Source organism: Bradyrhizobium sp. DOA9 (assembly GCF_000617845.2).
Taxonomy (GTDB): Bacteria; Pseudomonadota; Alphaproteobacteria; order Rhizobiales; family Xanthobacteraceae; genus Bradyrhizobium.
The window spans coordinates 5,547,548-5,601,288 of record NZ_DF820425.1 but is presented as its reverse complement, the minus strand read 5'-3'; the positions used below and the strand labels follow the sequence as shown (position 1 = coordinate 5,601,288).

Below are 53,741 nucleotides of genomic sequence, written 5' to 3'. Positions count from 1 at the left end.
CGAGGTGGCCGGTTTCGGGGATGACCTCGGCCCGCGCGTTCGGCATCTTCGCGGCGAGCTGCTTCGCGAGCTCTGCGTTCAGCCCCATCTTGCTCCGCAGCGCCTCCGGCGCGAGCGGCCGGCCCGGCGCGTTGTGGTCGTCCGCACCCATGATGAACAGCGTCGGTGTCGCGATCAGCGGGATCTCGTGCGCGACCGGCTCGCGATAGATCATCTGGCCGGAAGAGACGAAGGCGCGCAGCCAGCGCGGATAGTCCGGGCTGCCCTTGATATTGAAGCGTGCCTCGATGAATGGCGTGATCGCCTCGGCCGGCAGCTTGATTGCGTAATTGGTCTGGAGCTGCTTGCGATAGGCCTCGGCGGTCAGCTTGTCCTCGGTCTCGATCATCTTCTCGGTCGGCGTCGGCGGCACGTAGAGGCGGTAGTCCTCGAGCCCGATCGGCGCGGTCAGCACCAGATGGGCGAGGCGGTCCGGATAGGCGCGGGCGATGCCCACCCCGAGCATGCCGCCGAGCGAATGCGCGACGATCTCGGCCTTGTTGATCTCCAAGTGATCGAGCAGCGCGATGGTGTTGCGCGCCAGATTGTCGAAATGCAGCTCGCCGGTTGGCTTGGAGGACTTGCCGAAGCCGACCTGGTCCGGCACCACGACGCGAAAGCCGGCCTCGCTCAGCATCTTGATCACGGGTGCCCAATAGCTCGACGGAAAATTGCGCCCGTGCAACAGCACGACGGTGCGGCCGTTCGGCTGCGCCGCGGCGACATCCATATAGGCCATGTCGAGCTGCTCGCCGTCATTGACAACGGGGAGCAAGTGCACGGGGTAGGGATAGGCAAAGCCTTCGAGCGCGATGCCGTAGGGTTCGCGCGGTGCGGTTTCGGCGGCGTTGGTGGATGTGAGTTGGGAAGCAAGAAGGGCGGCGGCGAGCGCGGCCAGGAAGATGCGGTTCATCACAGTCTCGGGCTTTCCCGGGCATCCACGTGCCAGCCGCAATAAAGACGTGGATGGCCGGGTCAAGCCCGGCCATGACGACACTGAGAGTTCACACGCAAACGTGTGATTTCACGATGTTTGCGTGACTAATCCTTCCCATTACCGAACAGCGCAGCGAACTGCTTCTCGCCGGTGCGGGTGAAGTTCACGACGCGGCTGCCGGGCGTCGGATCGCGCGCCGCCCATTTCAGCTCGGCAAAGCGCTGCATCATGGCCGCGCCCAACGTGCCGGCGAGGTGATGGCGCCGCTCGCTCCAGTCGAGGCAGGCCTTGCAGACCGGCCGGCGCGGATGGCTGAGCATGTCGGGCGAGATCTCCAGGTGCCTGGCGAGAAAGCGCTCGCCCTCGGCGGTCAGCTCGATCTCCTGCTTCCTCTGCCTGACCAGATGCCGCTCGCGCAAGGAGTCCAGCATCTGCACGCCGAGGTCCCCGGCGAGATGGTCGTAGCAGATCCGCGCGCGCCGCAGCGCAGGGTCCTTCGGACCGGTGCGCACGCGCATGTGGCCGGTGCGTGCGGCAAGGCCGGCGAGCCCCTCGAGCACGCCGGCGACGTCGTCGTCGGTGAGGCGGTAATAGCGATGGCGGCCCTGCTTCTCCGGCTCGATCAGGCCGCCGGCCTCGAGCTTCGACAGATGCGAGCTCGCGGTCTGCGGGGTGATGCCGGCCTCCTGCGCCAGCTCGCTCGCCGTGAGCGCGCGGCCGTTCATCAGCGCCGTGAGCATGTTGGCGCGGGCGGGGTCGCCGACCAGCGCGGCGACCATGGCGATGTCGGGTCCGGATTTCATGCTTCGATGGTAACCGAAGCGTTGGTGTCGGGCAAGCCGGTAGTCTTGCAACACGTCGTCATTGCGAGCGAAGCGAAGCAATCCAGAGATGCTTCCGCGGAGGGATCCTGGATTGCTTCGCGGAGCCTATCACCGGGGCCGCGCTTCGCGCGGCCCCGGTGGCTCGCAATGACAAAAGAAACAGGAGCCCATCATGTCCGTTACCGTCTTCATTCGCTACCAGCTCGATCCCTTCAAGCGTGCGCAGTTCGAGGAATATGCGAAGCGCTGGCTCACCATCATTCCGAGATGTGGCGGCGAGTTGATCGGCTATTTCATGCCGCATGAGGGCACCAACAACATCGCGTCCGCCCTGATCAGCTTCGAGAGCCTCGCGGCGTACGAGGCCTATCGCAAGCGGCTGCGCGCCGATCTCGACGGGACGGCGAACTTCAACTTTGCGGAGGCCGAGAAATTCATCCTCACCGAAGAACGCACCTTCCTGCGCAAGGTGGTATTGTAGGCGCGACATCGTTAGCAGGAGACGCCCATGATCGCCGTGATCTTTGAAGTCTGGCCCAAGCCGGAACACCGCCAGGATTATTTCGACCTCGCGGCCGACCTGAAGCCGCTGCTGCAGACCATCGACGGCTTCATCTCGGTCGAGCGCTTCGAGAGCCTGACCGAGAAGGGCAAGATCCTGTCGGTGTCGTTCTGGCGCGATGAGGCGGCAGTCGCCGCCTGGCGCAACACCATGGAGCATCGTCGCACCCAGGCCAGGGGCCGCGCGAAAATCTTCGCGGATTATCACTTACGCATCGCCAACGTGGTCCGGGACTACAGCATGACCGACCGTGAGCAGGCCCCGAAGGACAGCCGCGCGGTGCACGATGCGCACTAGCGGAGTTGAGAACGCGCGCCTATCTCTGCGCGGCCAACAAGGGAGAGAAACATGCATGTGACGACCGCCGACAAGCGCGCGACGTTCAGGAAGATGCACGAGAGCGGCTGCTTCATCCTGCCCAATCCGGTCGATGTCGGCAGCGCGAAAGCCTTGCAGCATCTCGGTTTCAAGGCGATTGCGTCATCGAGCGCGGGCTTTGCCTGGACCATCGGCAAGGCCGATAATCACGTCACGGTCGAGGACGTTTGTCAGCATCTGGCAGCATTGAGCACGGCCGTCGACATCCCCGTGAACGCCGATTTCGAGGGCGGCTTTGCGGTCGAGCCCGAGAGGGTCGCCGACAATGTCGAGCGCGGTGTGCGCACCGGCGTGGCGGGCCTGTCGATCGAGGATTCCACCGGCGACAAGGACAAGCCGCTTTACGACCGTGCCCTCGCGGTCGAGCGCATCAAGGCCTCGCGCAAGGCGATCGGCGACAGCGGCACGCTGCTGGTCGGCCGCTGCGAGGCCTATCTGTGGGGCGTGACCGATCTCAAGCTCGTCATCGATCGGCTCACCGCCTACGCCGATGCCGGCGCCGACTGCCTCTACGCGCCGGGTCTGAAGAGTCGTGAGGACATCGCCGCGGTGGTGAAGGCAGTCGCGCCGAAGCCGTTCAATCTCCTGATCGGCGGCTCCGGCCTGTCGCTGCAGGAAGCCCAAGATCTCGGCGTGCGCCGCATCAGCGTCGGCGGCTCGCTCGCCCGCGCCGCCTGGGGCGGCTTCATGCGCGCGGCCAAGGAGATGGCGGAGAAGGGGACCTTCACCGAGCTCGGCAACGGCTATCCCGGCGGCGAGCTCAACAAGATATTCAGTTAAACGAAGAGCGGCGGGATGCTAGTCCCGCCGCTCTTTCATCCTCTCGGTGTCATGCCCCGCCACCGGGTCTCGCCTCCGGCGAGTCCGGCCGGGGCATCCAGTACGCCGCAGCTTTTCGGTTCGATCGCTACCGTTTCGAAGTACTGGATCGCCCGGTCAAGCCGGGCGATGACAGTTGTGTGTGACGCAACGACCGTCGCGCCGTTACTTCGCGCCGTCCGACGGAGCTGGCGTCGTCGGGGCCGGCCTGCTCGGCGCGGCACCCGTGGTCGTGCCCGGCTCGGTGTTGCTGCGCGGCGTCACGTCACGCATGCCGGGAGGTGCGGCCGGATTGGCCGGCGTCGTCTGCGCGGTCTGCGAGGTCGGCGTGTTGCTGGCCTGGTTGGTGGTGCTGGAATTGTTCAAGCCGTAGAACACTGCGCCCAACACCAGAGCGACAGCGACCGCGAACATCGCGATCTTGCCGCTGGAGGCGGGGCCTTCGCCGAGCTCGGGATCGGCCTGCAGGTTGGCATCCCGGCGCGCCGCGCGAGAGTACTCATCGTCGGCGAGGTTCGGGCGGTACGGATCGTTGGTAAAACGGTCGTCTGCCATCGATTGGTCTCCTCGGTTGTGACCCCGGGACAACCCTCAGGTGCGAGATTCTGTTCCGCCTCCTTAATGCTTTCGTCGCATGTTGCCTCGGTGAGGGGAATCGGGAACCTGTTCCATGGGAACCCGCGCCTGAGGTTCGAGGGCCACGGAGGAGGGAACACGGCGATGTGGAGCCTGCCGCCTACGGATAGCGTGCTGCATTACCTGTCCCTCGTCGCGGTCGCCGCGCAGGGCATGACGGCTGCGCTCGCGGCCGGACGCCGCAGCATGGATTGGCTCGGCGTCTGCTTCCTCGGCTGCATCACCGCGCTCGGCGGCGGCACGTTGCGCGATCTCTTCCTCGGACATTATCCGCTGGCCTGGGTGCAGAACCCGATCTATCTCGCGCTCGCCGGCGGCGCCGCCTTTCTCACCATCCTGTTCGCGCGCCTAGTGCACCGGCTGAAGGTCGCCTTCATCGTGCTCGATGCCATCGGTCTCGTCGTCTTCACCATGGCCGGCTGCGACGTGGCCTGGCAGATGGATGCTTCGCTGCCGATCGTCATCGTGTCCGGGATGGTGACGGGCTGCGCCGGCGGCGTGCTGCGCGACGTGCTCTGCAACGACGTGCCGCTGCTGTTTCGCTCCGAGCTCTACGCCAGCGTCTCGGTGGTGACGGGATTGTTCTATGCGACCGCGTTTGGTCTCAAGCTCAATGCGGAGCTCTGGACCATTTTGACCTTCGTCCTCGGCATCAGCTTCCGCCTGCTTGCGGTGCGCTACAAATGGGAGATGCCGAAATTCGTGTTCACGGGAGACGAGGAGCGGTAGCGGCTATTTCGCTCCTCTCCATCCCGTCATTGCGAGCGCAGCGAAGCAATCCAGAATCTTTCCTCGGAGGGACTCTGGACTGCTTCGCTGCGCTCGCAATGACGAGGAGACAGCGTTGAGCTACTTTTCCTTCCTCGCCTTCGCCACCTGTGCCGGCGTCACCACGAGGCCCGCATTGCCCCAGGAATTGCGGATATAGTTCGTCACCGCCGCGATTTCGCCGTCGGACAGCTGCTTGGCGTAAGCAGGCATCTCGCCGGTGTTGGGGGCGCGCGGCGTCGTCACGGTGTAGGCGCCGTCAAGGATGATGCGCAAGGTGGAGGATGGATTGATCGATTGCAGCAACGCGTTGCCGGGCAGCGGCGGATAGATGCGCGGGCTGCCGGTGCCGTCGGCCTCGTGGCAGGCGACGCAGAGCTTGGCGTAGACCGCCTGGCCCGCCTTCATCTCGGCCTCATCGGGCGGCGTCGTGATGGTCTCGCGCCGCGCCGGCGGCAGGCTCTTCAGGTAGACCGCGATCGCGCGCACATCCGCATCGCTCATCTTCGAGGTCGAGTTGACCACGACCTCCGCCATCGGCCCGCCGGCGTGGCTCTTCGCGTTGCGCCCGCTTTGCAGATATTCCGTGATATCAGCCTCGCTCCACGACTTCAGCCCGGTTCGGGCGGCGCCGTCGAGCCTCGGTGCGTACCAGCCTCCGACCTCGTTGCCCGACAGCGCCTGCGCCTGCCTGTCCGCGCCGAAATAATTCTTGGGCGTATGGCAGGCGCCGCAATGGCCGAGCCCGGTGACGAGGTAGCCGCCTCTGTTCCAGGCCGCGCTCCTGGTCTGGTCCGGCTCGAACAGGCCGGGCTTGAAGTACATCGCGTTCCACAGCCGCATCAGGCCGCGATAGCCGAACGGCCAGCGCAGCTCCGGCGGCTTGTTGCGGCTGGCGACGGGCGCCAGCGTGCCGAGATAGGCGCGGATCGCCAGCGTGTCGTCCTTCGTCATGCGCGTGAAGTAGGGATAGGGAAACGCGGGGTAATAGTTCGACCCATCAGGCGCGATGCCGGTGCGCAAGGCGCGGGTGAAATCGGCGTCCGTCCAGGCGCCGATGCCGGTGTCACGGTCCGGCGTCAGGTTCGGCGCATAGATCGCGCCGAAGGGCGTGTCGATGCGCTTGCCGCCCGCGAACGGCTTTGCCGGGTCGGCGGTGTGACAGCCTGCGCAGTCGCCGGCCTCGACCAGCGCCTTGCCAGAGGCGATCAGCTCCGGCGACGGCTCGGCGGCAAGAGCTACATTTGTAACGAGGCTTATAGTCAGGCTTGCAATCGCACTGCACAACGCGAGACCGGCAAGAATCGTCCGCATCGAAAGCATCTCCTGCGACCAATCGCCCGTATCAGGCATGACAGGGGCATCAGTTCATTTCGCCACGATGGGGTATGGTGACACAAATTGAAAATTGCATGCGTGTTTCAGGCCACGAAATTGCGATTTTACGCGGCGCCCCCTTTGATCCAGATTTGTGATGCGGATCGCGAAATATCCGACATAGAGTGGTGCAAGTGGTCGGCGCGCCCTAGCTAAAAACAACGGGACGGCAACGGCTTAAGTCAGCAAGACCTGCACAGGGTGTGGAAAGAGGACAGCATGGGCATCAACCAGGGGCCGATCAGTCTCGATCAAAAATACACCCAGGAAACCGGACACGTCTTCACCACGGGCATCCAGGCGCTGGTCCGCTTGCCGATGGCCCAGATCCGGCGCGACCGCGCCAACGGCCTCAACACCGCGGGCTTCATCTCCGGCTATCGCGGCTCGCCGCTCGGCGGCTACGACCAGCAGCTCTTCGCCGCGCGAAAACATCTCGAGCAGTACAACATCAAGTTCCAGCCCGGCGTGAACGAGGATCTGGCGGCGACCGCCGTCTGGGGCTCGCAGCAGCTCAACCTCTCGCCGGGCGCCAAATACGACGGCGTGGTCGGCATCTGGTACGGCAAGGGCCCCGGCGTCGACCGCTGCGGCGACGTGTTCCGCCACGGCAATGCCGCGGGCTCGGCCAAGAACGGCGGCGTGCTCTGCCTTGCCGGCGACGACCACGGCGCGAAATCCTCGACCGTCCCGCATCAGTCCGACCATGCCTTCATGTCGGCGCTGATGCCGTATCTCTACCCGTCCAGCATCCACGAGATGATCGAGATGGGCCTGCTCGGCATCGCGATGTCGCGCTATTCGGGCTGCTGGGTCGGCATGAAGGTGATCACGGAGACGGTGGAGACCACCGCCGAGATCGATCTCACCGACGAGATGAAGCCCTTCATCATCCCCGCCGATTTCGAGCTGCCCCCTGGCGGCCTCAATTTGCGCTGGCCCGACGACCGCTTCGAGCAGGACCGGCGCCTGCAGGACTACAAGGGCTTTGCCGCGATCGCCTTTGCGCGCGCCAACAAGGTCAACCGCGTCACCATGGATTCGCCGAACGCCCGCTTCGGCATCATGGCCTCGGGCAAGAGCTATGAGGACGTGCGCCAGGCGCTGCGCGAGTTGGGGATCACCGAGGAGGTCGCCGCCAAAATCGGCCTTCGCCTCTACAAGATCGGCATGCCCTGGCCGCTGGAGCCGGAAGGCGTGCATGAATTCGCCGTCGGCCTGGAGGAGATATTCATCATCGAGGAGCGCCGCGAGATCGTCGAGAACCAGGTCAAGCAGGTGTTGTTCAACTGGCGCGACGACGTGCGCCCGCGCATCGTCGGCAAGATGGACGAGCACGACAAGCGCTTTTTGACCTTTGCCGCCGAGCTCAGCGTCGCCTCGCTCGCGACCTCGCTGACCGAGCGACTGCTTCGACTTGATCTCAATCCTGAAATCGCACAGATGCTCCGCGTCAAGGCCGACTGGTTCAACGGCCGCCAGGCGACCCAGATGCAGGCGGTCGCCCCTGTCTCCCGAACCCCGTATTTCTGCTCCGGCTGTCCCCACAACACCTCGACGAAAGTGCCCGAAGGCAGCCGCGCGCTTGCCGGCATCGGCTGTCACTTCATGGCGCTGTGGATGGACCGCTCGACCGAGACGTTCACCCACATGGGCGGCGAGGGCGTGCCCTGGGTCGGCATCGCGCCCTTCACCAACGAGAACCACATCTTCGCCAATCTCGGCGACGGCACCTACTTCCACTCCGGCATTCTCGCCATCCGCCAGGCGATCGCCTCCAAGGCCAACATCACCTACAAGATCCTCTACAACGACGCGGTCGCGATGACCGGCGGCCAGCGTCATGACGGCGATCTCTCGCCGCAGCAGATTACCCAGCAGCTTTACGCCGAAGGCATCCGCGAGCTCTATCTGGTTTCGGAAAACCCCGACGCTTACCCGGCCGATACCATTGCGCCCAGCGTGAAGAAGTATCATCGCGACGAGCTCGACAGCGTCATGAAGATGTGCCGCGAGTTCAAGGGCACCTCGGCGATCGTGTTCGTGCAGACATGCGCGGCCGAGAAGCGGCGCCGCCGCAAGCGCGGCCTGATGGAGGATCCGGCGCGCCGCGTCATGATCAATCCGGCCGTCTGCGAAGGTTGCGGCGATTGCTCGGTGCAGTCGAACTGCATCTCGGTCGAGCCGCTGGAGACCGAGTTCGGCCGCAAGCGCGCCATCAACCAGTCGTCCTGCAACAAGGACTATTCCTGCCTGAAGGGATTCTGTCCCTCCTTCGTCACCGTCGATGGCGGCAAGCCGCGCCATCGCGCGCCGGCCGATCTCGGTGACATCGGCGCGCTGCCCGAGCCCGCGTCGCGCCCGACGTTGGAAAAACCCTATAACATCGCCGTCGGCGGCGTCGGCGGCACCGGCGTGCTCACCATCGGCGCGCTGCTCGGCATGGCCGCCCATATCGAGGGCAAGGCCTCGATGATCCTCGACATGTCGGGCCTCGCGCAAAAGGGCGGGGCGGTGCTCAGCCATGTCCGCCTGTCGGATCATCCGGCCGAGGTGACCTGCTCGCGCATCGTCACCGGCACGGCCGATCTCGTGCTCGCCGCCGACGAAGTCGTCGCAGTCGCCAAGGACACGATCACCCTTTGTGACTCCAGCCGCACCCACGGCATCATCAACAGCCACGTCATTCCCACCGCCGACTTCATCCTCAACCGCGACTTCAACTTCCAGACCCGCAAGCTGAACGGGTTGCTGGAAACCGCGCTGCACAAGGATACGGTGTTCTTCGACTTCACCAAGCCTGCCGAGCAGCTGCTCGGCGATGCCATCGCCACCAACATGATGATGATGGGCTATGCCTATCAGAAGGGCCTCTTGCCGCTGTCCGCGGAAGCGATCGAGCAGGCCATCGAGGTCAATGGCGTCTCGATCAAGATGAACAAGGAAGCCTTCCGCCTCGGCCGTCTCGCGGTCGCCGATCCTGCGCGCCTGGCCGACATGCTGAAGGGCACGGACGAGGTGGTCGCGCCGAAGACGCTGGAGGCCATGACGCTGGACGAGGTCATCGAGCATCGCGCCAAGCATCTCACCGCCTACCAGAACGCCCGTCTCGCCAGGCGTTATCGCAAGTTGGTCGACCAGGTCCGCGATGCGGCCGCGAAGGGCGGCTATGGCGATGCGCTGCCGCGCGCGGTCGCGGTGAACTACGCCAAGCTCCTGGCCTACAAGGACGAATACGAGGTCGCGCGCCTCTACACCGACGGCGCCTTCGAACAGCAGCTTCGGGACCAGTTCGAGGGCGACTTCAAGTTCAACTTTAATCTCGCGCCGCCGATCCTTGGTGGCGGCCTCGACGCCCTCGGCCGCCCCAAGAAGCGCGCCTTCGGCCCGTGGATGCTGAAGGTCTTCCGCGTGCTGACCAAGTTCAAGTTCCTGCGCGGCACACCGTTCGACATCTTCGGCCGCAGCGCCGATCGCAAGCTCGAGCGCGACCTCATCGCCGGCTACGAGAAGGACGTCGCCACCGTGATCGGCCTGTTGTCGCCCGTCACGATCGACACCGCGGTCGAGCTGCTCTCGCTGCCCGACCGCATCCGCGGCTACGGCCCGGTGAAGGAGAAGGCGGTGCACGACGCCAAGGCCCGCTATGCCCAGCTCGCTGCGGACCTCGCCAACCCGCCGCCGGCGCCAAGGCAGATCGCGGCGGAGTAGGTCTCGTAGGGTGGGCAAAGCGCAGCGTGCCCACGTCTTCGGATTGATCTCGACGAGATGGTGGGCACGGCGCGTTGCGCCTTTGCCCACCCTACGGCACCAATATCTTGCGCTACCCGTCAGGCAAAACACCCACGCCATGGGTCAATCCGCTTGCCGAAAAACATTCCGCTTTACCGAAATTCGGAATTGTCGTATCGCTTCCCCACCTCATCCCTCTCAAAGGGGCGTATCGCGATCGTCACGAAACGCGGGGTGAGCGGCGGTGGGCGCGGGCTGCGTCGCGCGGGCGATTGTCTCGTGCACGACGGGCGCGGTCTCGCGTACGGCAAAATCGTGTGGTCCTGACGCCCGGGGTCTGTGCGTCAAGTCTTGCGGGTCACTCGCAAGGCGACGGGGGCAATAGTGCATCGCTCCCCGAGGAGAGCGCGACATAAGCCGTAAAGCCACTGCGCAGGGAAGGCCGGATGTTTGGCCGCACCTGTATGCCGCTGTGCACCTGTTTTTCGCGCAATTTGCGCACAGCGGACCGTGGGTGCCAAGCCGGCACCCGGTCTTCCCTGCGCCCTTTGTTTCGAGAGGGAGCAAGACGGGAGCAAAACTCGGGCGACACGCGCCGCGGGGATGCGGGGGTGTGCCTGCGTTTCAGCTGTGAGTGGAAACAGCGACGTCGGCATCGGCGAACTCCGTCATTGCGAGCGCAGCGAAGCAATCCAGAATCTTTCCGCGGAGGGACTCTGGATTGCTTCGTCGCAAGGGCTCCTCGCAACGACGACGCGGGCAGGGTCGCTCCCTATCCGGGGCCCGGATTTCGGATGTGCTTCCCTCGCGTCGACCCGTCACCCTCTCGTGGGGCGGAATATTTCCCCGCTTGCCAATCGCCCCGGTGCGGTTCAGAAAAAAGCGCCAAACAAAAAGCTAAGACGAGACGCGAGCGGAGACTGAAGTTTGACCATCAAGGGCAAGGCCTACATTGCCGGGATCTACGAACACCCGACCCGGCATGCGCCGGACAAATCCACCGCCCAGCTCCATGCCGAGGTCGCCAAGGGTGCGATCGAGGATGCCGGGATCAGCAAGGACGATATCGACGGCTATTTCTGCGCGGGCGATGCGCCCGGCGGCGCCTGGCCGATGGTCGATTATCTCGGCCTGAACACCAAGAAGCTTCGCCACATCGATTCCACCGAGACCGGCGGCTGCTCCTACATCATCCATCTCGGCCATGCCGCCGAGGCGATCGCCGCGGGCAAATGCTCGATCGCGCTGGTGACGCTCGCCGGCAAGCCGCGCACCGGCGCGATGCCGCCGCGCGCTTCAGGCGCCGAGGTCGATTTCGAAACCGCTTACGGAGCGACCACGCACAATGCCTATGGCATGTGTGCCATGCGCCACATGCACGACTACGGCACCACCTCCGAGCAACTCGCCTGGATCAAGGTCGCGGCCTCGCATCATGCGCAATACAATCCGCATGCAATGCTCAAGGACGTCGTCACCGTCGAGGACGTCCTGAACTCGCCGATGATCTCCGATCCCCTGCATCGCATGGATTGCTGCGTCGTCTCCGACGGCGGCGGCGCGATGATCGTCACGACGCCGGAGATTGCCAAGAGCCTGAAGAAGCCGCTGGTGCGCCTGATTGGCCATGGCGAAGCCATGAAGGGCCCGCGCGGCGGCAAGGATCTCGACCTCACTTACTCCGCCGGAATCTGGTCCGGCCCGCGCGCGTTCGAGGAAGCCGGCATCACGCCGAAGGACATCAAATACGCCTCGATCTACGACAGCTTCACCATCACCGTCTTGATGCAGCTGGAAGACCTCGGCTTCTGCAAGAAGGGCGAGGGCGGCAAGTTCGTCGCAGACGGCAACCTGATCTCGGGCGTCGGCAAGCTGCCGTTCAACACCGACGGCGGCGGCCTCTGCAGCAACCATCCGGTCAACCGCGGCGGCATGACCAAGATCCTCGAGGCCGTGCGCCAGCTGCGCGGCGAGGCGCATCCGAAGGTGCAGGTCAAGAATTGCGATCTCGCCATCGCCCACGGCACCGGCGGCCTGCTCGGCGTCCGCCACGCCGCCTCGACGGCCATTCTGGAGCGCGTGTGATGAGCGAAGTGAAAAAGTATCCGGCCCCCGTGACGAACCCCGAGACTGCAGCGTTCTGGGACGCGGCGAAAGAGGGCAAGTTCATGATCAAGCGCTGCACCGCCTGCGGCGAAGCGCATTACTTTCCCCGCTCGATCTGCCCGTTCTGCTACTCCGACAAGACGGTGTGGGAGCAAGCCTCGGGCGAAGGCACGATATACACCTGGAGCCTGATGCGGAAGTCGCCGACCGGTCCCTACGCCATCGGCTACGTCACGCTGAAGGAGGGCCCGTCGGTGCAGACCAATTTCGTCGACTGCGATCTCGAGAAGCTGAAGATCGGCCAGAAGGTGAAGGTGGTGTTCAAGCCGACGGATGGCGCTCCGCTGCCGTTCTTCACGGTCGCCTAGAATTCTTCCCTTCTCCCCTTGCCGGAGAAGGTGGCGCGAAGCGCCGGATGAGGGGTTCTCTCCACGGAGAGACTTTCCGTGCGGAAGCAACCCCTCACCCAAATGAGTTTGCCGCACGGCTCTCGCTGCCCTCTTCCACAAGGGGAGAGGGCACATCAACGGGCGCCGCTGCTCGCGGAGAGACCGGGAGGAAGACAGACAACATGTCCGCCAGATACGAAGAGCTCAAAGGCCTGAAAAATCTCGGCCAGAAATACGCCTACACCGACCGCGAGGTGATGCTCTATGCCTACGGCATCGGGCTAGGCGCGGACCCCATGGACGAGAACGAGCTCGCCTTCGTCAACGAGGGCACGTTCACGCCGCGGCCGCTGAAGGTGGTGCCGACCTTCGCCTCCGTCGCGGCCTGGGGCTCGGGGCCCGGCGAGATGAACCTCAACCGCGTCATGGTGGTCGACGGCGAGCGCGACATCACCTTCCACCAGCCGCTGCCGGTCGCGGCCAACATCACGGCCGACTCCTCGGTGCTCGAAGTCTACGACAAGGGCAAGGACAAGGGCGTCGTCATCGTTCACCAGACCGTGCTGAAGAACGAGAAGGGTGAGAAGCTGGCGACCCTGGTCGCCTCGCGCTTTGCCCGCGGCGACGGCGGTTTCGGCGGGCCGAACCTGACCCAGCCTGATCCGCACAAGATTCCATCGCGCGAGCCCGACAAGACCATCGACATCACCACGCGCCCCGACCAGGCGCTGGTCTATCGCCTCTGCGGCGACCGCAACCCGCTGCACTCCGATCCGGAATTCGCCAGGAAGGCCGGCTTTCCCCGTCCGATCCTGCACGGCATGTGCACCTACGGCATCACCTGCCGCGGCGTGCTCCAGACCTATGCCGACTACGACGCCAGCGCCTTCCGCCAGCACGTCGCGCGGTTTTCCTCGCCGGTCTATCCCGGCGAGACCGTGACCATGGACCTCTGGAAGGACGGTAACGTGATCTCGTTCGAAGCCAAGGTGAAGTCGCGCGGGGTGACCGTGATCAAGAACGGCAAGACGGTGCTGGGTTAGGCCGGTCTCGTGCCCCGGACGCAGCGCAGCGCTACTTAGCGGTGCGCTGCAGAGCCGGGGCCCAGAGTGCCCGACAAGAGCTGGGTCCCGGCTCTGCGAAGCAGCGTTGCACGCTGCATCGCGTCCGGGACACGAGAGAATAAAAACAAACAGGGAGGAGCCACCATGGGAGGACTACTCGACGGCAAGGTCGCGCTGATCACCGGCGCGGGCGGCGGGCTCGGTGAGGCCTACGCAAAGCTGTTCGCGCGGGAAGGGGCCTCGGTCGTCGTCAACGACCTCGGCGGACCCCGCGACGGCTCCGGCGCCGACACCTCCATGGCGCAGCAGGTGGTGGACGCGATCAAGGCCGAGGGCGGCAAGGCGGTCGCCAACGGGGCCGACATCTCCACCATGGAGGGCGGCCAGTCGGTGTTCGACGACGCCATCAAGCACTTTGGCCGCGCCGACATCCTCGTCAACAACGCGGGCATCCTCCGCGACCAGACCTTTCACAAGGCCAGCGAGGCCGACTGGGACAAGGTCATCAAGGTGCATCTGAAGGGCACCTTTTGTTGCACCCTGCCGGTGTTTCGCTGGATGCGGGAAAACGGCGGCGGCGTCATCGTCAACACCTCCTCGACCTCGGGGCTGATCGGCAATTTCGGCCAGACCAATTACGGCGCGGCCAAGGGCGGCATCTGGGGCCTGTCCAACGTGCTCGCGATCGAGGGCCGCAAGTACAACATCCGGATCTGGACGCTGGCGCCAGGCGCCCTGACCCGCATGACCGCAGACCTGCCCCGCTATAAGGAGAACCCGGGAGCGGCGCTGGGGCCGGACGGCATCGCGCCGGCCGTGCTATACATGGTCAGCGACTTGTCGGGCGACCAGACCGGCAAGGTGCTGGGCGTGTCCGGGCCCCGCGGCGTGCGCGAGATGCGGATGATGGAAATGGAAGGCTGGAAGCCGCCGCACTCGGGCTGGAACGCCCAGGACATCGTCGATCACGCCAAGGAGATCTTCTTCTCCGAGGAGCAGATCAAGATGGGAGCGCGGCGGTTTTAGCCATCGACAGAGACAAACAAGGAAGACGATGAAACTCACCGCCGACGCCAAGGGCACCTTCGCAATCGCGCCGACGCCGTTCCACGACGACGGAAGGATCGACGAGCGCTCGATCGACCGCCTGACCGATTTCTACGAGGAGGTCGGCTGCGACGGCGTCACGGTGCTGGGCATCCTCGGCGAGGCCCCCAAGCTCGATGCCACTGAAGCCGAGCAGGTCGCGGTGCGCTACGTCAAGCGCGCCAAGAAAATGCAGGTGATCGTCGGCGTCTCCGCGCCGGGCTTTGCCACCATGCGCGCGCTGGCGAAGGCCTCGATGGACGCGGGCGCGGCCGGCGTCATGATCGCGCCGCCGCCCTCGCTTCGCACCGACGACCAGATCATCGGCTATTTCAAGCAGGCGGCGGAAGCGATCGGCCCTGACGTGCCCTGGGTGCTGCAGGATTATCCGCTGACCTTGCAGGTCGTGTTCACCCCTGCCGTGATCCGCAAGATCGTCATGGACAATCCGAACTGCGTGATGCTCAAGCACGAGGACTGGCCGGGCCTGGAGAAGATCTCGACGCTGCGTGGCTTCCAGAAGGACGGCTCGCTCCGTCCGCTCTCGATCCTCTGCGGCAATGGCGGCACCTTCCTGGACTTCGAGATGGAGCGCGGCGCCGACGGTGCCATGACCGGCTACGCCTTCCCGGAACTCCTGATCGACGTCGTGAACCTCTCCAAGGCCGGCAAACGCGACGCCGCGCATGACATCTTCGATGCGCATCTGCCGCTGATTCGCTACGAGCAGCAGCCCGGCGTCGGCCTCACCGTGCGCAAATACGTGCTGCAGAAGCGCGGCATCATCGCCTCCAGCGCGCAGCGCAAGCCCGGCGCGACGATGACGGCGACAGCGAAGGCCGAGGTCGATTATCTGTTGTCGCGGGTTGCCCGTTTCGACAAGCGCGCCAATCTCGGCCCGCAATCCAGCGCCGCAGGTTAGCCTCCATGGCCGAGACATCAGCATCACGCCCGGCTTCGACGATCCTGCTGCTGCGCGATGGCGCAGCACAGGAAATCGAGGTGTTTATGATGGTTCGCCATCATCAGATCGAGTTCAACTCGGGCGCGCTGGTGTTTCCCGGCGGCAGTGTCGATGCCGGCGACAAGGAGATTTTTGCTCGCGTCGACCTCTATTCAGGCGGTGAGGGCTTGAGCGAAGCGGACCGCGGCTTCCGGATCGCCGCGATCCGGGAGACCTTCGAGGAGAGCGGCATCCTGCTGGCGCGATCGAAGCAGACTGGCCTGCCGGTCGATGCCGACCGCGCCGGCGAGATCGCGGACGCGCACCGCGTCGCGCTCAACGAGCACAAGATCAGCTTCCTCGACATTCTCGCCGACAACAATCTCCAGCTCGCGCTCGACACGCTGGTGCCGTACGCGCACTGGATCACGCCCGAGGGCATGCCGAAGCGGTTCGACACCTGGTTTTTCCTGGCCGCGGCGCCGCCGGATCAGCTCGGTGCTCATGATGGGCGGGAATCCACCGATTCGATCTGGATCTCGCCGCGCGAGGCGGTGGTGGGCGGCGAAAGCGGCCGCTTCAAGCTGCCGTTCCCGACCACGCGCAATCTGATCCGGCTCGCCAAGCAGCCGAGCGTGAGCGCGGCGCTAGAGCATGCCCGGGGCATGTCGATCGTCACGGTGATGCCGGTGATGACCAAGACCGCAGCTGGCCGTCAGCTCCGCATTCCCCCCGAAGCCGGCTATGACGGCGAGGTGTTCGAGGTCGGGGCCGTCGGCTGACACACTTCGATACTGGAAGAAGTATCGATGAATCCCGGCCCGCAGGGCCGCCAGCGTCAAACTGTCGTAAAGCCGAAGCGGGCGGCAGTTCCGATATTAACGATATTCCGCCCCCCGAGGCATGTTCCCCCCGGGCAGCAATACGTCGTATATTGGATTTCCAGCAGTCCGGTCCTCAAATTACCAATGTCCGCCGAATTGACGCCGCCCCCTGAGAAAAGGCGAACCTTCTCGCTCTCCATCGGCCAGCTCACCTTCGGCAGCTTCCTGTTGGTGCTGGCGGTGATCATCGTCACCTCGACGGCGAGCGTGATCGCGATCCGGCACATCGATACGACCTTCGCCGAGCTGCAGCGGCTGCAGAGCGTCGGCGACCTCGCCGAGGACATCGACCGCCGCATGAACGAATTGCGCCTTGCCGCGCGCGACTTCGTCACCGATCCCGGGGCCGGCATCCAGTTCCAGCAGGTCGGCGAGGCGGCCTCGACGCTCAGCGACATCCTGAAGAAGACCCGCATCGAGCTCGCGCCCGAGCAGCAGGACATGATCGACGGGGTCACCGAGCGGCTTGCGACCTATCGCTCCGGCCTCGAGCGGATATCCACCCTGATCGACCGCCGCGCCCAGCTGCTTGCCGGACTGCCGCCGCTGCGCGAACAATTCGACGCGGCAATCGCAGGCGCCGCGGACCGCGAGCTGGCGTCCCGCCTGGCCGAGGGGCAGAGCCGGATCGCGCTCGGGCTGCTCGCGCGCAACCCGTCCGCGGCCGAGCAGGCCGCACAGGGAATGCGAGCGCTCGATATTGCCGATGCCAAGCTGAAATCGGCGGTGAACGACTATGCCGAGGCCATCATGGCCGTCGCCGTCCGCGAGCGCCAGATCGCCGACATCGATCGCGAGGTGCTGGGAACCGAAGGCCGGCTGATCGGCCGCGTCACCGAGTTGCTGCGTGAGGTCAGCTCCCGGCGCGGCCACGTGTTGTCGCGCGATTTCGCCCGGACGCTGACCGAGGCGCGATGGCAGAGCATCGTGCTCGGCACGGTCGGCGTGCTCATCGGAATCGCCGCGGCCTGGTTCGTGGTGCGCAGGACGGTGCGTCCGCTCGCTCAGATCGCGCGATCCATTCGCGCGCTTGCCGCCGGCCGGAAAGATACCTCGATTCCGTCCGCCGACCTCGACAACGAGATCGGCGACATTGCGCGGGCGGCCGAAGTGTTTCGCCGCGCGCTGGAGGAGGCCGACACCGCGCGCGAGGCGGCGGTGCGCGCGCTGACCGAACAGCGCCTGGCCGAGGAGAGCTACCGAAAGCTGTTCGAAGGCTCCATCGACGGCATCTATGTGACGACGCCGGCCGGTGACCTCCTCAACGCCAATCCGGCACTGGCGCGCATGATGGGCTATGACAGCCCGCAGCAGCTGATCGACAGCATCAGCGACATCGCCCACACCATCTACGTTCATCCCGAGGCGCGCGCCGAATACCAGCGGCTGATGGCACGCGACGGCATGGTGCGGGAATTCGAGTATCAGGTGCGCCAGCGCAGCGGCGACATCCTCTGGCTCTCCGACAGCGCCACCGGCGTGCGCGACGAAGCGGGCAACATCGTCCGCTACGAGGGAACGCTGCGCGACATCACCGACCAGAAGCGGGCGGAGGAAGCCATCGCCGAGGGTCGGCGCCTGCTCCAGCAGGTCATCGACACCGTGCCCGCGGTCATCAACGTCAAGGACCGCGAACTGCGCTACGTGCTGATGAACCGCTACATGGCCGGCATTTTCGGCATCGAGCCGGGCGAGGCGCTCGGCCGCACCACGGCAGACCTGATGTCGCGCTATGGGGCGGCAAAGTCCGACGAGAGCGACAAGCGGGTCCTCAAGCTCCGCAAGGGCCTCGGTTTCTATGAGGAGGAGTATCAGGACGCCTCCGGCAACATGCGGCAATGGCTGGTCAACAAGTTGCCGCTGCTCGACCCCGACGGCGAGATCGAGCGGATCGTGACGGTTGCGCTCGATATCGGCGAGCGCAAGCGCGGCGAGCAGGAGATGCGCAAGGCCAAGGAAGCCGCCGAAACCGCGCTGCGCAATCTGCGCGAGACCCAGGCCTCGCTGATCGAGGCCGAGAAGCTCGCCGCGCTCGGGCGCCTGGTCGCCGGCGTCGCCCACGAGGTCAACAATCCGGTCGGCATCAGCCTCACGGTCGCCTCCGCGCTGGAGCGCAAGACCGCGATGTTCACCGCCGAAGTCGAGCGTGGCGAATTGCGCCGCTCCACGCTCAACGACTTCCTCAGCACCAGCCGCGATGCGTCCTCGCAGCTCGTCTCCAATCTCAACCGCGCCGCCGAGCTGATCCAGTCGTTCAAGCAGGTCGCGGCCGACCGCAACTATTCGGACCAGCGGACTTTCGATCTCGGCGACCTCACCGAGCAGGTGGTGATGAGCCTGCGACCGGGCTTGCGTAAGCACAATCTGACGCTCAACGTCGAGTGTCAGCCCGACCTGACCATGAACAGCTATCCCGGCCCGTACGGCCAGGTGCTGACCAATCTGTTCCTGAATTCGGTGGCGCACGCCTTCCCGGACGGAAGGCCCGGGACGATCGAGATCCAGGTGCGCGAGTCCGGCAAGGACAATGTCGAGGTCATCTTCTCCGACAATGGCTGCGGCATGTCGCTCGACGTCCGCCGCCGCGCCTTCGATCCGTTCTTCACGACGCGGCGCGACCAGGGAGGCACCGGCCTAGGGCTCCATATCGTCTACAGCATCGTGACCAATCGGCTCGGCGGCCGGCTCGATCTCGATTCCGAGCCGGGTGGCGGCACGCGCATTCAGATCATTTTGCCTCGCGTGGCGCCGCTCGAACAGGCCGCGGAATAGCTAATCGACGTCCGCAAGCTTGTGCAGAGTCGCGCCGAAGATCTGGCTGGCCTTGCCGACCAGCGCAGTGCCGGTCATCTCCCCGCGCGTTTCGGTGAAGCTGCCGGTGACGCCGATGCCGACCGGGGCAGGGCCGCCGAACAGCGGGTTGTCATCGCCCCGAGGTGTCGTGTGCCGCTGCACCAGCACCTCGCCCTTGAAGGTGTTGTTGTCCTTCACCGAGTAACTGCCGGTGTAATAGAGGTAGGCATCGCCGCCGAGGATCTTGCCGTCGCGGAAAAGAATCACGCCGCTACCCTTGCCGACTCGACCATCGAGCAGGGTCACGTGAATTGAATAGAGGCCGTTTTTCATAACGTCCCGCAGGCCGGCCGCCATCGCCCAATGGCGCAACCGGTCCGGCTTTTATGCCAAAGCCCATCCTCTCGCGCAACGCGGCAGTTTGCCGGTCGGCTCGCCCACTGCGGAGCCGTAATTGTCCCGGCTTGTCCGTGACACCGTCATGACGCTCTGATGGTGAGGCGAGGCCTGACGTTGCGAATCAGAGTTGGCCCGCGAAATGCATAACCATTGTTGCACTGGCCGCGGGGTGCTGGAGCAAGACGAACGTGACCAACTGGATCGATTCCGGCGGCAATGAGCCGCGTCTGTACAGTGTGCGTCCCACGAATTTCAAAAGCGAACAACGGCGGATCGGCGACGCGATAAGCTGGGGAAACCTGACGCGGCTGGCAGCCTTGACTTTGATCGCGCTCGGTGCCTCCTCGGGGCACGCGCGCGACCGCGGGCAGTTCGCCAACACCAGTCCTGAATTGAAGTCCTGGTTCGACAGTCTGCGCAGCGGCAAGGGGCCTTGCTGCTCCGATGCCGACGGATCGGCGCTCTCGGATTCGGACTGGGACAGCAAGGACGGGCATTATCGCGTCCGCGTCCCGCGCTATGGCTACGCGCTCGACGGCCAGCAGCAGGAGCTCGTCTGGGTCGATGTGCCCGAGGAGGCGGTGATCTCGGAGCCGAACCGAGTGGGACGCACCATGGTCTGGCCGATCTACGGCTACATGGGCGTCACCATCCGTTGCTTTATGCCCGGTAGCATGACTTAGCCTTCGGGCGTGACGTCGTCGGGCGACCCGTCGCGTCAGGTGTATTTCTTGTCGCGTTCGAGCAGCTCGATCGAAATGCCTTCGGGCCCGCGGATGAAGCAGATGCGCACGCCGGGCCGGATGGTCGTCGGCTCGCGCGTGAAGGCGACGCCTTTGGCCTTGATCTCGGCCGCGACGGCGTCGATGTCCTTCACCGTCAAGCCGAAATGATCGAGGCCCTGATGCGGGTGGGGAGGCGGCGGGTTGACCGCACCATCGCCCTTGAGCGGTGCGATGAAGATCCTGGCGCCGCCGAGATTCACGTCGATCCGTCCGGGCGCGTGCACGATCTCGCCACCAAGGATGTCCCGCAACCAGGCTGCCGTGGCCTCCGGATCGGGGCTGCGCAGATGGACGTGATCCCAAGTGACGGCGAATGGCATTTGATGGTCTCCAACGGGTCCTTCGATGTTGCGGCGCATGTTAGCGGCCCCGGCCGGTGGTCGCCACCGCTGTTGCCGACTCGCGTGATGCGCGGGAACCTTAGTTCGTTGGCGGGATTAAGGTAAGCTCTGGCCGAGTCCGTCTTCGACGGTGCTGCGGCCGCGATCGGTGTGGAACGATGAACGCGAAGCTCGACCGAACCGGATTGGGGCGCTTCGCCGGCACCGGCGAACGACTTGCGCGGACCGTGACGATTGCGAGCGTCTCATTCGGCCGAAGCCTTCTGTGGCTGCTGGCGGCCATCATCGTCGGCTGCGGCATCTGGATGCTGTTGCCTCTTTCCAAGGGCAACAGTGCTGAGCCGGTGAGGGCGGAGCTGGCGGCTGTTGAAGCGTCTCCCTCCGGCGATGCGTCGGCAATGGCCTCCCCGGCGTCCGAAGCACAGATGCCGGCGACGGCAGAACTTGGTCGTCTCAGGATTTCATCGCAGACCTGGCGTCGCGGCGGCCTCGGCTCCAAAGCCCTGGTGACGTTGACGCTGCGAAACGACAACGACTATGCCGTAAAGGATGTCGAGATCGTCTGCGCCTTCACGCGGCGCGACGGCAGTCATCTGACCGACCGCAGCCGCGTGCTGGCGGATCCGGTCAGCATGAAGAGCCGCAAGACCTTTGTGCGTATCCCAATCGGCGTCGTCAACGTGAATGCCGATCAGGCGAAATGCTCGCTGGTTGCAGCACGTCGGGCTTGAAGGCGGCGTGTTCCGGTAGCTGAAAAGTTACCTTCTGCGGTCCTTGGCCAAAAACCGTGCATCACCATTTGAACCGAATGGCTGGGCCAGGAACCAATTGGAAGATCGCCTGTTGAGCGAGGAGAGCCCACGCGGGAATGCGGGGGGCGGAGCACGGCCAATGCCCATCTTTAGGTATTTCATCTTCGTCGGTGGAGCTTTGCTCGCACTGCTGTTCGCGGCGGATTTCGTCTTGCCGGCGCCGCCCGTCGCGCATGCGGTCGCGACCGCAGCCAACGACCAGCCGCAGATTCGAATTCGGTCGAATCGTCATCTGCCTGAGCGCGTCGTCCTCGACACCAGCCTGCCGACGATGGCCGCACCCGCGGTTCAGACCGCCGCAGCTGCGGCTCCCCAGCCGCCGGTCCAGGAGAGCCTCTCGCCGGCTTTGGCCGAGATGTCGGCCAAGACCCGGGTGCGCGAAACCTTCGCCCAGTTCGCGCCGGCGCCGAAGGCTGGGGCCGCCACGGCCAGGACGTCCGAGGCCGCTCAGCCCCAGACTTTCCAGGCCCAGGCTTCTCCGGTGCAGGCTCAGCCCAAGCGCAAGATCGTCAGGACGCAGCCGGCGCCGCAGCCGGGCCGTCCCATGATGCTGGTCGCGCAGCAGCCGCATTTCGGCCTCTTCAACACGACCTGGTAACGGCGCCTTCGGCCACCCCCGATCGAGGTGGGAAGGGCTTTTTATTGGCGGGCCGCTCTGCTAATTCGAACCGATCCGAACGCCGTCGGGTGTGCTGGCTTGTCGCCAGCGTCCGCCGGCGAATCTCGGTGGCCCGCCGCCCGGGCCAGGGCGCTCGTAGCTCAGCTGGATAGAGCATCGGATTTCGATTCCGAGGGTCGGAGGTTCGAATCCTTCCGAGCGCGCCAGTCGTCTCTGTTCCATATATGTTCTGGGAAGACGCGGGGCGCCGGATGGCCGCGGCGAGGGCCGGCGTCCATCAGCTTCCCGGGACACCGCTTTGCCGGCCGCGCGCCAGCGTGTCGGAGGGGGCTTCGTGGAAGATGGCGCGGTAGGCCGCGGCAAATTCGCCGAGATGATGGAAGCCCTGGGCACGAGCGCAGGTGGCCACGGTGACGCCACCGCCCTTGAGCAGGCGGACGCGGGTTGCCCACAGCCTCTTCAGGCGAATGTACTGGTGCAGGCTCATGCCTCGCACCTTGCTGACGGCGCCGCCGAGCGTGCGTATCGAGACGTCGAATTCGCGGGCGAGATCGGCCGTGTAGATCGGAGCGGTCGGGAAGGTCGCGACATAGTCGTCGATGCGCTGCACGAGCTTGATCGCCCGTTCGCCCTGGACCGAGGCGCTCCGATCCGACACCGGATCGATTCGAAACAGATCGTCGAGCGCGAGCAGCAGGCCTTCCTGGAGATGGGCCGCAACCTCGGTCGTCTCGAACAGGCGCGGCTGCACTGATGCGGTGCGCAGGATATCGAGCAGGAGCTGTCGCGTGTGGAGCAGGGCGGGCCGGTTCGCGACATGGGCGCGCAACTGATCGGCGCGGTCGAACCAGCCCCGATCCCTCAGTTCGGGGGAGAAAATGATCATGGCGTGATGATTGGTCCGGGGCTCGACGAAATGGCAGTCATCGTTGCCGCGGAGGGCGGCGAAGAAGCGCGCGTCCAGATCCACCCCCTTGAAGTTGGCCTGAAGATCGTCGGTCATCGACAGGATCACCATCCCGCCCGGCATGCGATAGGCGGTGTCGAGGATTCGCGCGAACGATCGCATCATGATGATGCGGCACGCCGGCAGGGAAACGATGGCTCGGGCCGCCGCGAAGTTCGGGATGTCGAGCGGAATGCTCCTCGCATCCTCCATCGTCTCGATCGGCTGAAACGCATCGACATCGGAGAAGCCGATCAGTTGAAGCGCAGAGGAGGGAGCGAGGTCGTCGAACAACATGATTCTGGCCGGCCGCTGAAATGAGACAATCAAATGAACGTCGATGCATCGCCATCAATGGCGAAACATCGGGTTTCAGTAAACCGAATTTCAGGCCGTAGTATTGCGGACATCATGCCATGAAGTCGGTCGGATCATCGCCGTTTCTCGACGCTCTGCACGTTCATGTTGATGGTACCGAAACACGATCGGTCAAGTGGTCATAAGTGACCTTTTCGGCTGATCGCATCTTTGATCCAGATCAGACATGAATTGCTTCGGGCCAGTGATCCAGGCAAGACATGATCTCGCAAAAGCGAAGGGGCCCGAGGGCCCCTTCAAACGTCACCAGCGGCGATAGCCGTGGTACCCATAATAGCGCGGACCGTAGTAGCGCGGCCCATAATACCGCGGGCCGTAATAATAAGGCCGCGGCCTGTAGTAGCCATAATAGTTCGGCCGCCACCAGCACTGTCCCCAGGCGTCGCAGACCATGCGGACCCGCTCGATGCCCGAAGCCTGCGGTGTCGCAGGTGCAGGCGCGATCGGCATGGCGGACGCTGTCGACGATGCCGCGAGGGCGCCGAACAAGGACACAGCCAAAAGGCCAGTCTTCAGATTCATGATGTCTTCCTCCGCTTACGCGATGCAGGATATCGAGCTTGTTCGGATCAAATTGTGGCCGAACCGAAATGTAATACAGATGAACAAAGCTGCCGCGAGCTGACCCTCGCGTCCCGGCTCGGCAGCGGGGTGCAGGCCGTCAGGCCATGCCGTGACCAGACCTTGATCCTGCGCAATTCGCAAGTTTGCCTTGGCTCTTACTGTCGTTGTTGTGGCAGCGGCGTGGTGCCTGGTGCCGGGCAAGGTGAGCTGAATGCGAGTCATTCCAGATCTGTCGATCTCGCCGGAGAAGGTCTTCTTCGTGATCTCGAAATCGCGCCGGTCCGACAGCGAAGCTGGCGGGGGTGGCGTCGTCCTGGACTTTGGCGACGACGACATGAGCTACGGCTGCGGCGGGCGCGGCGAATCCACCGACCGCGCGGAGCTCGCGGGCTTCATCCACGCTCTCAATGTTGACGAGCAGATCGATCTCGTGGCGCTGACCTGGCTCGGCCGCGGCGACGGTGATCTCCCCGATTGGCATCAACTGCGCGCCCAGGCCGCGCAGGCGCACAACCAGCGCACCGCATCTTACCTGATCGGCACGCCAATGCTCGCCGACTATCTGGAGGAGGCGATGACTCAATTCGGCAAGTCCTTCGAGGAATTCGAAGAACTGCTCTGATGCCGGATGCGGCGTCTGCAAGTGTCAAGGAGAAGTTGCAATGGACAAGATGAGAATTGACAAGGGCGACTGGCTGGTCGTGTGCGACGGGCGCAAGGCACTCATTCTGGAAAACCTCGGCGACGAGATGTTTCCGAACCTCCACACCAGGGAGGTGCACGAGCAGCCCAACCCCGCGACTGCCGCTCAAGGGTCCGACGCGCCTGGCCGGTTGCATGGCGCAGCCGGCGGCGCACGCAGCTCGGTCGAGCAGACCGATTGGCACGACGACGCCGAGCGCGCCTTTCTCCGGAGCCTGGCCGGCCGGCTCGATGCCGCCGTCAGCTCCGGTGAGACCACGGCCCTGACCATGGTGGCTTCGCCGCGCGCGCTCGGCATGATCCGCGCCGACTATTCGGACGGCGTGCGCAAGGCGCTGCAGGGCGAGGTCGGCAAGGACCTCGTCAAGCTGCCGGTCTACGAGATCGAGAAGCAGTTGCTGCGGTCGGGCGCCGCCAAATAAAGGACCCGCAGCGGCCGCGGCGCCTCAGTAGCAGGGGTGCCGCCGGCGGTCCTGACCGATATAGGCGGCCGCGCTGCGATAACAGTGGTTGGTCGCCGGGCCGTCATAATAGGCGAAGGTGCCGGGCGTGATACCGGGGCCGTAATTGTGCAGGTAGCTGATCGGATAGGGCAGCGGGTTGGCGTAAGAGCGGTGGTACCGGCGGCCGTGCGCCTCGGCGAGGGCTGGGGCCAGAACCGCAGCCGTCAAGGCCGCAACCGCGGCGACACGCGTCAACTTGCTCATCTCGATTCTCCGGAACCTGCTCGAATAGGCCAGCCGTTTATAGCAATTTCGGGCGATCAGGCATCGCTTGGGGGGTCCGAAATCCTTGCCGATCCTGCAGATTTCCGCGTGGGTGTGACAGAATTGCCGGGCATGCGGCCGAAACCTGCCCATTTTTGGCCTTTTCGGGATGCTTAACGAATTCCCCACACAAGTGTGACCAAAGACTATTCGGTTAAGAATTCTGCCGCCGGCCCCGGGGATCATTTGCCGGTCCCTTGAGTCCGGTGCATTTCTGAAGGCCTTCGCCGTCATCTCGCCATGCGCATCACGCTTCCGAGTCTGCTGTTGCTCTGCCTCGCCCTTGCCACGCCGGCACGCGCCGAGCTGCGCATCACCCGCGACCACGGCGGCTATGTCGAGGAGTACAAGACCAAGTACAAGCGGGTGCGCGAGAAGGGCGAGCGGGTCATCATCGACGGCATCTGCAATTCGGCCTGCACGCTCGTGCTCGGCATCGTGCCGATGAACAAGATCTGCGTGACGCCGCGCGCGAGCCTCGGCTTCCACCAGGCCTATTACGACAAGGCGTTCACCTTCGGCATCAAGGTCACCAGCGCCGAGGGCACCTCCGATCTCATGTCCTACTACCCCGACACGGTGAAGGACTGGATTCGCCGCAATGGCGGGCTCACAACCGACATGAAGAAAATCAAGAACGGGATCGACCTCTGGAAGATCGTCAATCCCTGTCCGGAAGAATGGTGAGCGGCTGAGACGGACCACGATCGTCCGTCGCAGCGCAGCATCGTCACGGCGAAATTCGCATTGCCGCATGGCCCCTGGGTCGGGCAATGAGGGCGGCAATGAACCATAATCAAGAAACCCTGGCCGCCCGCGCCGCGCCGATCCTGTTCGTGCTGCTCTGGAGCACCGGATTCATCGGCACCAAATACGTCGTCGACAATGCCGATCCCTTGACCTATCTCGCCATCCGCATGGCGATCGTGGTCGGGCTGATGGCGATCATCGCAGGCATCGCGCGGCCGAAATGGCCTGATGGCGCAGGCATCGCGCACAGCGCGGTCGCCGGCATCCTCGTCCACGGCTTCTATCTCGGCGGCACCGCGATTGCGATCGCGCATTCGATTCCGGCCGGCCTTTCGGCGCTGATCCCGGGGCTGCAGCCGATCCTGACCTCCACCATCGCCAACCGCTGGCTCGGCGAACGGGTGACGCCGCTGCAATGGGCCGGGCTCGTGCTCGGTCTTGGCGGGGTGGTGCTGATTCTGCACAACCGCCCGATGACCGGCGAAGCCGGGCTCGGCTGGCTCGCCTCGATCGTCTCGCTGGTCAGCATCACGCTCGGCACGCTTTATCAACGCCGCTATTGCAATCACATCGACTGGCGCGCCGGCAATCTCGTGCAGTACCTGGCAGTCACCATTTTCTTCGCGGTCGGCGCCTTCCTCTTCGAGGATCGCGTGGTGCACTGGACGCGGGAGTTCGTGCTCGCGCTCGCCTGGCTCGCGGTCGCGCTCTCGATCGGATCGATCGGGCTGTTGTACTGGCTGATCCGCCACGCCGCGGCGACCTCGGTCGCCAGTCTGTTCTATTTGGTCCCGGCCGTCACGGCCCTGATGGCCTATCTGCTGTTCGGAGAAAAGCTGGACGCGATTGCCATTGTCGGCATGGCGTTCTGCGCCGCGGCCGTGCTTGTGGTCAATCGGCGGTCCTGACCGCGCGCAGCCTGGCGGCGAGGATAGGCATGCGCTGTCTCCGGGCGCGCCCGCACCCGGAGACGTCTCGCGGCGCGATCAGCGCTTGGCCTTCTTGGCCTTCTTCTTCGACTTGCCGGCTTTCTTGGCGGCCTTCTTCGCCGACTTTTTCGCGGCCTTCTTGGACGACTTCTTTGCGGCTTTCTTCGTCGTCTTCTTCGCAGCCTTCTTGGCTTTCTTCTTGGCCGCCTTCTTCGGCGCTACTTTCTTCGCGACCTTCTTGGCGGCTTTCTTCACCTGCTTGACTGCAGAGACTGCCGCGTCCTTGGTCGTTTCCACGGCGCTGGTGATCGTCTCCATCGCCTGTTCGGTGATCGGCTTGTCGTCGTCCATATCGTCCCCCACGGTTTGCATGGAGCGATGACGATAGCGGGTTTCGAAATTGTGTCAAAGCAACGCTCAACCTTTGCGGATCTTTGCGTAGGCGGCGAGCGCGCGTTCGCGTCCCCTGGCATGATCGACGATCGGCTGCGGATAGGTCTTGCCGATCGTGATGCCCGCGCTCGCCAGCTCGATCGGCGTTGCCTGCCAGGGCCGGTGGATCAGCTTGGCCGGCAGGTCCTTCAGTTCCGGAACCCAGCGTCGAACATAGGCTCCGTCGGGATCGAACTTCTCGCCCTGGAGAAGCGGATTGAACACGCGGAAATAGGGCGCAGCGTCGGCACCGCAGCCGGCGACCCATTGCCAATTGGCGGGATTGCTGCCGGCGTCCGCGTCGACCAGCGTGTCCCAGAACCAGGCTTCGCCTTCGCGCCAGTCGATCAGGAGGTGCTTGACCAGGAAGGAGGCCACCACCATCCGCACCCGGTTGTGCATCACCCCGGTGTGCCAGAGCTCGCGCAGGCCGGCATCGACGATGGGATATCCGGTGCGGCCGCGCTGCCAGGCGGCGAGCGCTTGCTCGTCGGGCTGCCAGGGAAAGCCATCGAAGTTCGTCTGCAGGTTTTCGGCGGCGAGGTTGGGGTGATCGTGGAGGAGGTGGCGGCAGAATTCGCGCCAGCCGAGCTCGCTCAGGAATTTTTCGACGCCTTGCCCGCGTGAGGGATCTTCCGCGGCGGCAAACCGGGCGGCGTGCCAGACTTGGCGCGGGCTGAGCTCGCCGAAGCGCAGATGCGGCGACAGCCGCGAGGTGCCCTCCCGGTCAGGACGGTCCCGGTCGCCGAGATACATTCGAACTTTTTGCTTGAGGAAGTCGCGCAGGCGCAGCTCAGCGGCCGCGGCGCCGGGGGTCCAGGCCTCGCGCAGGCCGCCCGCCCAATCAGGCGCACTCGGCTCGAGCTTCCAGCTCTCCAGCCGATCGCTTGCGATGCGCGGCGCCGGGCGGAGCTGCTTCGGTGCGGGCAGGGGTTTTGGCGGGTCGCCGAGCGCCAGCACGCGGCGCCAGAACGGGGTGAACACGCGCAGGCCCCGGCCGTCCTTGCTGCGGATCGCCGCGGGCGGGACCAGCAGGTCGCCCGGAAAGCTTTGCGTCTGCGTGCCGAGCTTCGCCAGGGCGGCTGCGAGCTGTCGTTCAACCGCCTGATGAGGCGCCTGCGCGATATCGTTCCAATAGACGGCGCGGGCGCCGCTCTCTCGCGCCAGCTCCGGGATCACCTTGGCCGCCGATCCCCGGCGCAGGACGAGCGAGCCGCCGCGCGCGGCGATCTCCGCTCCGAGCGCCCGCAGCGACTGCGCCAGCCACCAGCGTGCCGCACCGCCCGGTGCTCGCCCCGCCGCCTCGTCCAGCACGTAGAGGCAAAGCACCGGCGCTCCGGACTTGGCGGCGGCGTGAAGGGCGGGGTGGTCGGACAGGCGGAGATCGTCGCGAAACCAGACGATGACGGGCGGCGGAGTGGGCGGGGTCAGGGAAGGCCTCGTTTACGAATTGGAAACCATGCCGCGAGTGGTGGTGGGTAACCGTCGTTAATGTGACCGTAAGTCAATTGCACGATTATGCAGGAATTACGGGGGTCATTCCATCCATGTCCAATCTTCTCACGGCGAAGTTCCTGCCGCGGTTCAAGCTCGGCACCAAGGCCGTCTTGTGCGCGGTGCTGCTGATCGCAATGAACACGGCGCTCGTGGTCGGCGCCGGCTATTGGTCACTGACATCCGCTTTCAATGACCGCGCCTTGCGCGACATTGAAATCAATCTGCGCACGCTGGCGCTGGCCTTTGCGGAGACCGTTCCCGAAGCCAAAATCACGATCCGGGACGGCGCGGTGGTCCGCGCCGAGATCCCGAAAATGCCCGACTTGAGGGATCACGCCATCGTCGATCGGTCGGTGTCCTATGTCGGCGGCAACGCGACCCTGTTCGTGTTCGACGCGGCGAGCGGGCAGTTCGTCCGCCGCTCGACCAACGTGAAGAAGGAAAACGGCGACCGCGCCGTCGGGACCCAGCTGGCCGCGGATCATCCGGGGCAGGCCCCGCTGCGCCGTGGCGAGCCCTATAAGGGGCCGGCCACGCTGTTCGGCAAGACGTTCATGACCGCCTATTTCCCGATTGCCGATGGCACCGGCAAGGTCGCCGGCATTCTGTATGTCGGCATCCCCATGGCGCAGTTCGAGGGCATGCTGTCCCAGGCGATGGAGAGCATGGCGGCCGCCGCCGGGCTTGCCGCGCTTCTGGTGCTGGTCCTGACCCTGCTGGTCGTGCGCCGCATCACCCGGCCGCTGACCTCGGTGACGCACTCGCTCACCGCGCTTGCGAACGGCCAGAGCGACGTCGCGATCGAATGCGAGGACCGCGCCGACGAGATCGGCGAGATCGCCCGCACGGTCGCGGTGTTCAAGAGCAACTCGCACGAGCGGGCGCGCCTGCGCAGTGAACAGGCGGCGGCAAGTGCTGCCGCAGCCGAGCAGCGCAAGGCCGAACTGCGCAACTTCGTCGAGGGGTTCCGCGGCAGCGTCGGCGGCATTCTCGACAAGGTGCTCGCATCGTCAGGGGAGTTCGAGCGCGCTGCTCGACAGCTCACCGACACCGCGCGCTCCACGGCCGATCTGTCCGCGCAGTCGGCGGGAGCTTCCGAAAGCGCCTCCGAGCATGTGCGTTCGGCAGCGTCCGCTTCCGACGAACTGTCTCAATCCATCTCCGAGATCACCCGCCGGGTGCAGGAATCGAACGAGATCTCCGCCGAGGCGGTGCGGCAGGCTGAAGCGACCGACCAGCGCATCGCGCAGCTCTCGGAAGCCGGCGCGCGCATCGGCGACGTCGTCAAGCTGATCACCTCGATTGCCGAGCAGACCAATCTGCTGGCGCTGAATGCGACGATCGAGGCCGCACGCGCGGGCGATGCCGGCCGCGGCTTCGCGGTGGTGGCTCAGGAGGTCAAGACGCTCGCCGGCCAGACCGCGAAGGCGACCGACGAGATATCGAGCCAGATCGAGAGCATGCAGCTTGCGACCGAGGAATCGGTCGCCGCCATCAAGGCGATCAGCCAGACCATAGAGCGCATCAGCGGCATCGCGGGCTCGATCTCGGCCGCCGTCGAGCAACAGAAGAGCGCGACGCACAACATCGTGGCCAGCGTGCGCGCGGCGGTGTCGGGCACCGCCGATGTCGCGGTCAATGTCCGCCACGCCGCCAAGGGCGCCAGCGAGACGGGCGAGACGTCGAGCCGGATGTTTGCTTCCGCCCAGGCGCTGTCGGGCGAGAGCCTGCATCTGAAGGCCGAGGTCGAGAGCTTCCTCGACCGCGTGCACGCGGCGTAAGGATCGGGCCCAATGCGCAATGCGCATTGGGAAACTCGAGATCCCGGGTCCGCGCTTTGCGCGCCCCGGGATGACTTTTTGCGGTCGCTATCCGCGACCGCCAAAAGTCATTTCGGCTGCGGCACGATGCGGATGTAGGGCTTCGGCTCCTTCCAGCCTTGCGGATAGATCGTCTTGGCCTCGTCGTTGGAGACCGAGCCGGCAATGATCACATCCTGACCCTGCGTCCAGTCGGCCGGGGTGGCGACGCGATGCTTGGCGGTGAGCTGAAGCGAGTCGATGACGCGCAGGATCTCCTGGAAGTTCCGGCCCGTCGTCATCGGATAGACCAGCACCAGCTTGATCTTCTTGTCCGGCCCGATGATGAAGACGTTGCGGACGGTCTGGTTGTCGGCCGGCGTGCGGGTGAGGGGATCGCCCGAGGTCGAGGCCGGCAGCATCTCGTAAAGCTTCGAGACGTTGAAGTCGGTGTCGCCGATCAGCGGATAGTTGGGAGCGGCGCCTTGCGTCTCCTTGATGTCCTCGGCCCATTTCGCGTGGCGATCGATCGGATCGACCGAGAGGCCGATCAGTTTGACGCCGCGCTTGTCGAATTCCGGCTTCAGCTTGGCGAGAGCGCCGAGCTCGGTCGTGCAAACCGGCGTGAAGTCCTTCGGATGTGAGAACAAGAGGGCCCAGCTGTTGCCGATCCAGTCGTGGAACTTGATCTTCCCTTCGGTGGTCTCGGCTTCGAAGTCGGGGGCGGTGGTGCCGATCGGAAGTGTCATGATTTACCTCATCCCGTTGAATTTGCAGTGGAATTCACGTCTAGCCGTCGCCTTCAGTATAGGCGCTTGGCAAGACCAAGTGAACGGCATCTGAACCGGCTGAAGTAAAATGTGAATTTCTTCCGTGAAGGGCCGATTTCCTAGCAACTTTTTGTTACGGCGGCGCCTGCGGCGAAACATCTCCACCCGGGGTCACACGGTCTCGCTCGCCCCGATAATGCCTTTTATGACTTTCATCACGCTCGCCCGGCGCGTCTAGAACCAGATTGGTCCTGATGGCGACCAATTGGCAACCATCTAGAAAAGTCGCGATCGCCGTATCGAATCGTTAACCACCCCTTTACGCCGGCATGAAAATGCTGGTCGATCAGAAGAAGTCTGGAAGTGAACTATGTCTGCCGCTGCGCCTAAGCCTACCGAGTCGTCGTCCCTCGTGCCGTCCTGCCGCGATACCGCAGCTCATGCCCTTTCCGTCGTGCGCGACGGCGTGATCACGGGCGAAGGCCCCACCACCAAGGGGCGGGTGCATTTCTCCCGCTCGCTCGATGCCGATGACACCGCCTGGTGCATGCGCATCCTCACCGCCACCGCCGTCAACGATCAGCCGGTCAGCCGCGCCGAGGCCGAGGTTCTGTTCGAGATCAACGAGGCCGCGACCGAACGCACCGACGGTGGCCGGTTCGACGATTTGCTTGCCAAGGCGGTCGCCCATTATGCCGCCAGCGCCTCGGGGCTGAAGGTGCCGCCGCGCAGCGTCGCGCTGTCGGCCGACACCGAGATCGAGGGCTGGGCGCCGTCCTATGCCTCCAAGGTCAACAGCGAGATGCTGGAGTGGATTGCCGGCCAGATGCGCGGCAAGCGCCAGAACAACCGTCGTCTGATGGCGATGGTGGCGACCTTCCTCGGCGCCACTGCGCTGCCTCTGGCGGGCCAATTGCCGAACGTGTTCGACATCGGGATGTAAGATTTTGCGCGTCACGCGATGACGCCAGGGAACGGCGGGGTTATTTCCCCGCCGTTTTTTGTTTGCCGCTCGCCATTCCAAGATGGTCGACTTCGAGGCCCAGCGTGCGGCCGGGGAAACCGGCAGCGTCGAAATAGCGCTGGCTGCCGACGCGCTGGAAGTTCAGGACGGTGATCAGGCCGCCTTCGGCGGGCTTGGATTTCATCGTGCCGGCATAGGCCCTCGGCACCACGCCGTTGAGCATGGCCTCCGACATCACGCGGCCGACCAACTCACCTTTCTGCGTCGCGCGCAGTCCCATCAGCCGGGCGGCCGTCATGCCGACGTCGGCATTGCTGACCGGAATCTCGTCGACATAGCCGGCTTTGAAGTCCGGACCGATCGCGGCCATGAAGTTCATGGTGTCGCCGCGGCTGAAGCTGCCATGCATGCCCTGGCCTTGGCGCAGCACGGTGTCGGCGACCTGGACCGAGCAATTGGTCGGCGCCTCGCCGCAATCGCTGGCATAGGAGCGGAAGTTGACGACGATCGACGGGGTCGGAGTCGCCGACTTGCCGCGCAGATTGATGCTCGACAGCGGCAGCGTCCCGGGGAAGCGGCCGAGCGAATCCTCGACGAACAGGCCGGAGACGTAGTCCTGCTCGAGCAGCGCCTTGATGGTCTTCGCGGCGAGCTTCTTGTCCTTGCTCGGCAGATAGATCAGGTCGGAGCCGCCATTGGTGGCGACGACGACGTCCGGCTTGGTGGGATCCTTGCCGAGCACGCCGTTGCCGGCCTTGGGATGCTTGTTGCCCTCGATCTTCACGTTCTTGTCATTGGGATCGAACAAGGGCAGATCGAGCGCTTTCGCAAGGTCGAGCGCCAGGAAGCCCATTGGCAGGAAGTCCTTGGGCGTGTCGTCATAGCTGACTTTGGCCGACGGGCTGGTCTTGCTCTCCTTGGAGATGGTCGAGAAGCCGTGGTCGGCCGAGACGATGATGTTGGTCGAGGCGGCGAGCCCGAGCTCGTCGAGCGCCTTGCGAAGCTGGGCGAGGTTGTTGTCGGCGTTCTTGATGCCCGCCATCGAGGTCGGACCGTTGATGCCGGGCATGATCTGGTTGAGGCTGTCGCCGGTGTTGTGCTGGCTGCCGTCGGGGTCGCGCGACCAGAACACCAGCACGAAGGGCTTGTTGCGCGCCTTGAACATCGGCAGCACCACCTTGGTGGCGACGTCGGCGAAATAGGCCTGCTGCGCGACGTTGGCGACAATGGTGCCAGGCGTCTTGGCGTCGCCCGCCTTCGAATTGTCGCCGCGCGGCGGCGTGGCGAGGGGCAGGCCGGCCTTGGTCAGAGCGTCCTTCACCTCGTCGGACAGCGCCACCCCATTTTTGCCGCCGGTGGAATCGTCGAACACGACCGAATGCAGGCCGGGCTTTTCAGGCTTGTCGGTGTGGTCGAACTGGTAGGTCGGGCCGACCTTGCCGATCGCCGCGGTGCTCAGCCCCTTGTCGCGGGCCATCTTCAGAACGGTCTCCTCGTTGAGGTAGTCGCCTTTGAAATGCTCGTCGATGTCGCCGAGCACGGCGTCGTTCTCGATGAAGGGCACCACGGTGTCGCCGGCGGGCACCGAGGTGTAGTTGGTCCAGATCGTGTTGGAGAACACGCCGGTGTCGCCGAGATAATGGCCGGTCGACATCGCCGAGCCGTTGGCCATGGTGAAAGTGGGGAAGAGCGAATGCGGGTTCTTGAAGTTGACGCCCTTGTCGCGGACCTCGGCCATCGCCGGCGTCGCCTCCGGGGTGACCTTCAGCGCGCGCAGACCATCCGGAATGAACAGGATCAGGTTGCGGGGCGTGTTGTTCTGGGCGGACGCAAGTCCGGTGGACAGCACGGTCAGTCCGGCGGACAGCAACACCAGTGAACGGCGCATCAAAGTCTCTCCTCAGCGAGGCGAATGGCCGCATTGGCGGCTCGCAGCTTCGTCTAGTTTCGTTGCGTGACGGTTTTGTTACAAGAGTCCTGGACGTTGCAAGAGGCGGGGGAGGGGGAGTGGTAGGCTCGTGTCCCGGACGCGCTGCAGCGATCTTACGCTGCTGCGCAGAGCCGAGACCCAGCAGGCTGCGGACTCGCTGATGCATGGGCCCCGGCTCTGCGCCGCAACGCGAGGGGCGTTGCAGCGCGTCCGGGGCACGAGAGCTGACTTTGCGGCACACAGCTGCCTCAACACCGTCATTGCGAACGCAGCGAAGCAATCCAGACTGCTTCCGCGGAGGCAGTCTGGATTGCTTCGTCGCAAGGGCTCCTCGCAATGACGGAGTGTGGGGTGGGCAACGGCGTTCTTCAATTCGCAACCTGCGCGCAGGCACGCCTTCGCCTCCTCGCGGCTGATCTCGCCCGAGCTTTGCATGATCACCTCGGCCCCAATGGAAAAGGGCGCAGGGAAGACCGGGTGCCGGCCGGGCACCCACGGTCCACTGTGCGATAGGTGGCAACAAGAATTTGCACAGCGGCATACAGGTGAAGCCAAACATCCGGCCTTCCCTGCGCAGTGGCTTTACGGCTTATGTCGCGCTCTCCTCGGGGAGCGATGCACTATTGCCCCCGTCGCCTTGCCGATAGCTGATGCGCGTGCCCGGTTGGGCCGCCCCATCACCACAAGACTTGACGCACAGACCCCGGGCGTCAGGACCACACGATTTTGCCGTACGCGAACCGCACCCGTCGTTGGCACGAGGTCTTCGCTCGCGGTTACCCGCCCTGCGAAGCTTTTCGCGCCGATGTGGCCCGCGTCCACCGCCCCCGGCCCGCGTTCGTGACGATCGCGATACGCCCCTCTTCCTTGGGCCGGGTTGCGCAATGCATACGAGATTTCCGAATTTCGGTAAAGTGGAATATTTTCGGCATCGTGCGTTGACCTAGCGCTCGCGTGTTTTGCCCGTCGGGCTACGCAAGGGGTGGTGGCCGCAGCCCTTCAATCCGGCGCGGTCTGCGTCCGTGGATTCGGTGCAAGCGCCTGCGCCGGCTTCGTCGCGGCCGGATAGAGCTCGGTCTTGGCGAGATCCCGGCGGAGCGACGACGGCGCTGTGTGCAGGGCGAAGGCGATCGCGATCTGCGTTCTGTTCTGAAACCGGTACTTGCGCATGATGTTGCCGATGTGCGCCCGCACCGTGTTCTCCGAGATGTTGAGCTCGTAGGCGATGTTCTTGTTCTGCATCCCCCGCGCGATCAGCGTCATCAGCTCCCGTTCGCGCGGCGTCGGTAGGATCAAGTCTTTCGGATCCGAGCTCATGGCTGATGCCTCCCTGGCCTTTGCGAACATCCCGGCATGCTCTCACTCCGTCTTGAGCGCCTCGATCGGGCTCAGCTTGGACGCCTTGTGGGCTGGATAGAAACCGAAGACGAGGCCGGTCGCGATCGAGAAGACGAGAGACAGGCCGATCGCCTGGCCGTCGATCGAGGTGACCCACCCGGCCATGCGGGCGACCGTCATCGAGAGCGTGATGCCGCCGGCGACGCCGATGGCGCCGCCGAGCAGGCAGAGGACGAGCGCTTCGCACAGAAACTGCAGACGGATGTCGCGCATCCGCCCGCCGAGTGCCCGGCGGATGCCGATCTCCCGCGTGCGCTCGGTGACCGACACGATCATGACGTTCATGATGCTGATGCCGCCGACGAGCAGCGAGACCGAGGCGATCGCGACGAGCAGCAGCGCGACGGTGCGGATCGCGCCCTGCTGCGCCTCCATGGCGGCGGCCGGGTCCTGGACCTTGAAGTCGTCTTCCTGGCCGGCGGGGATGCGATGGCGCTGCCGCAGCAGGTTCTCGATCTCCGCTCGCGCGCCCGCCATCTGGCCGTCCGCGGCCACCTTGGCGATGATGTAGGCGACGGAGTCGCGGTTGATGTTGCTGGCGCTGCCGAGGAAGCGCAGCTTGGCCGTGGTGAGCGGCACGAAGGCGACGTCGTCCTGGGCCGGTCCCTTGCGGTCGAGCACGCCGACCACCTCGAGCGGGACCTTCATGATCCTGATCTGCGCGCCGATGGGATCGTCGCCGGGTGCGAACAGCTCGCGCGCGACCGTGCTTCCGAGGATCACGACCTTGCCGGCGCCGGCTTCCTCGGTGGCGGAGAAATAGCGCCCGGCCGCCAGCTGCCAGTCGCGCACCATGAAGTGGCCGGTGGTCGTGCCGTTGATCGTCGTGTTCCAGTTCTTGCCCTCGTGGATCACCTGCGCGGTCCCGGCGATGGAACCGGCCGCGGCCTGGATTTCCGGGATCTGCTCGAGAATGGCCTGCACGTCGCTCTCGGTCATCGTCAGCTTGCTGCCGTCCTTGAGACGCACGCCGCCCTGATAGACCGCGCCGGGGGTGATCATCAGCACGTTGGCGCCGATCGAGCGGATCTGCTCCTGCAGACGCAGCTGCGCGCCGGATCCGATCGCGAACACCGTCACGATCGAGGCGACGCCGATCACGATGCCGAGCATGGTGAGGAAGCTGCGCAGCGGATTGAGGCGCAGGGCGTGCAACGCGATCTGGAAGCCCTGGAGCATCGTCATGACACCGTGCTCCGACTCGGCAGCAGCTCCGCCACCCTCTCGTCGCTGACGAGCTCGCCGTCATGCAGGTGGATCGTGCGCCGGCACTGCGTGGCGATGCCGGGATCGTGGGTGATCATGACGACGGTCTGGCCGGTCCGGTTGAGCGCGGCGAACAGGGACAGGATCTCGGCGCCGGTGCGGCTGTCGAGCGCGCCGGTGGGCTCGTCGGCGAGCACGATCAGGGGAGAGGCGATCAGTGCGCGCGCGATTGCGACGCGCTGTTGCTCGCCGCCGGAGAGCTGCCGCGGGAAGTGATGGGCCCGGTGCAGCATGCCGACCGCCCGAAGGCTCGCTTCCGCGCGCGCCAGCCGTTCCTTGCGCGCGATGCCGCAATAGACCAGCGGCAAAGCGACGTTCTCGATCGCATCGTGGCGCGCGAGCAGATTGTAGGATTGGAACACGAAGCCGATGCTGCGGGCGCGCAGGGACGACCGGCGATCTTCGGTGAGATCGGCGACGTTGGCGCCCTGGAGATAGACTGCGCCCTCGCTCGGCAGGTCGAGCAATCCGATCATGTTCATCAGCGTCGACTTGCCGGAGCCGGACGGTCCCATCACCGCGACGATCTCGCCCTGTGCGATGTCGAAGCTGACATTGCGCACCGCGGCCACCGCGACGCCCTCGGTGCGATAGGTCCTGCTGACCGACTGGAGGCTGATGAGGGGGGCAGCGGCGGTCATGACCCGAACCTGATTCCGAGAATTTCCATGCCCGCCGGGCGGATGGCCTGGCCGACGGCGACCTCGCTGCCCTCGACGAGGTCTCCGCTCCGGAGCGCGACCTGCTCGGTGCCGGCGGCGCCGACGGTCACCGCGACGCGCTGCAGCGCGCCGCTGGCGGTGCGCACCCAAACACTGCTGCGTCCGGTGTCCGGCCGCGTGCCGGTCGGCTGGAAGCGCAACGCGGCGAGCGGCACTTTCAGCACGTCGTCCTGCCGTTCGATGACGATCTTCACGAGGGCGGTCATTCCCGGCAGCAGTGCGCCGTCGAGATTGGCAGTCGCCAGCACCACGGTATAGGTGACGACGTGCTGCTGGGTCTGCGGCGCCTTGCGCACCTGTCGCACCACGGCCTCGAAGCGGCGGTCCGGGTAGGCGTCGACGGTGAAATGCGCGTGCTGTCCGGGCGCGATGCGACCGATATCGGCTTCATCGACCTGCGCGTGAATTTCCATGTCCTCCAGGCGGTGTGCCACCATGAAGGTGGTGCGCGCTTCCAGTCCGACCGCGAGCGTCTGCCCCTCGTTGACGAACCTGCCGACTATGACGCCGTCGATCGGCGAACGGATCACGGTGCGGTCGAGATCGGCCTGGGCTGCGGCGAGAACGGCGGCTTTCTCCGGCACCGCCATGCGGGCTTGTTGCAGCTCCGCCTCGATGCGGCGGACGTCGGCCTGTGCACCCTCCACCGAAAAGGAGTTGAGGGACATCAGGATCTCGGCTTCACGTTCCTGGGCGAGGCGCGCGGTGAACTCGGTCTGCGCGTCGTCGACCGCCGTCGTCGCCACCACGTTCTGCGATTGCAGCGCCAGCTTGCGCTGCAGCGTCTTCTGGGCCGAGGACTTCACCGCTTGCGCGCTGTCGAGCTTGGCCGCGAGCACGTCGCGGCTACCCCTCGCGTTCTGCAGGTCGATCCTGGCGCGATCGAGCTTGGCCCTGGCGATGTCGACCAGGGCATTGGCGACGGCCAGCGACGCCCTGGCCTCGTCGACCTTGGCCGCAAAACTGCGCGGATCGATCAGGGCGAGCGGCTGATCCCTGGTGACGGGGTCGTTGAAGTCGACATAGACACGGGCGAGTTGCCCCGACAGTTGCGATCCCACCTCGATCGTCTTGACCGGCTGCAGGGCGCCGGTGACGGTGACGGTCTGCTCGACGCTGCCGCGCTGGATCGAGGCATAGCGGAACAGGGGAGCATCCGACCCGAAGGTCGGCGCTGCGCGGCCGCCGGGCACGAGCAGCCGTCTGGTCTGCTCATAGGCGCGAGCCGCCGTGTCCGCCGCGCTCCCGGCAGCGCCGGCGATCGTGCCCTGACCGGCGTAGATCGCAGCGAGGCCGCATGCAGTTCCGAGCAAGGCAAATGCTGGCACAAATCGCATGTAAAACTCGCCGATTTAAATGATTTCGGGGAATCGGGAAAAAGTGGTAAGCTCGCTATGGTTGTAAAGCATCAAAAATCAGTATCGAACGTCAGTATGTCGTCGTCGCCGGGCTGACGGTCGGGCGTTCCGCATCATCCAATAGTAAAGCGGATGGGGCGCTGTTTTTCGTGATTGATCGGGATGCATACCGAGCGTATCGATATGGGGCGCGCGGTATCGAACTCGATAGGCTGACTGAACGTCCCGTCTGATCCGGCCTCAGCGGCCGGCAGCCGGCGTCGAGTCGGCGCATGGGTGACGAGGCCATGACGCAGCCGGCGATCCGACGACGCAGCGTTGCCGCATTCTCGATGGCGTCGCGCCACGTTGCCGTCAGGGACAACATCGAAGCCCTGCCATCACCAAGCCCGATATGTGAACGCCTTCACTCGCCTCCGGCGCGCGTTGGCTCTATGACATCGAACCGGCAGACCGACGCGCTTCGCTTGATCTGCGAATCATCCAAGCACCTTGATCTCGCTTGCAGGAAGAATGGATAGCTCGTTGCCATTTCATCGAGCCCCGAGCCGGGGAGCCCTTTGCCCATGAGTTCAGACACAGCCACAGTTTATGTCGTTGACGACGAAGCCCAGATTCGAGCCGCGATCGGAAGTCTCTGCGAGGAGACCGGGCATCAGGTGAAGTTGTTCGCGTCGACCGACGAGTTTCTCGCCGAGAATCTTGCCGGAGGACCGTCGTGCCTCGTGCTCGATGTGCGGTTTCCCGGGACGTCGCCGACCGGGCTCGAGCTTCAGCGCCGGCTGGCCGAGACGGGCGTGTCCATTCCGATCGTCTTCATCAGCGGCTACTCCGACGTCCGCGTTTCGGTCGAGGCGATGAAGCGCGGCGCGGTCGAGTTCCTGCCAAAGCCCTTTCGCGAGCAGGAAATTCTCGATGCGATCAGGCACGGCATCGAACGCGACCGCAGGCGGCTGCAACGCGAGGATAGCGTCCGTGAAGCCCGCCAGCGCGTCGACACGCTGACGGCCAGAGAGCGCGAGATCATGCTGTTGATGGCCGAAGGGCTCGTCGCCAAGCAGATCGCCGCAAGACTTGGCGTGAGCGAAGTGACGGCGAAGGTCCATCGTGCCAGAATGATGCGCAAGCTGGAGCTGCGTACGCCGATCGAGGTGGTGCGGCTGATCGACAGCATGGGACGCCAGGCCGAGACGACACGCAGCGTCTAGTCCGTAGCGACTAGCATGAACTGCAGTCTGTCGCGCCGGCCACGATCGGTTCAGTGTCATCCCTACGATGTCGGCCTCTTTCCGGGAAGGCATCCGAAACCAGTCAGACAACTTGGCCAGAAAGGGATACTCCATGCGTAAATTGTTTTTTGCATCCGTTGCCGTGCTCGCTCTGTCCTCCGCAGCCCAAGCCGACAACACCTCCACCACGGTGCAGGTCGGCCTCGTGAACGGCTCGAGCGTTTCGCAGCAGGGCCTCACCAACTCCACCTCGTCGACCAGCCAGCTCGGCATCATCAACAGTGCGACGACGATGCAGGGCACCAGCTCGGTCTCGCTCAACAACGGCAGCACCGTGAACCAGATCGGCGTGCAGAACTCGGCGACCACCGGCCAGGTGGCGCTCGGCAACAACGGCAGTGCGATCACCCAGAACTCGTTCGGGCCCGCCGCGCTCCAGAACAACTCCGCCGCCGTCGGCCAGCTCAGCGTGTTCGGCATCAACGGCAGCTCCGTCTCGCAGACGGCGAACTGAGCCACGGTTGGTTTGGGCCGGACGCACCCGGATCGGTGCGTCCGGGCCACTCTCTGGAGCACCGCTACCGGGCAGGGCGGTCAATTGCGACGCTCGCTCATTCTCGCGGAGGACATGACATGCGGATCACTTATTTCATTGCGACTCTGGCGGCATTCGGTGCACTGACGACAGCCGATGCCCGGGCCGGCAACTCGGCCAGCGTGCTGCAATTCGGCACGACCAACAATTCGTTCATTTCGCAGAGCGGCGGCACCAGCAACAGCGCCACAACGATGCAGTTCGGGGCCACCAATAGCGCGACGACCTTGCAGACGGGCTCGCTGCTCACGGTCAACACCTCCCTGATCGGGCAGGGCGGCACCACCGCGACCGCAACCAACACCGCACTCACCGGCCAGTCCGGCGGCTCCAATTCGAGCCTGATCGGCCAGATCGGCGCGAACAACTCTGCCGGTGTCGGACAGCTCGGGATCCTGAACGGATCGACTGTCCTCCAGCAGGCGCCGTGAGCGGATTCGAAGTGGCGAGGCATGTCATGAAACGTCATCTCGGCGGCGCATGTGCCGCAACGCTCGCTCTGTACCTGGCGAGCCTCCTTTCGGCGGAAGCACAAACAGCCGACATCAAGACCATCGTGTCGGTCGGCGGACCGCCCGTCGTGCTGAACCAGAACAGCCAGCTCAACCTGGCGGGCGTGTTCATGATCGGGGGCACGACCGGCGCGACCGTCACCCAGAACGGCACCAACAACGCCACGGGCGTCCTGCAGTTCGGCGGAACGAATTCCGCATCGATCGGGCAGGCGGGGGCCAACAATCTCGCCTATGTCGGCCAGGCCGGCCAGTCGGCGACCAGCCTGATCTCGCAGCTCGGCACGATGAATGCGGGCACGGTGGCGCAGTTCGGCATCGTCAATTCGTCGACCATCGTCCAGACCGGTCCGTGACGCGCGAGCGATCTCGTCAGTGTCGACAACGAACGGGGAAGCGCGATGCGCGGCGGCAGACAGGTGTTGAGGCGGGTCTTGGCCCTGGCGGCGATGCTCGCCGCCGTCGGTGCGGCGACGCAGGCATGCGCCGGGACCGTCCAGCGCAGCGTGACCAACCGGAACGTGAGCATCCAAACGGTCGTGCAGTTCGGTGACAATGTCCGGCCTGTCACGATCGAGGAGAGCAGCCGCGTCAACATCGCGCGGGTGATCCAGATCGGCGGGACCGGTACGGTGGACGCGACCATCATCCAGAACGGCACGCGCAACTACGCCAATGTGATCCAGGTCGGCGGCACCACCAATGCGGCGATCGGTCAATCCGGGGTGAGCAACACCGCCGAGATCACCCAGATCGGCAATTCCACCAACGCGCTCCTGCTCCAGATCGGCGACATGAACACGGGAGCGGTGAGGCAGTTCGGGCGTTTCAACTGGCTGGCGATCTTCCAGTTCAGCCGATGATGGAGGTGTGACATGAAGCTGCTTCTGCTCGCATCCGGACTGGGATTCATGAGCGTGGTTGCGACGGCGCCGGCCGGGGCCGGCGACGGTCACACCACGGTGGTGCAGGACGAGAACGGCACCTCGGTGATCACCCAGAGCGGTGATCCGGCAGAGGCCGAGGTCAAGATCGAGAAAGAGCCCGGGCGCACGACGGTCACTCGCCGCAGCGGCGGCAATACCGCGATCGTGACGCAGGGCAGCGCAACCCCGCCGGACATGCTCGACTGGCTGCGCAGGCAGCAGGGCCGCTGAGGGAACGAAGCCGCTGAAATGAGAGGGAATTCCGGGCGTTCTGCCGCACCCCGTTCCGGGTTAATCACGTGCCTTAACCAATAATTAATTATACGTTTGCGGGTGGGCGACGGCCCGGCCTAGCCTCCTTCCGGGGAGCTGCTTTCGCAAAGCCAAACGAGTGTGGTGCGTATCATGATTGCCAGATCGTACGGGGCGTTGTTCGCCTCGCTCAGCGCAGCTGCGCTGCTGCTCAGCTCCAGTGACAGTCCTGCCGGACCCGCCGTCGCCGCGGCGCCGGGCGTCGCAGCAGTGGCTGCCCCGCCGGCTGCGGCACGTCCGCACGTTGGGCCGGGTGCCCGGTTCCACCGCCGCAGCGCTCCCTGGGTCTATTGGCCGGGCGGCGGCGGCTACGTCCACGACGGCGCCGGATACAGCCAGCCCTTTGCCGATATGAACCAGTCGCTCTCCGCCGATGTGCGCTACACCTACACGTATGATGTGCCCTGGGACTGGACGCATCGCTATCCGCCGAACGTCGTGCCGTCCGATCGGCCCTATGTTCCGAGCTGCCCGACCGAGCAGGTGACGGTGCCCGGCCGCGGCGGAGCTGAGCACACCGTCAACATCATGCGCTGCTACTGAACTAGCCGAGTTCGAAGCTGGTCACGCCGAAGACGCGGTCGAGCCGCAGCGGCGGGATCGGCCCGGTGTACATCCGCGCCGTCTCGAAAACCGGCTTCAGGCCGAGCTCCTCGGCGAGCGCGATGGCGGCGGGATTGACGGCGGGGACGTCGAGGAAGACCTCGCTGCCGCCTGCGCTTCCGAGCAGGGCCTGAACGACCTGCTCCGCGGCTGCGCGATCGTCGGCGACGATCGGGCCGATCTTGTAGCCGGTCCGGCACGGGCGGATCACGCCCCATGCGGCGAGCCTGCCCTCGCGCAGCAATGCGCGGCCGGCATGACCTTGTGTGTTGATCCAGGCGCGCAGGAAGGCGCTGCGCGCGGCGGGGAAGACACTGGCGTCATCGGCCTCCACGAGCGCAAACGGGACCTTGTCGAGCGCGACGACGTCAGCGGACGGCTGCACGGATCCCGCAACAATGCCGCCATAGCGGATGTTGGCGTAGGCGAGCTGGAATCCCGATTTCTTGTAGTTCTCCTGCTGTGCCACCACGCCGTCGAGGCCGATCACCCGCGCCCCCGCATGCGCGATCGCGGCGTTCCAGATGCGCAGGCCATGGCCGGCGCCGCGAAAGCGCGCGCGCACGATGTAGAAGCCCAGGAAGGCGAAGCGGTCGTCGTAATTGACGCAGGAGACGGTCGCGACCGGCTCGCCGTCGATCTCGCCGACGAGGAAGCCTCGGGCATCGGGGATCGCGAAGCAGGCGGCATCCGCCAGCCCCGGATTCCAGCCCTCCGCCGCGGCCCAGTCGATTGCGAGTGCGATTTCGCCGGGGCACAAATTGCGGATCTGCAGATCACTCATGTCAAGCTGCTCATGATGGACGCCTTCGGCCATGGACCTGCCGACAGGTCCGGCTGTAGAAGGCCTCATGATAGGCCGAGCCTGCGGCTCGCCTCAACTGAAGGGATCATCGGTCATGGCGGCGGAGAAGGTTGCGCTGGTTACCGCGGGCGGCAGCGGCATGGGGGCGGGGGCTGCGCGGCGGCTGGCGGCGGACGGGTTTCGCGTCGCGATCCTGTCGTCCTCGGGCAAGGGCGAGGCGCTGGCGGCCGAGCTCGGCGGGATCGGCGTCACCGGCTCGAACCAGTCGAACGACGACGTGAAGCGCCTCGTCGAGGCTGCGATGGCGAAGTGGGGCCGGATCGACGTGCTCGTCAACAGCGCCGGGCACGGGCCGCGTGCGCCCATCACCGAGATCACCGACGAGCAGTGGCACACCGGCCTCGACACTTATCTCCTGAACGTGATCCGTCCGACCCGGCTGGTGACGCCGCTGATGCAGGCGCAGAAGGGCGGCGCCATCATCAACATCTCGACCGCCTGGGCGTTCGAGCCCAGCGCGATGTTCCCGACCTCGGCGGTGTTCCGCGCTGGCCTTGCCGCCTTCACCAAGATCTTCACCGACACTTACGCGGCCGACAATGTCCGCATGAACAACGTGCTGCCGGGCTGGATCGACAGCCTGCCGCAGCAGGACGCGCGACGCGACAGCGTGCCGATGAAGCGCTACGGCAAGGTCGAGGAGATCGCGGCGACGATCTCGTTCCTGGCCTCCGACGGCGCGGCCTACATCACCGGCCAGAACATCCGCGTCGACGGCGGCCTGACGCGCTCGGTGTGAGGCGGCCGTCTCAATGCGAGGCCATCAGCCGCGCCAGTTCCGGCAGGATCTTGTAGCGGGCGATCTCGTGCGGATACTCGCCGCGATTGGCCAAGAGGACGATGCCGATCCGCCGCGCCGGCACCAGGCCGATATAGCCTGAGGCGTTGTTGAGGCCGCCGGGCTTGTCGACAACGGTGACGCCCGGGAGGCGCACGGTCTCCCAAGCCATGCCTTGGCCGAATTTTTCGTCGACGCGGAAGGCCTCACGCAGCGTCAGCCGCAGCGCTTCGCGCAAATGCGGATCGATCGCGCGGCCGTCGACGCAGGCGGCGACGAACGTGGCGAGGTCGCGCGCAGAGGAGAACATCTGCCCGGTGCCGGGGACATCGAAATAGCTCTGCTGGTTGCCGATCGGGCCGATGGCCACGCCCTGGTCGGAATAGCCCTGGACCACGCGCTGCATCCAGGCCTCGTCCATGACGGCGCGATTGTCCTCACCGCGCTCAGGAACGCAAGTCGCGGTCATGCCGAGCGGAGAGAGGATACGCTGTTCGAGCAGGGCTGCGATCGGCATGCCGTAGCGGCGCTCGAGCACGAGCTGAAGCAGCACATAGCCGGCATGGGTGTAGACGCGTTGCCGGCCGGGTGCGACGCCGGGCGCCGGCGTGAAGGCGTTCAGCATCGCCATGAACTGCTCGCGCGTATACTCTTCGTCGGGCCAGGGCGGATGGTCGGTCGGGAGCAGCAGGCCCGAGGTGTGCGTCGCCAACTGGCCGACAGTGACGTTGCGGATGGTGTTGCCGCTCAGCTCGGGCAGGTATTTCGGCAGACGATCGTCGAGCCGCAGCTCGCCGCGCAGCACGCCGAGCGCCACGAGCGTGGCCTCGAACGGCTTTCGCAACGAGGCGAGATTGAACAGTGTATCCGGCGTCACCTTCCGCCTGGTGGCACCATCGGCGAACCCGTAGCTGAAGAACTCGACGTGGCGGCCGGCATAGAGCGCGGCGGCGAGGCCGCCCGCGTGATCCGGCGTCGCGGTCGGCGCCAGCGCGCCGGCGACGATGTCGCGCATCTGCGCGATCATGTCGGAATCGGCCGGGGCGCGGCGCGGGCAAAGCGCCACCGCCATCGAAATGGATGCGGCCCGGGCGAAGATTCGCCGGGTGATCGGGGATGAGATGACAACGGGCGGCACGTGCTCTGATCAATCATGCTGATGAACCCCCGGATAGGGTTTAGCGAGAGGGGCGCGAGGTCCCAATTCACAATTGCGCGTCGTGGGTTCCCGCCGATCGATGAAACTGAGCCATCAGGCTAACAATTGTTGACGTCCGCCATCCGGCGTGTATAGTTAGCTTCATGGCTAACCAATCACCCCATCTCGACCAGATCTTCGCAGCGCTCGCCGATCCGACGCGGCGGGCGATCGTGATGCGGCTCTGCGCGGGCGAGGCCTCGGTCGGCGAGCTCGCCGGTCCCTTCGACATGGCGCTGCCGAGCTTCATGAAGCACATCCACGTGCTGGAGACGAGCGGGCTCGTTCAGTCCGAGAAATCGGGACGCGTGCGCACCTGCCGCCTCAGCGCGGATGCGCTGGTCGGTGCGGAGGACTGGTTCCAGCAGCAGCGCGCTATCTGGGAGGCGCGGCTCGACCGCTTCGAGGCCTATGTGATGAAGCTCAAGAAAGAGAAGGAAAGGGCGGGCGCCAAGCGGCCGTCCCGAACAAGCAAACGGAAAGGGTCCTGACAATGACGAGTTCTGCCAATCCCGCTTTGTCGCAATGGTCGCTCGACCGCGAGATCGTGATGTCGCGCGTGATCGATGCGCCGCGCGATCTGGTGTTCGAGGCATGGTCCGACCCGAAGCATCTGCCGCAATGGTTCGGCCCGAAGGGATTCAAGGTCGAGACCTTCGAGATCGACGTCCGCGTCGGCGGCGTCTGGCGCTTCAACATGATCGGGCCCGACGGCACGGTCTATCCGAACCGGATGCGCTTCCGCCGCATCGAGCGGCCGTCGCTGATGGAGATGGATCACGGCCTCGACCAGGACGACGATCCCGGCATGTTCCGCTTCACCGTCACCTTTGCCGAGCAGAGCAACGGCAAGACCGTGCTGATGATGCGGCAGCTGGCCTCGAGCACCGAGCAACGCGATGGCATGATCGGCTTCGGCGCCGTCGAATACGGCTACCAGACGCTCGACAAGCTGGCGGCCTATGTGGCGGGGATGACGCGGTGAATCGCCACGCGCTTCAGAGAAACGGCGGGAGCGCACTTGGCGTTCCCGCCGCCAAAGGCCAGGTTTGCGTTTTGCTATCGCAGGTTAGTGCCGGGTCCTTCGGCCGCCCCGCATGCGTGAGCCCCAGGAACGATCGCTGCGATCAGGCTTTGGCAGTGATGACGCACATTATCTTCAGCGACTATCGCAATCCCGCGGCGGAGCAGGCCTACGAGATTGCCTGGGACTTTCTGGTGCGGACGGGCGCCATCCGCGACGAATTCGAATCCTGCGTATTCCTGGCGCAGCGTATCACCGTGATGGTCGAGGAGGGACACACGAATCGGATCCGCATGGCCAACCGTGCGATCTCCGAATACCAGCGCCACGCCGAGGAACGCGACGATCTGATCCGCGGCGGCGGCCGTTATGCCGAAGGGCGTTGATTGCGGGCGAAGCGGGCTCACTCCCTGGCTTCGTCCGTCACGATATCGCCGAGCTTCTGCCAGCGCACGCCATCGAACTGCACCATCTGGAACTGCTTGTTGACGCGATAGTCCGTCGGCGTGGTCGTGACCGAGATTCCCGGAAGCGTCAGGTCGAGCTCGACCTTCCTAAGGTTGGCCGCCTGTCGCATCACGTTCTCGCGGGTCAGATCGTCGCCGCATTGCTTCAGCACCCGGACCAGGAGCTGCGCGGTGATGTAGCCGTAGACGTTCAGGTTCGAGTCCTTGTCGCCCTCGGGATAGTACCTGGCCATGAAGGCGAGGTAGCGCTTCATGCCGGGGTCGTCCTTCCATTCGGGGTCGGCGGCATCCTTGACGTAGCCGACGCTGACCACGCCCTTGGAATTGTCGAGCCCTGCCGGCTTGAGCACGGCGCTGAGCGAGGAGGCGTTGATGTCGATGATGTGCAGCGGCTTCCATCCGATCTCCGCGACCTTCTTGATCGCCTGCGCCGCCTGCTTCGGCGTCGTCGCGCTGAACAGCACGTCGGCGCCTGCATCCTTCAAGCGCAGGATCTGCGAGTCGATCGTGGGCTCGGTGATCTCGTAGGAGGTCTCGGCCACGACCATGTTTGCCTTTTCGCCGAGGCCCGCCTTGAGGCCGGCCAGATAATCCTTGCCGAGGTCGTCGTTCTGGTAGAGCACGCCGATTCTGGCGTTGGGATGGTTTTTCAGCAGGTACTGCGCGTAGATTCGGCCCTCGACGAGGTAAGACGGGTTGAAGCCCATGGTCCAGGGGAAGTTCTTGGGGTCGGTGAAGCGGGCCGCGCCGGTTGCGGCGAAGAGCTGCGGGATCTTCCTGGCGTTGAGATATTTCTGCACGGCGACGTTCGGCGCGGTGCCGATGATCTGGAACGTCAGCAGCACCTCGTCGCTTTCGACCAGGCGGCGGGTCTGCTCCACCGTCTTCGGCGGCGAATAGGCATCGTCATACTGGATCAGCTCGACCTTGCGGCCGTTCACGCCGCCCTGGTCGTTGATCATCCTCATATAAGCGGCCTGGGTCTTGCCGATCACCGCGTAGGCCGAGGCCGGGCCGCTCAGCGGCACGGTCTGGCCGACCTTGATTGCGGTATCGGACGCGCCGGGGTCGTATTTCTTCTGCGCTTGCGCCGCCAGGCCCGACAGTGCGAGAAGCAGCGCGGACGCTGCAATGCGTTTGACAAGGATGCGTTTCATGTCCGGTCCCTCACGCTTCCTATTCGCCCTTGAGACCGGCGTCGCGGATCAACCTGGTCCATTTCTGCGTCTCGGCGTCGATGAACCGGCCGAATTCGGCCGCGGTGCCGGCACGCACCTCGAGGCCCTGGGCAGTCAGCTTGTCCTTGATCGCGGGCTCTGCGAGCGCGCGCAGCACCTCGGCCTGGAACTTGTCGACGATCGCGCGCGGCGTCGTGGACGGCACCATGAAGCCGTACCAGCCGGCGGCGGCGACGTTGGGAAAACCCTGCTCGCGCAGCGTCGGCGCCTGCGGATAGAGCGCGCTGCGCTCGGCCGAGGCGACGCCGAGCACGGTGAACTTGCCGCTCTGGATGTAGGGCAGGGCGGTCGGCAGCGCGGTGAGTGTGGCGTCGACGCGTCCGGCGAGCAGCTCGGTGTAGGAGGCGGCATCGCCCCGGAACGGGATGTTGAGACCCTTGACGCCGGCATCGCGGAACAGGAGCTCTCCGGCAAGATGCGGCTGCGAGCCGGCGCCGGGGGAGGCGAAGGTCAGTCCATCCGGCTTCGACTTGCCGTAGGCGATCAAGTCGGGAAGCGTCTTGAACGGCGCCTCGGCACTGATGATCAGGAACAGCGGTGCGATCACGGCCATCGCGACCGGCTGCAGATCCTTGCGCTCATAGGTCAGCTTGCCGAACAGCGCCTCGGCGGTGGCGTAGGGCGCCGCGACATAGAGGATCGTATAGCCGTCGTCCGGCGCATGCGCGACCATGTCGTTGGCGATGCGCGTGCCGGCACCGGGCTTGTTCTCGACGATGAACTGCTGGCGCAGGCTGCGGCTAAACTCCTCGGCCAGCAAGCGCAGCGAGATGTCGTTGGAGCCGCCTGGCCCGTAGGGCGAGATCAGCCGCACCATCCGCGACGGCCAGGCGTCCTCAGCGCGTGCGGAAAATGACGGGCCCGCGACGCCGGCGGCGAGGGCGCCCAGCAATGCTCGGCGTGTGATGGTCATGATGGCCTCCCGGAGATGGGGCGCCGGCGCGTTTGCTCATGTCCTGGCGCTCTTCTTGTTTTGCTTGCGCGTCTCGGCCGTGGGCATCGCCGCTCCGACCATGGCCCGGATGCTGTCGGCAAGCGCCGCAATGCGCGGACCAATTTCGCTCTCGAGCTGCCCAGGCTGGAGCCGGAAGGCGGGGATGCCGCAATTGATCGAGAACGATTGTTTCGCTTCGCTGATATGAAACAGCGGCGCGGCGACGGCATGGATCGAGGGCATGTACTCGCCCCAGCAGGTGCAGAAGCCGCGGCTTTTGCATTGTGCGATCCCGGCGCGGTATTTGTCGCGGAGCGCCGACCACAGGGCGGCATCCTCGCCGGCGAGAGCGCGTTCCAGCCGGTCTGCATCGGCCGGCGGCAAGGTCGCCGCCGCGGCGCGGCCCATGGCGGTCATCACGACGGGAATGGGCATGCCGATATCGGGCACGTGCGGGCCGACATCGCCGGAGCGCGCGGTCTCGACATAGATCATCGACGTCGCATCGAGCAGGCCGATCGAGACCGTGCCGCGGACGCTGTGCGCCAGCTCCTGCATCATCGGCCGCGCCACTTGGCGGAATTGCATTCCGGCGAGCAGGGGATGCGCCATGCGCAGCGCCCGTGCACCGACGCGGTACTTCGATCGCTCGGGGTCGTAGCGGAGATAGCCGAGCTCGGCGAGCGTATGGGTCAGCCGCGCCACGGTCGGGCGCGGGATGCCCGTCAGGGTCGACAGCTCCATGTTGCCCAGCAGCGTGCTCCCGGCCTTGAACGCCTCCAGCACGACGAGCCCCTTGGCCAGCGTGGTGGCGAAGGCGGCGTCATCGGCGCTCTCGGCCAGCACGGCTGCGGCGGAGGAGAGCGGATGGTGCGGTTTGGAGGAGTCAGTCGGATCCATCCCGGAATATCAGGCGGACAGATTTCGAATGTCCAATAAATTCGTCGCGTGAGGAAAAATTGTCCGATATGTGGACGCGCTGCCGCCGCGTGCTTTTCCGCGTTGCGAGCATCGCTGGAACGAGCGGGCACGCAGATTTTTGTCGTGATTGCATGCCGTTCTGTGACAGGATTATTACGACGACATGTCAGGTCGATAAAATTGCGGAGCAGTTCATGTTGCAATGGCAGGCGCGGTCAAATCCCCTGGCGTGGTGGTGGGGATCCCTCACGCTTGTGAGCAGCGCCAACATCCTCGTCTGGTTCATGTTGTACCGTGAGTTCTACCCGACAGTTGCGGGCAGCATCAGTGGCGGCTCGGACATCGGGCTGATGTTCCTGCTGTGCGCCGGCTATGTGTTCGGCTGTGCCTTCCGCTCGGTGCTGCCGCGCGCCGACGTGCAGCGCATCTGCCTGTTCGACACCTGGCTCTCCAGCGTTTTCGTCGGACGCTCGGTCGCAACCGTGGCCGAAGTCTGCTTCGCCGCGCAATGGGCGATCATCCTGCATCAGCTCGGCACCATGACCGGCGCCGAGACGGTGGTGAACATCGCCTGGGTGATCGTCCCGGTGATCATCATCGCCGAGTGCTTCTCCTGGTACGCGGTGGTCACCACCAACTATCTGTACAACGCGATCGAGAATTCGCTGTGGGCGGTGACCTTCTTCCTCGCCGGCATCGCGCTGTGCCGCCTGATGCCGGAATTCCAGGGCGTGGTGCGCTGGGCGCTGATCGCAGGCATCGTCGGCATCGCCTGCTTCCTCGCCTTCCTCATCACCGTCGACGTGCCGATGTATCTCAGCCGCTGGCGGGCAGGGCACGCCGAGGGCGGCAGGTTCTTAGGGTTCCTCGAAGGCCTGCACGACGTCGCGACGCGCTGGGTGGTGACCCACGACATCGCGCATTGGAAGGGCGAACTGACCTGGATGTTCCTGTATTTCAGCGCGGCGGTATGGTCGAGCCTCGCGCTCTGCGCGCTCTACGCGATGGAAGGCTACATCACGCGCTATCTCGCGTAGGGCATGAACGCGCAGATTGCCGCGTCCAGGTGGCGATCGGTGGCTTGTGCTGCCATCCGCGCGCCGTGTTTCCCAGAGCGGCCCTTGACCAGGACGGGACAGGAGCCTGTTGTCGTCTATTCGGGCAACCCGGCACGCCTCATACCATCGACGAACCTCCGCATGTGTTCAGGCCGATGGAGGAATATCTGCTCGTGCAGATTTGATAGCCGCAGGGTGGGTTGCAGCGCGCGCAGCCGCGTCATCGCGTCTCGTGCCAGACGCTCCCGGCCGGCAAAGGCATGGCTCATCGCCGAAATGCGCAGCGCAACGGGCCAGTCAGGTCGCATCTGCAAAGCCCGGTCTGACCATGTGGAAGACTGGTCAAGATCGTCAAGAAGGAAATAAGCGAAGGCCATAGCGCTGCAGGCGAGATGCATGAGCGGGTCGAGCGGACTGAGGCGCATGGCGTTGCGCAAGTGCTCGATCGCGACGTCGCAGTCTCCCGCATAGACACGGATCCAGCCGCTGCGTTGCCAGGCGACGGCAAGATTCGGGTTCAATTTCAGGGCATGATCAATCAGAGCAACCCCGGCCTTGATATCGCCGACGACATGAGCCAGCGCATGTGCGCTCCAGGAGAGCGCGACGGCATCGGCCCGGCCGAGGTCCGCCGCTCGTCGCGCAAGCCGGTTGGTCTCGGCCGTCTCCGCAGAGCGATCAACGACCCAGCCATTCGACTTGCGCATGAGAAAGCAGGCTGCGGCGAGCGCATGCGGCCTTGCAAATGCAGAATCGAGCTCAATCGCGCGGTAGAATTGCTTTAGCGCGGCATCGTGACCCGATCTGGTCCAGTCGTGCCAACCGGCCATCCCGCGCAGAAAGCAATCGTAGGCGCTCAGGCTTTCCGTCGGCTTCTGTTTGGCGCGCTCAATTTCAGCTTGTTCCAGCCTGGGAGCGATCGCGCCCACCACGCTGCGCGCCATCTGATCCTGCAGCTCGAAGATATCCTCGATCGAACTTTCGAACCGGTCTGCCCAAATATGCTTTCCGCTTTCGGCATCAATCAACTGGCCGGTGATCCGCACTCGCTTTTCGGCTCTGCGTACACTGCCTTCCAGCACATACCGCACACCGAGGTCTCGCCTCACGGCGCGGACGTCAACGGCGTGACCTTTGTAAGTGAAACTCGTGTTGCGCGCGATGACGAACAGCTCGGAGAACCGAGATAGTTCGGTCGTGATGTCCTCGACAATTCCATCGCTGAAGTAATCCTGCAGCGGGTCGCCACCGAGGTTTGCAAATGGCAGAACGACGATCGAGGGCAGGTCGTGCAAGGTGCGGGCCGGCGCAACTTTTGCCGCAAAGGTCGCCGACGTTTCTTGCTCTTGAACCTCGCCGACGAAGCGGAATCCCTTGCGAGGAAGCGTCTTGATCAGCCGTTGTTCCTCGCCACTGTCGCCAATCGCCTTGCGGGCGCCGTTCAGCCGCGTCGTCAGCGCGGACTCTGAAACGTTCCGCCCGCCCCAGATGCTTGCGATGAGATCGTCCTTGCTGACGACACGCTCGCGATGACGGATCAGAAAACAGAGGATATCAAAGACTTGCGGTGCAAGGCTAACCACCTCGCCGCCGTTCCTAAGTTCCCGGCGGTCGGT

At 64.9% G+C, this 53,741-nt stretch carries 56 protein-coding genes and 1 tRNA gene (2 of these 57 running past the window's edge); 34 read left to right on the top strand and 23 right to left on the bottom strand.

Annotated elements, in window-relative coordinates; all coding sequences use genetic code 11:
- Together BDOA9_RS26350 and BDOA9_RS26345 are read right to left on the bottom strand one after the other, a co-directional pair.
- Positions 1–952: the 5' portion of an alpha/beta fold hydrolase gene (locus BDOA9_RS26350; RefSeq protein ID WP_025036957.1), read on the bottom strand. The gene continues 59 nt to the left of window position 1, outside the view; the window shows 952 of its 1,011 coding nt (coding positions 1–952); it begins with the start codon at positions 950–952; its stop codon lies beyond the left edge, outside the window.
- A 128-nt stretch (positions 953–1,080) separates the two neighbouring features.
- Entirely contained in the window at positions 1,081–1,779 is a 699-nt protein-coding gene (locus BDOA9_RS26345) for a winged helix-turn-helix domain-containing protein (RefSeq protein WP_025036956.1), read from the bottom strand.
- A gap of 193 nt (positions 1,780–1,972) precedes the next feature.
- On the opposite strand from BDOA9_RS26345, the gene BDOA9_RS26340 reads away from it, so the two are divergent.
- Genes BDOA9_RS26340 through BDOA9_RS26330 form a run of 3 tightly spaced genes read left to right on the top strand, consistent with a single transcriptional unit; the run spans position 1,973 to position 3,520 of the window.
- A complete protein-coding gene (locus tag BDOA9_RS26340) occupies positions 1,973–2,281 on the top strand; it encodes an NIPSNAP family protein (protein WP_025036955.1) in 309 nt (102 codons plus the stop codon).
- A 27-nt stretch (positions 2,282–2,308) separates the two neighbouring features.
- Positions 2,309–2,659 carry an antibiotic biosynthesis monooxygenase family protein gene (locus BDOA9_RS26335; RefSeq protein ID WP_025036954.1) on the top strand — a complete coding sequence of 117 codons (351 nt, stop codon included), beginning with the start codon at positions 2,309–2,311 and terminating at the stop codon, positions 2,657–2,659.
- Between the two features lie 51 nt (positions 2,660–2,710).
- Positions 2,711–3,520 (top strand): isocitrate lyase/PEP mutase family protein, encoded by an 810-nt coding sequence (locus BDOA9_RS26330; RefSeq protein WP_025036953.1) that lies wholly within the window; start codon positions 2,711–2,713, stop codon positions 3,518–3,520.
- 204 nt (positions 3,521–3,724) lie between these two features.
- Here BDOA9_RS26330 and BDOA9_RS26325 read toward each other — a convergent pair whose 3' ends face one another.
- Positions 3,725–4,114 carry a hypothetical protein gene (locus tag BDOA9_RS26325; RefSeq protein ID WP_025036952.1) on the bottom strand — a complete coding sequence of 130 codons (390 nt, stop codon included), beginning with the start codon at positions 4,112–4,114 and terminating at the stop codon, positions 3,725–3,727.
- Positions 4,115–4,279: 165 nt separating this feature from the next.
- Here BDOA9_RS26325 and BDOA9_RS26320 point away from each other — a divergent pair, with 165 nt between their 5' ends.
- Complete coding sequence (locus BDOA9_RS26320; RefSeq protein ID WP_025036951.1) at positions 4,280–4,924, top strand: trimeric intracellular cation channel family protein; 645 nt, start codon at positions 4,280–4,282, stop codon at positions 4,922–4,924.
- Between the two features lie 120 nt (positions 4,925–5,044).
- Here BDOA9_RS26320 and BDOA9_RS26315 read toward each other — a convergent pair whose 3' ends face one another.
- The gene (locus BDOA9_RS26315) at positions 5,045–6,277 is read right to left on the bottom strand and encodes a c-type cytochrome (RefSeq protein WP_025036950.1); all 1,233 of its coding nucleotides are present in this window, start codon (positions 6,275–6,277) and stop codon (positions 5,045–5,047) included.
- Positions 6,278–6,559: 282 nt separating this feature from the next.
- On the opposite strand from BDOA9_RS26315, the gene BDOA9_RS26310 reads away from it, so the two are divergent.
- The 8 genes from BDOA9_RS26310 to BDOA9_RS26275 all read left to right on the top strand — a co-directional run bounded on the left by BDOA9_RS26310 (position 6,560) and on the right by BDOA9_RS26275 (position 19,316).
- Positions 6,560–10,051 (top strand): indolepyruvate ferredoxin oxidoreductase family protein, encoded by a 3,492-nt coding sequence (locus BDOA9_RS26310; protein WP_025036949.1) that lies wholly within the window; start codon positions 6,560–6,562, stop codon positions 10,049–10,051.
- Positions 10,052–10,999: 948 nt separating this feature from the next.
- Entirely contained in the window at positions 11,000–12,157 is a 1,158-nt protein-coding gene (locus BDOA9_RS26305) for a thiolase domain-containing protein (protein WP_025036948.1), read from the top strand.
- Positions 12,157–12,546, top strand: coding sequence for a Zn-ribbon domain-containing OB-fold protein (locus BDOA9_RS26300; RefSeq protein ID WP_025036947.1), 390 nt, complete (start codon positions 12,157–12,159; stop codon positions 12,544–12,546). The genes BDOA9_RS26305 and BDOA9_RS26300 overlap by 1 nt, the downstream gene beginning before the upstream one ends.
- A gap of 203 nt (positions 12,547–12,749) precedes the next feature.
- Positions 12,750–13,610, top strand: a complete 861-nt coding sequence (locus BDOA9_RS26295; RefSeq protein WP_025036946.1) for a MaoC family dehydratase — start codon at positions 12,750–12,752, stop codon at positions 13,608–13,610.
- Positions 13,611–13,775: 165 nt separating this feature from the next.
- Positions 13,776–14,657 carry an SDR family oxidoreductase gene (locus tag BDOA9_RS26290; RefSeq protein WP_025036945.1) on the top strand — a complete coding sequence of 294 codons (882 nt, stop codon included), beginning with the start codon at positions 13,776–13,778 and terminating at the stop codon, positions 14,655–14,657.
- A 28-nt stretch (positions 14,658–14,685) separates the two neighbouring features.
- The gene (locus BDOA9_RS26285; RefSeq protein WP_025036944.1) at positions 14,686–15,639 is read left to right on the top strand and encodes a dihydrodipicolinate synthase family protein; all 954 of its coding nucleotides are present in this window, start codon (positions 14,686–14,688) and stop codon (positions 15,637–15,639) included.
- 5 nt (positions 15,640–15,644) lie between these two features.
- Positions 15,645–16,442 (top strand): NUDIX hydrolase, encoded by a 798-nt coding sequence (locus tag BDOA9_RS26280; RefSeq protein WP_025036943.1) that lies wholly within the window; start codon positions 15,645–15,647, stop codon positions 16,440–16,442.
- A gap of 186 nt (positions 16,443–16,628) precedes the next feature.
- Positions 16,629–19,316 carry a PAS domain S-box protein gene (locus tag BDOA9_RS26275; RefSeq protein ID WP_025036942.1) on the top strand — a complete coding sequence of 896 codons (2,688 nt, stop codon included), beginning with the start codon at positions 16,629–16,631 and terminating at the stop codon, positions 19,314–19,316.
- Here the strand turns inward: BDOA9_RS26275 and BDOA9_RS26270 are convergent, their stop codons facing one another.
- Positions 19,317–19,670 carry a GrlR family regulatory protein gene (locus BDOA9_RS26270; RefSeq protein WP_025036941.1) on the bottom strand — a complete coding sequence of 118 codons (354 nt, stop codon included), beginning with the start codon at positions 19,668–19,670 and terminating at the stop codon, positions 19,317–19,319. It abuts the gene before it with no gap.
- A gap of 254 nt (positions 19,671–19,924) precedes the next feature.
- On the opposite strand from BDOA9_RS26270, the gene BDOA9_RS26265 reads away from it, so the two are divergent.
- Positions 19,925–20,419, top strand: coding sequence for a hypothetical protein (locus BDOA9_RS26265; protein ID WP_025036940.1), 495 nt, complete (start codon positions 19,925–19,927; stop codon positions 20,417–20,419).
- Between the two features lie 35 nt (positions 20,420–20,454).
- Here the strand turns inward: BDOA9_RS26265 and BDOA9_RS26260 are convergent, their stop codons facing one another.
- Positions 20,455–20,841 carry a VOC family protein gene (locus BDOA9_RS26260; RefSeq protein WP_025036939.1) on the bottom strand — a complete coding sequence of 129 codons (387 nt, stop codon included), beginning with the start codon at positions 20,839–20,841 and terminating at the stop codon, positions 20,455–20,457.
- Between the two features lie 179 nt (positions 20,842–21,020).
- Here BDOA9_RS26260 and BDOA9_RS26255 point away from each other — a divergent pair, with 179 nt between their 5' ends.
- From BDOA9_RS26255 to BDOA9_RS26245, 3 genes are all read left to right on the top strand, one after another.
- On the top strand, positions 21,021–21,593 hold the full coding sequence (locus BDOA9_RS26255; protein WP_025036938.1) for a hypothetical protein: 573 nt from the start codon (positions 21,021–21,023) through the stop codon (positions 21,591–21,593).
- Positions 21,594–21,753: 160 nt separating this feature from the next.
- Positions 21,754–22,272: a hypothetical protein gene (locus BDOA9_RS26250; protein WP_025036937.1), complete on the top strand. Its 519-nt coding sequence runs from the start codon at positions 21,754–21,756 to the stop codon at positions 22,270–22,272.
- 150 nt (positions 22,273–22,422) lie between these two features.
- Positions 22,423–22,499, top strand: a tRNA-Arg gene (locus BDOA9_RS26245).
- Positions 22,500–22,570: 71 nt separating this feature from the next.
- Here BDOA9_RS26245 and BDOA9_RS26240 read toward each other — a convergent pair.
- Both BDOA9_RS26240 and BDOA9_RS26235 read right to left on the bottom strand, forming a co-directional pair.
- On the bottom strand, positions 22,571–23,536 hold the full coding sequence (locus BDOA9_RS26240) for an AraC family transcriptional regulator (RefSeq protein ID WP_025036936.1): 966 nt from the start codon (positions 23,534–23,536) through the stop codon (positions 22,571–22,573).
- Positions 23,537–23,860: 324 nt separating this feature from the next.
- A complete protein-coding gene (locus tag BDOA9_RS26235) occupies positions 23,861–24,139 on the bottom strand; it encodes a hypothetical protein (RefSeq protein WP_025036935.1) in 279 nt (92 codons plus the stop codon).
- 253 nt (positions 24,140–24,392) lie between these two features.
- Here BDOA9_RS26235 and BDOA9_RS26230 point away from each other — a divergent pair, with 253 nt between their 5' ends.
- Positions 24,393–24,803, top strand: coding sequence for a DUF3775 domain-containing protein (locus BDOA9_RS26230; protein ID WP_025036934.1), 411 nt, complete (start codon positions 24,393–24,395; stop codon positions 24,801–24,803).
- Positions 24,804–24,843: 40 nt separating this feature from the next.
- Positions 24,844–25,305 (top strand): host attachment protein, encoded by a 462-nt coding sequence (locus BDOA9_RS26225; protein WP_025036933.1) that lies wholly within the window; start codon positions 24,844–24,846, stop codon positions 25,303–25,305.
- Between the two features lie 24 nt (positions 25,306–25,329).
- Here the strand turns inward: BDOA9_RS26225 and BDOA9_RS26220 are convergent, their stop codons facing one another.
- A complete protein-coding gene (locus BDOA9_RS26220; protein WP_025036932.1) occupies positions 25,330–25,590 on the bottom strand; it encodes a hypothetical protein in 261 nt (86 codons plus the stop codon).
- A gap of 300 nt (positions 25,591–25,890) precedes the next feature.
- Between BDOA9_RS26220 and BDOA9_RS26215 the strand changes: the two genes are divergently transcribed.
- Positions 25,891–26,337, top strand: coding sequence for a hypothetical protein (locus tag BDOA9_RS26215; RefSeq protein ID WP_025036931.1), 447 nt, complete (start codon positions 25,891–25,893; stop codon positions 26,335–26,337).
- 98 nt (positions 26,338–26,435) lie between these two features.
- Positions 26,436–27,308, top strand: a complete 873-nt coding sequence (locus BDOA9_RS26210) for a DMT family transporter (protein WP_025036930.1) — start codon at positions 26,436–26,438, stop codon at positions 27,306–27,308.
- Between the two features lie 78 nt (positions 27,309–27,386).
- Here BDOA9_RS26210 and BDOA9_RS26205 read toward each other — a convergent pair whose 3' ends face one another.
- Both BDOA9_RS26205 and BDOA9_RS26200 read right to left on the bottom strand, forming a co-directional pair.
- Complete coding sequence (locus BDOA9_RS26205; protein ID WP_025036929.1) at positions 27,387–27,680, bottom strand: hypothetical protein; 294 nt, start codon at positions 27,678–27,680, stop codon at positions 27,387–27,389.
- 66 nt (positions 27,681–27,746) lie between these two features.
- Positions 27,747–29,138 carry a cryptochrome/photolyase family protein gene (locus tag BDOA9_RS26200; RefSeq protein ID WP_244521595.1) on the bottom strand — a complete coding sequence of 464 codons (1,392 nt, stop codon included), beginning with the start codon at positions 29,136–29,138 and terminating at the stop codon, positions 27,747–27,749.
- A gap of 170 nt (positions 29,139–29,308) precedes the next feature.
- Between BDOA9_RS26200 and BDOA9_RS26195 the strand changes: the two genes are divergently transcribed.
- Positions 29,309–31,039, top strand: a complete 1,731-nt coding sequence (locus tag BDOA9_RS26195) for a methyl-accepting chemotaxis protein (protein ID WP_025036927.1) — start codon at positions 29,309–29,311, stop codon at positions 31,037–31,039.
- Between the two features lie 107 nt (positions 31,040–31,146).
- On the opposite strand, the gene BDOA9_RS26190 is transcribed toward BDOA9_RS26195, so the two are convergent.
- Entirely contained in the window at positions 31,147–31,806 is a 660-nt protein-coding gene (locus BDOA9_RS26190) for a peroxiredoxin (RefSeq protein ID WP_025036926.1), read from the bottom strand.
- A gap of 391 nt (positions 31,807–32,197) precedes the next feature.
- Here BDOA9_RS26190 and BDOA9_RS26185 point away from each other — a divergent pair, with 391 nt between their 5' ends.
- Complete coding sequence (locus BDOA9_RS26185) at positions 32,198–32,770, top strand: hypothetical protein (RefSeq protein WP_025036925.1); 573 nt, start codon at positions 32,198–32,200, stop codon at positions 32,768–32,770.
- Between the two features lie 40 nt (positions 32,771–32,810).
- On the opposite strand, the gene BDOA9_RS26180 is transcribed toward BDOA9_RS26185, so the two are convergent.
- From BDOA9_RS26180 to BDOA9_RS26160, 5 genes are all read right to left on the bottom strand, one after another.
- Positions 32,811–34,679 (bottom strand): alkaline phosphatase family protein, encoded by a 1,869-nt coding sequence (locus BDOA9_RS26180; RefSeq protein WP_025036924.1) that lies wholly within the window; start codon positions 34,677–34,679, stop codon positions 32,811–32,813.
- Between the two features lie 1,041 nt (positions 34,680–35,720).
- Positions 35,721–36,038, bottom strand: a complete 318-nt coding sequence (locus BDOA9_RS26175) for a response regulator transcription factor (protein WP_025036923.1) — start codon at positions 36,036–36,038, stop codon at positions 35,721–35,723.
- A 42-nt stretch (positions 36,039–36,080) separates the two neighbouring features.
- Positions 36,081–37,304, bottom strand: a complete 1,224-nt coding sequence (locus tag BDOA9_RS26170) for an ABC transporter permease (RefSeq protein ID WP_025036922.1) — start codon at positions 37,302–37,304, stop codon at positions 36,081–36,083.
- A complete protein-coding gene (locus tag BDOA9_RS26165) occupies positions 37,301–38,026 on the bottom strand; it encodes an ABC transporter ATP-binding protein (RefSeq protein ID WP_025036921.1) in 726 nt (241 codons plus the stop codon). The genes BDOA9_RS26170 and BDOA9_RS26165 overlap by 4 nt, the downstream gene beginning before the upstream one ends.
- The gene (locus tag BDOA9_RS26160) at positions 38,023–39,444 is read right to left on the bottom strand and encodes an efflux RND transporter periplasmic adaptor subunit (protein ID WP_025036920.1); all 1,422 of its coding nucleotides are present in this window, start codon (positions 39,442–39,444) and stop codon (positions 38,023–38,025) included. The genes BDOA9_RS26165 and BDOA9_RS26160 overlap by 4 nt, the downstream gene beginning before the upstream one ends.
- A gap of 587 nt (positions 39,445–40,031) precedes the next feature.
- Between BDOA9_RS26160 and BDOA9_RS26155 the strand changes: the two genes are divergently transcribed.
- From BDOA9_RS26155 to BDOA9_RS26125, 7 genes are all read left to right on the top strand, one after another.
- A complete protein-coding gene (locus tag BDOA9_RS26155) occupies positions 40,032–40,673 on the top strand; it encodes a response regulator transcription factor (protein WP_025036919.1) in 642 nt (213 codons plus the stop codon).
- A gap of 133 nt (positions 40,674–40,806) precedes the next feature.
- Positions 40,807–41,208, top strand: coding sequence for a hypothetical protein (locus tag BDOA9_RS26150; RefSeq protein ID WP_025036918.1), 402 nt, complete (start codon positions 40,807–40,809; stop codon positions 41,206–41,208).
- Positions 41,209–41,327: 119 nt separating this feature from the next.
- Positions 41,328–41,720: a curlin gene (locus tag BDOA9_RS26145; RefSeq protein WP_025036917.1), complete on the top strand. Its 393-nt coding sequence runs from the start codon at positions 41,328–41,330 to the stop codon at positions 41,718–41,720.
- Between the two features lie 26 nt (positions 41,721–41,746).
- Positions 41,747–42,157, top strand: a complete 411-nt coding sequence (locus BDOA9_RS26140) for a curlin (protein ID WP_025036916.1) — start codon at positions 41,747–41,749, stop codon at positions 42,155–42,157.
- Between the two features lie 63 nt (positions 42,158–42,220).
- Positions 42,221–42,664 (top strand): curlin, encoded by a 444-nt coding sequence (locus tag BDOA9_RS26135; RefSeq protein WP_275507674.1) that lies wholly within the window; start codon positions 42,221–42,223, stop codon positions 42,662–42,664.
- A gap of 12 nt (positions 42,665–42,676) precedes the next feature.
- Positions 42,677–42,958: a hypothetical protein gene (locus tag BDOA9_RS26130; RefSeq protein ID WP_025036914.1), complete on the top strand. Its 282-nt coding sequence runs from the start codon at positions 42,677–42,679 to the stop codon at positions 42,956–42,958.
- A 174-nt stretch (positions 42,959–43,132) separates the two neighbouring features.
- Positions 43,133–43,582, top strand: coding sequence for a hypothetical protein (locus BDOA9_RS26125; protein ID WP_025036913.1), 450 nt, complete (start codon positions 43,133–43,135; stop codon positions 43,580–43,582).
- Position 43,583: 1 nt separating this feature from the next.
- Here the strand turns inward: BDOA9_RS26125 and BDOA9_RS26120 are convergent, their stop codons facing one another.
- Positions 43,584–44,426 carry a GNAT family N-acetyltransferase gene (locus BDOA9_RS26120; RefSeq protein ID WP_025036912.1) on the bottom strand — a complete coding sequence of 281 codons (843 nt, stop codon included), beginning with the start codon at positions 44,424–44,426 and terminating at the stop codon, positions 43,584–43,586.
- 115 nt (positions 44,427–44,541) lie between these two features.
- On the opposite strand from BDOA9_RS26120, the gene BDOA9_RS26115 reads away from it, so the two are divergent.
- Positions 44,542–45,246, top strand: coding sequence for an SDR family oxidoreductase (locus BDOA9_RS26115; protein ID WP_025036911.1), 705 nt, complete (start codon positions 44,542–44,544; stop codon positions 45,244–45,246).
- Between the two features lie 10 nt (positions 45,247–45,256).
- Here BDOA9_RS26115 and BDOA9_RS26110 read toward each other — a convergent pair whose 3' ends face one another.
- Entirely contained in the window at positions 45,257–46,357 is a 1,101-nt protein-coding gene (locus BDOA9_RS26110) for a serine hydrolase (RefSeq protein WP_152033475.1), read from the bottom strand.
- A 230-nt stretch (positions 46,358–46,587) separates the two neighbouring features.
- Between BDOA9_RS26110 and BDOA9_RS26105 the strand changes: the two genes are divergently transcribed.
- The 3 genes from BDOA9_RS26105 to BDOA9_RS26095 all read left to right on the top strand — a co-directional run bounded on the left by BDOA9_RS26105 (position 46,588) and on the right by BDOA9_RS26095 (position 47,893).
- Positions 46,588–46,974 (top strand): ArsR/SmtB family transcription factor, encoded by a 387-nt coding sequence (locus BDOA9_RS26105; RefSeq protein WP_025036909.1) that lies wholly within the window; start codon positions 46,588–46,590, stop codon positions 46,972–46,974.
- A 2-nt stretch (positions 46,975–46,976) separates the two neighbouring features.
- On the top strand, positions 46,977–47,468 hold the full coding sequence (locus tag BDOA9_RS26100; RefSeq protein ID WP_025036908.1) for an SRPBCC family protein: 492 nt from the start codon (positions 46,977–46,979) through the stop codon (positions 47,466–47,468).
- A 158-nt stretch (positions 47,469–47,626) separates the two neighbouring features.
- Positions 47,627–47,893: a hypothetical protein gene (locus tag BDOA9_RS26095; RefSeq protein WP_025036907.1), complete on the top strand. Its 267-nt coding sequence runs from the start codon at positions 47,627–47,629 to the stop codon at positions 47,891–47,893.
- A 17-nt stretch (positions 47,894–47,910) separates the two neighbouring features.
- Here BDOA9_RS26095 and BDOA9_RS26090 read toward each other — a convergent pair whose 3' ends face one another.
- From BDOA9_RS26090 to BDOA9_RS26080, 3 genes are read right to left on the bottom strand one after another with little or no spacing between them, the layout of a single operon-like run.
- Positions 47,911–49,131 carry an ABC transporter substrate-binding protein gene (locus BDOA9_RS26090; protein WP_025036906.1) on the bottom strand — a complete coding sequence of 407 codons (1,221 nt, stop codon included), beginning with the start codon at positions 49,129–49,131 and terminating at the stop codon, positions 47,911–47,913.
- 19 nt (positions 49,132–49,150) lie between these two features.
- Positions 49,151–50,125 (bottom strand): Bug family tripartite tricarboxylate transporter substrate binding protein, encoded by a 975-nt coding sequence (locus tag BDOA9_RS26085; protein WP_025036905.1) that lies wholly within the window; start codon positions 50,123–50,125, stop codon positions 49,151–49,153.
- A 36-nt stretch (positions 50,126–50,161) separates the two neighbouring features.
- Complete coding sequence (locus BDOA9_RS26080; RefSeq protein ID WP_025036904.1) at positions 50,162–51,046, bottom strand: IclR family transcriptional regulator; 885 nt, start codon at positions 51,044–51,046, stop codon at positions 50,162–50,164.
- Between the two features lie 215 nt (positions 51,047–51,261).
- Between BDOA9_RS26080 and BDOA9_RS26075 the strand changes: the two genes are divergently transcribed.
- Positions 51,262–52,104: a hypothetical protein gene (locus tag BDOA9_RS26075; RefSeq protein ID WP_025036903.1), complete on the top strand. Its 843-nt coding sequence runs from the start codon at positions 51,262–51,264 to the stop codon at positions 52,102–52,104.
- Positions 52,105–52,220: 116 nt separating this feature from the next.
- Here BDOA9_RS26075 and BDOA9_RS26070 read toward each other — a convergent pair whose 3' ends face one another.
- Positions 52,221–53,741, bottom strand: partial view of a winged helix-turn-helix domain-containing tetratricopeptide repeat protein gene (locus BDOA9_RS26070; protein WP_025036902.1) — the 3' portion only. It continues 33 nt past the right edge of the window; only the last 1,521 of its 1,554 coding nucleotides appear in the window; its start codon lies beyond the right edge, outside the window; it ends in the stop codon at positions 52,221–52,223.

Coding starts and splice junctions, on each gene's coding strand:
- BDOA9_RS26160 (WP_025036920.1), bottom strand. CDS start 39,444: ATGCGATTTGTGCCAGCATTTGCCTTGCTCGGAACTGCATGCGGCCTC.
- BDOA9_RS26140 (WP_025036916.1), top strand. CDS start 41,747: ATGAAACGTCATCTCGGCGGCGCATGTGCCGCAACGCTCGCTCTGTAC.
- BDOA9_RS26100 (WP_025036908.1), top strand. CDS start 46,977: ATGACGAGTTCTGCCAATCCCGCTTTGTCGCAATGGTCGCTCGACCGC.
- BDOA9_RS26250 (WP_025036937.1), top strand. CDS start 21,754: ATGCCCATCTTTAGGTATTTCATCTTCGTCGGTGGAGCTTTGCTCGCA.
- BDOA9_RS26285 (WP_025036944.1), top strand. CDS start 14,686: ATGAAACTCACCGCCGACGCCAAGGGCACCTTCGCAATCGCGCCGACG.
- BDOA9_RS26115 (WP_025036911.1), top strand. CDS start 44,542: ATGGCGGCGGAGAAGGTTGCGCTGGTTACCGCGGGCGGCAGCGGCATG.
- BDOA9_RS26195 (WP_025036927.1), top strand. CDS start 29,309: ATGTCCAATCTTCTCACGGCGAAGTTCCTGCCGCGGTTCAAGCTCGGC.
- BDOA9_RS26315 (WP_025036950.1), bottom strand. CDS start 6,277: ATGCGGACGATTCTTGCCGGTCTCGCGTTGTGCAGTGCGATTGCAAGC.
- BDOA9_RS26090 (WP_025036906.1), bottom strand. CDS start 49,131: ATGAAACGCATCCTTGTCAAACGCATTGCAGCGTCCGCGCTGCTTCTC.
- BDOA9_RS26170 (WP_025036922.1), bottom strand. CDS start 37,304: ATGACGATGCTCCAGGGCTTCCAGATCGCGTTGCACGCCCTGCGCCTC.
- BDOA9_RS26210 (WP_025036930.1), top strand. CDS start 26,436: ATGAACCATAATCAAGAAACCCTGGCCGCCCGCGCCGCGCCGATCCTG.
- BDOA9_RS26290 (WP_025036945.1), top strand. CDS start 13,776: ATGGGAGGACTACTCGACGGCAAGGTCGCGCTGATCACCGGCGCGGGC.
- BDOA9_RS26225 (WP_025036933.1), top strand. CDS start 24,844: ATGGACAAGATGAGAATTGACAAGGGCGACTGGCTGGTCGTGTGCGAC.
- BDOA9_RS26255 (WP_025036938.1), top strand. CDS start 21,021: ATGAACGCGAAGCTCGACCGAACCGGATTGGGGCGCTTCGCCGGCACC.
- BDOA9_RS26325 (WP_025036952.1), bottom strand. CDS start 4,114: ATGGCAGACGACCGTTTTACCAACGATCCGTACCGCCCGAACCTCGCC.
- BDOA9_RS26165 (WP_025036921.1), bottom strand. CDS start 38,026: ATGACCGCCGCTGCCCCCCTCATCAGCCTCCAGTCGGTCAGCAGGACC.
- BDOA9_RS26335 (WP_025036954.1), top strand. CDS start 2,309: ATGATCGCCGTGATCTTTGAAGTCTGGCCCAAGCCGGAACACCGCCAG.
- BDOA9_RS26080 (WP_025036904.1), bottom strand. CDS start 51,046: ATGGATCCGACTGACTCCTCCAAACCGCACCATCCGCTCTCCTCCGCC.
- BDOA9_RS26110 (WP_152033475.1), bottom strand. CDS start 46,357: ATGGCGGTGGCGCTTTGCCCGCGCCGCGCCCCGGCCGATTCCGACATG.
- BDOA9_RS26155 (WP_025036919.1), top strand. CDS start 40,032: ATGAGTTCAGACACAGCCACAGTTTATGTCGTTGACGACGAAGCCCAG.
- BDOA9_RS26150 (WP_025036918.1), top strand. CDS start 40,807: ATGCGTAAATTGTTTTTTGCATCCGTTGCCGTGCTCGCTCTGTCCTCC.
- BDOA9_RS26175 (WP_025036923.1), bottom strand. CDS start 36,038: ATGAGCTCGGATCCGAAAGACTTGATCCTACCGACGCCGCGCGAACGG.
- BDOA9_RS26280 (WP_025036943.1), top strand. CDS start 15,645: ATGGCCGAGACATCAGCATCACGCCCGGCTTCGACGATCCTGCTGCTG.
- BDOA9_RS26130 (WP_025036914.1), top strand. CDS start 42,677: ATGAAGCTGCTTCTGCTCGCATCCGGACTGGGATTCATGAGCGTGGTT.
- BDOA9_RS26085 (WP_025036905.1), bottom strand. CDS start 50,125: ATGACCATCACACGCCGAGCATTGCTGGGCGCCCTCGCCGCCGGCGTC.
- BDOA9_RS26310 (WP_025036949.1), top strand. CDS start 6,560: ATGGGCATCAACCAGGGGCCGATCAGTCTCGATCAAAAATACACCCAG.
- BDOA9_RS26340 (WP_025036955.1), top strand. CDS start 1,973: ATGTCCGTTACCGTCTTCATTCGCTACCAGCTCGATCCCTTCAAGCGT.
- BDOA9_RS26320 (WP_025036951.1), top strand. CDS start 4,280: ATGTGGAGCCTGCCGCCTACGGATAGCGTGCTGCATTACCTGTCCCTC.
- BDOA9_RS26345 (WP_025036956.1), bottom strand. CDS start 1,779: ATGAAATCCGGACCCGACATCGCCATGGTCGCCGCGCTGGTCGGCGAC.
- BDOA9_RS26120 (WP_025036912.1), bottom strand. CDS start 44,426: ATGAGTGATCTGCAGATCCGCAATTTGTGCCCCGGCGAAATCGCACTC.
- BDOA9_RS26190 (WP_025036926.1), bottom strand. CDS start 31,806: ATGACACTTCCGATCGGCACCACCGCCCCCGACTTCGAAGCCGAGACC.
- BDOA9_RS26260 (WP_025036939.1), bottom strand. CDS start 20,841: ATGCCATTCGCCGTCACTTGGGATCACGTCCATCTGCGCAGCCCCGAT.
- BDOA9_RS26230 (WP_025036934.1), top strand. CDS start 24,393: ATGCGAGTCATTCCAGATCTGTCGATCTCGCCGGAGAAGGTCTTCTTC.
- BDOA9_RS26300 (WP_025036947.1), top strand. CDS start 12,157: ATGAGCGAAGTGAAAAAGTATCCGGCCCCCGTGACGAACCCCGAGACT.
- BDOA9_RS26180 (WP_025036924.1), bottom strand. CDS start 34,679: ATGCGCCGTTCACTGGTGTTGCTGTCCGCCGGACTGACCGTGCTGTCC.
- BDOA9_RS26240 (WP_025036936.1), bottom strand. CDS start 23,536: ATGTTGTTCGACGACCTCGCTCCCTCCTCTGCGCTTCAACTGATCGGC.
- BDOA9_RS26295 (WP_025036946.1), top strand. CDS start 12,750: ATGTCCGCCAGATACGAAGAGCTCAAAGGCCTGAAAAATCTCGGCCAG.
- BDOA9_RS26220 (WP_025036932.1), bottom strand. CDS start 25,590: ATGAGCAAGTTGACGCGTGTCGCCGCGGTTGCGGCCTTGACGGCTGCG.
- BDOA9_RS26095 (WP_025036907.1), top strand. CDS start 47,627: ATGACGCACATTATCTTCAGCGACTATCGCAATCCCGCGGCGGAGCAG.
- BDOA9_RS26270 (WP_025036941.1), bottom strand. CDS start 19,670: ATGAAAAACGGCCTCTATTCAATTCACGTGACCCTGCTCGATGGTCGA.
- BDOA9_RS26145 (WP_025036917.1), top strand. CDS start 41,328: ATGCGGATCACTTATTTCATTGCGACTCTGGCGGCATTCGGTGCACTG.
- BDOA9_RS26205 (WP_025036929.1), bottom strand. CDS start 27,680: ATGGACGACGACAAGCCGATCACCGAACAGGCGATGGAGACGATCACC.
- BDOA9_RS26105 (WP_025036909.1), top strand. CDS start 46,588: ATGGCTAACCAATCACCCCATCTCGACCAGATCTTCGCAGCGCTCGCC.
- BDOA9_RS26235 (WP_025036935.1), bottom strand. CDS start 24,139: ATGAATCTGAAGACTGGCCTTTTGGCTGTGTCCTTGTTCGGCGCCCTC.
- BDOA9_RS26215 (WP_025036931.1), top strand. CDS start 25,891: ATGCGCATCACGCTTCCGAGTCTGCTGTTGCTCTGCCTCGCCCTTGCC.
- BDOA9_RS26125 (WP_025036913.1), top strand. CDS start 43,133: ATGATTGCCAGATCGTACGGGGCGTTGTTCGCCTCGCTCAGCGCAGCT.
- BDOA9_RS26075 (WP_025036903.1), top strand. CDS start 51,262: ATGTTGCAATGGCAGGCGCGGTCAAATCCCCTGGCGTGGTGGTGGGGA.
- BDOA9_RS26275 (WP_025036942.1), top strand. CDS start 16,629: ATGTCCGCCGAATTGACGCCGCCCCCTGAGAAAAGGCGAACCTTCTCG.
- BDOA9_RS26330 (WP_025036953.1), top strand. CDS start 2,711: ATGCATGTGACGACCGCCGACAAGCGCGCGACGTTCAGGAAGATGCAC.
- BDOA9_RS26185 (WP_025036925.1), top strand. CDS start 32,198: ATGTCTGCCGCTGCGCCTAAGCCTACCGAGTCGTCGTCCCTCGTGCCG.